The organism is Halomonas organivorans, from assembly GCF_014192055.1.
GTDB classification, from domain to species: Bacteria; Pseudomonadota; Gammaproteobacteria; order Pseudomonadales; family Halomonadaceae; genus Halomonas; species Halomonas organivorans.
In genome coordinates, this window is record NZ_JACHXM010000003.1 from 225,262 (window position 1) to 278,237 (window position 52,976).

Annotated in this window: 43 protein-coding genes (1 of these 43 running past the window's edge); 23 read left to right on the top strand and 20 right to left on the bottom strand. The window is 66.9% G+C overall.

Going from position 1 to position 52,976, the window contains the following annotated elements; all coding sequences use genetic code 11:
• On the bottom strand, positions 1-1,075 hold the beginning of the coding sequence (gene rlmKL, locus FHR96_RS05460; RefSeq protein WP_183386652.1) for a bifunctional 23S rRNA (guanine(2069)-N(7))-methyltransferase RlmK/23S rRNA (guanine(2445)-N(2))-methyltransferase RlmL. 1,121 nt of this gene lie to the left of the window's left edge; only the first 1,075 of its 2,196 coding nucleotides appear in the window; its start codon is at positions 1,073-1,075; the stop codon falls past the left edge of the window.
• A gap of 304 nt (positions 1,076-1,379) precedes the next feature.
• On the opposite strand from rlmKL, the gene rmf reads away from it, so the two are divergent.
• Entirely contained in the window at positions 1,380-1,586 is a 207-nt protein-coding gene (rmf, locus tag FHR96_RS05465; protein WP_183386653.1) for a ribosome modulation factor, read from the top strand.
• Between the two features lie 63 nt (positions 1,587-1,649).
• Here the strand turns inward: rmf and FHR96_RS05470 are convergent, their stop codons facing one another.
• Complete coding sequence (locus FHR96_RS05470) at positions 1,650-2,669, bottom strand: quinone-dependent dihydroorotate dehydrogenase (protein ID WP_183386654.1); 1,020 nt, start codon at positions 2,667-2,669, stop codon at positions 1,650-1,652.
• 180 nt (positions 2,670-2,849) lie between these two features.
• Between FHR96_RS05470 and mgtE the strand changes: the two genes are divergently transcribed.
• Complete coding sequence (mgtE, locus tag FHR96_RS05475; protein WP_183386655.1) at positions 2,850-4,202, top strand: magnesium transporter; 1,353 nt, start codon at positions 2,850-2,852, stop codon at positions 4,200-4,202.
• A gap of 76 nt (positions 4,203-4,278) precedes the next feature.
• On the opposite strand, the gene FHR96_RS05480 is transcribed toward mgtE, so the two are convergent.
• From FHR96_RS05480 to FHR96_RS05495, 4 genes are all read right to left on the bottom strand, one after another.
• A complete protein-coding gene (locus tag FHR96_RS05480; RefSeq protein WP_183386656.1) occupies positions 4,279-9,120 on the bottom strand; it encodes an NAD-glutamate dehydrogenase in 4,842 nt (1,613 codons plus the stop codon).
• A gap of 193 nt (positions 9,121-9,313) precedes the next feature.
• Entirely contained in the window at positions 9,314-10,420 is a 1,107-nt protein-coding gene (trmA, locus tag FHR96_RS05485; protein WP_183386657.1) for a tRNA (uridine(54)-C5)-methyltransferase TrmA, read from the bottom strand.
• A 54-nt stretch (positions 10,421-10,474) separates the two neighbouring features.
• On the bottom strand, positions 10,475-11,251 hold the full coding sequence (murI, locus tag FHR96_RS05490) for a glutamate racemase (protein WP_183386658.1): 777 nt from the start codon (positions 11,249-11,251) through the stop codon (positions 10,475-10,477).
• A gap of 241 nt (positions 11,252-11,492) precedes the next feature.
• Positions 11,493-12,038, bottom strand: a complete 546-nt coding sequence (locus tag FHR96_RS05495; RefSeq protein WP_183386701.1) for a hemerythrin domain-containing protein — start codon at positions 12,036-12,038, stop codon at positions 11,493-11,495.
• A gap of 200 nt (positions 12,039-12,238) precedes the next feature.
• Here FHR96_RS05495 and FHR96_RS05500 point away from each other — a divergent pair, with 200 nt between their 5' ends.
• Complete coding sequence (locus FHR96_RS05500) at positions 12,239-13,579, top strand: replication-associated recombination protein A (protein ID WP_183386659.1); 1,341 nt, start codon at positions 12,239-12,241, stop codon at positions 13,577-13,579.
• Position 13,580: 1 nt separating this feature from the next.
• Here the strand turns inward: FHR96_RS05500 and FHR96_RS05505 are convergent, their stop codons facing one another.
• Positions 13,581-14,963 (bottom strand): aminotransferase-like domain-containing protein, encoded by a 1,383-nt coding sequence (locus FHR96_RS05505; protein ID WP_183386660.1) that lies wholly within the window; start codon positions 14,961-14,963, stop codon positions 13,581-13,583.
• A gap of 111 nt (positions 14,964-15,074) precedes the next feature.
• Here FHR96_RS05505 and FHR96_RS05510 point away from each other — a divergent pair, with 111 nt between their 5' ends.
• Positions 15,075-16,229: an MFS transporter gene (locus tag FHR96_RS05510; protein ID WP_183386661.1), complete on the top strand. Its 1,155-nt coding sequence runs from the start codon at positions 15,075-15,077 to the stop codon at positions 16,227-16,229.
• 87 nt (positions 16,230-16,316) lie between these two features.
• Here the strand turns inward: FHR96_RS05510 and lolA are convergent, their stop codons facing one another.
• Entirely contained in the window at positions 16,317-16,946 is a 630-nt protein-coding gene (lolA, locus tag FHR96_RS05515; protein ID WP_183386662.1) for an outer membrane lipoprotein periplasmic chaperone LolA, read from the bottom strand.
• Positions 16,947-17,054: 108 nt separating this feature from the next.
• Complete coding sequence (locus tag FHR96_RS05520) at positions 17,055-20,423, bottom strand: DNA translocase FtsK (RefSeq protein WP_183386663.1); 3,369 nt, start codon at positions 20,421-20,423, stop codon at positions 17,055-17,057.
• 131 nt (positions 20,424-20,554) lie between these two features.
• Here FHR96_RS05520 and aat point away from each other — a divergent pair, with 131 nt between their 5' ends.
• The 3 genes from aat (at position 20,555) to infA (ending at position 22,400) form a co-directional block, all read left to right on the top strand.
• Positions 20,555-21,331 (top strand): leucyl/phenylalanyl-tRNA--protein transferase, encoded by a 777-nt coding sequence (gene aat / locus FHR96_RS05525; RefSeq protein WP_183386664.1) that lies wholly within the window; start codon positions 20,555-20,557, stop codon positions 21,329-21,331.
• A complete protein-coding gene (locus tag FHR96_RS05530; RefSeq protein ID WP_183386665.1) occupies positions 21,321-22,058 on the top strand; it encodes an arginyltransferase in 738 nt (245 codons plus the stop codon). The genes aat and FHR96_RS05530 overlap by 11 nt, the downstream gene beginning before the upstream one ends.
• 123 nt (positions 22,059-22,181) lie before the next feature.
• A complete protein-coding gene (infA, locus tag FHR96_RS05535; protein ID WP_013332816.1) occupies positions 22,182-22,400 on the top strand; it encodes a translation initiation factor IF-1 in 219 nt (72 codons plus the stop codon).
• 304 nt (positions 22,401-22,704) lie between these two features.
• On the opposite strand, the gene clpA is transcribed toward infA, so the two are convergent.
• The 3 genes from clpA to FHR96_RS05550 form a co-directional block, all read right to left on the bottom strand.
• A complete protein-coding gene (gene clpA, locus FHR96_RS05540) occupies positions 22,705-24,981 on the bottom strand; it encodes an ATP-dependent Clp protease ATP-binding subunit ClpA (RefSeq protein ID WP_183386666.1) in 2,277 nt (758 codons plus the stop codon).
• A 135-nt stretch (positions 24,982-25,116) separates the two neighbouring features.
• Positions 25,117-25,503 carry an ATP-dependent Clp protease adapter ClpS gene (clpS, locus tag FHR96_RS05545; RefSeq protein WP_379685340.1) on the bottom strand — a complete coding sequence of 129 codons (387 nt, stop codon included), beginning with the start codon at positions 25,501-25,503 and terminating at the stop codon, positions 25,117-25,119.
• Positions 25,504-25,695: 192 nt separating this feature from the next.
• Positions 25,696-27,930: an NADP-dependent isocitrate dehydrogenase gene (locus FHR96_RS05550; protein WP_183386667.1), complete on the bottom strand. Its 2,235-nt coding sequence runs from the start codon at positions 27,928-27,930 to the stop codon at positions 25,696-25,698.
• A gap of 276 nt (positions 27,931-28,206) precedes the next feature.
• On the opposite strand from FHR96_RS05550, the gene FHR96_RS05555 reads away from it, so the two are divergent.
• The 10 genes from FHR96_RS05555 to FHR96_RS05600 all read left to right on the top strand — a co-directional run bounded on the left by FHR96_RS05555 (position 28,207) and on the right by FHR96_RS05600 (position 38,441).
• Positions 28,207-28,839, top strand: a complete 633-nt coding sequence (locus FHR96_RS05555; protein WP_183386668.1) for a pseudouridine synthase — start codon at positions 28,207-28,209, stop codon at positions 28,837-28,839.
• A complete protein-coding gene (locus FHR96_RS05560; RefSeq protein ID WP_183386669.1) occupies positions 28,836-29,285 on the top strand; it encodes an NUDIX domain-containing protein in 450 nt (149 codons plus the stop codon). Before FHR96_RS05555 ends, FHR96_RS05560 begins: the two co-directional genes overlap by 4 nt.
• A gap of 242 nt (positions 29,286-29,527) precedes the next feature.
• Positions 29,528-30,640, top strand: a complete 1,113-nt coding sequence (gene mnmA, locus FHR96_RS05565) for a tRNA 2-thiouridine(34) synthase MnmA (protein WP_183386670.1) — start codon at positions 29,528-29,530, stop codon at positions 30,638-30,640.
• Positions 30,637-31,278: a high frequency lysogenization protein HflD gene (hflD, locus tag FHR96_RS05570; RefSeq protein ID WP_183386671.1), complete on the top strand. Its 642-nt coding sequence runs from the start codon at positions 30,637-30,639 to the stop codon at positions 31,276-31,278. Before mnmA ends, hflD begins: the two co-directional genes overlap by 4 nt.
• A gap of 44 nt (positions 31,279-31,322) precedes the next feature.
• Positions 31,323-32,702, top strand: a complete 1,380-nt coding sequence (gene purB, locus FHR96_RS05575; protein WP_183386672.1) for an adenylosuccinate lyase — start codon at positions 31,323-31,325, stop codon at positions 32,700-32,702.
• A gap of 341 nt (positions 32,703-33,043) precedes the next feature.
• The gene (locus FHR96_RS05580) at positions 33,044-34,237 is read left to right on the top strand and encodes a cupin domain-containing protein (protein ID WP_183386673.1); all 1,194 of its coding nucleotides are present in this window, start codon (positions 33,044-33,046) and stop codon (positions 34,235-34,237) included.
• 4 nt (positions 34,238-34,241) lie between these two features.
• Positions 34,242-34,673, top strand: coding sequence for a GNAT family N-acetyltransferase (locus FHR96_RS05585; RefSeq protein ID WP_343066335.1), 432 nt, complete (start codon positions 34,242-34,244; stop codon positions 34,671-34,673).
• 359 nt (positions 34,674-35,032) lie between these two features.
• Positions 35,033-36,631, top strand: coding sequence for an isocitrate lyase (locus tag FHR96_RS05590; protein WP_183386675.1), 1,599 nt, complete (start codon positions 35,033-35,035; stop codon positions 36,629-36,631).
• Positions 36,632-37,494: 863 nt separating this feature from the next.
• Positions 37,495-37,716: a hypothetical protein gene (locus tag FHR96_RS05595; RefSeq protein WP_183386676.1), complete on the top strand. Its 222-nt coding sequence runs from the start codon at positions 37,495-37,497 to the stop codon at positions 37,714-37,716.
• A gap of 257 nt (positions 37,717-37,973) precedes the next feature.
• Positions 37,974-38,441 (top strand): outer membrane lipoprotein, encoded by a 468-nt coding sequence (locus FHR96_RS05600; protein WP_183386677.1) that lies wholly within the window; start codon positions 37,974-37,976, stop codon positions 38,439-38,441.
• A gap of 81 nt (positions 38,442-38,522) precedes the next feature.
• Here the strand turns inward: FHR96_RS05600 and FHR96_RS05605 are convergent, their stop codons facing one another.
• Complete coding sequence (locus FHR96_RS05605) at positions 38,523-38,804, bottom strand: hypothetical protein (protein WP_183386678.1); 282 nt, start codon at positions 38,802-38,804, stop codon at positions 38,523-38,525.
• 210 nt (positions 38,805-39,014) lie between these two features.
• Between FHR96_RS05605 and FHR96_RS05610 the strand changes: the two genes are divergently transcribed.
• Positions 39,015-39,497, top strand: coding sequence for an FKBP-type peptidyl-prolyl cis-trans isomerase (locus FHR96_RS05610; RefSeq protein WP_183386679.1), 483 nt, complete (start codon positions 39,015-39,017; stop codon positions 39,495-39,497).
• Between the two features lie 67 nt (positions 39,498-39,564).
• Here FHR96_RS05610 and FHR96_RS05615 read toward each other — a convergent pair whose 3' ends face one another.
• Positions 39,565-40,194: a CDP-alcohol phosphatidyltransferase family protein gene (locus tag FHR96_RS05615; RefSeq protein ID WP_183386680.1), complete on the bottom strand. Its 630-nt coding sequence runs from the start codon at positions 40,192-40,194 to the stop codon at positions 39,565-39,567.
• Positions 40,187-42,376 carry an FAD-dependent oxidoreductase gene (locus tag FHR96_RS05620; RefSeq protein WP_183386681.1) on the bottom strand — a complete coding sequence of 730 codons (2,190 nt, stop codon included), beginning with the start codon at positions 42,374-42,376 and terminating at the stop codon, positions 40,187-40,189. The genes FHR96_RS05615 and FHR96_RS05620 overlap by 8 nt, the downstream gene beginning before the upstream one ends.
• A gap of 146 nt (positions 42,377-42,522) precedes the next feature.
• Here FHR96_RS05620 and msrA point away from each other — a divergent pair, with 146 nt between their 5' ends.
• Positions 42,523-43,137 (top strand): peptide-methionine (S)-S-oxide reductase MsrA, encoded by a 615-nt coding sequence (gene msrA, locus FHR96_RS05625; RefSeq protein WP_183386682.1) that lies wholly within the window; start codon positions 42,523-42,525, stop codon positions 43,135-43,137.
• Here the strand turns inward: msrA and FHR96_RS05630 are convergent.
• Positions 43,059-44,336 (bottom strand): MFS transporter, encoded by a 1,278-nt coding sequence (locus FHR96_RS05630; protein ID WP_183386683.1) that lies wholly within the window; start codon positions 44,334-44,336, stop codon positions 43,059-43,061. The two genes, msrA and FHR96_RS05630, sit on opposite strands and share 79 nt — an antisense overlap.
• 87 nt (positions 44,337-44,423) lie before the next feature.
• Between FHR96_RS05630 and FHR96_RS05635 the strand changes: the two genes are divergently transcribed.
• Positions 44,424-45,302 carry a LysR family transcriptional regulator gene (locus tag FHR96_RS05635; protein WP_183386684.1) on the top strand — a complete coding sequence of 293 codons (879 nt, stop codon included), beginning with the start codon at positions 44,424-44,426 and terminating at the stop codon, positions 45,300-45,302.
• A 21-nt stretch (positions 45,303-45,323) separates the two neighbouring features.
• On the opposite strand, the gene FHR96_RS05640 is transcribed toward FHR96_RS05635, so the two are convergent.
• Both FHR96_RS05640 and FHR96_RS05645 read right to left on the bottom strand, forming a co-directional pair.
• Positions 45,324-45,944, bottom strand: coding sequence for a C40 family peptidase (locus tag FHR96_RS05640; RefSeq protein WP_183386685.1), 621 nt, complete (start codon positions 45,942-45,944; stop codon positions 45,324-45,326).
• A gap of 75 nt (positions 45,945-46,019) precedes the next feature.
• Positions 46,020-48,482, bottom strand: coding sequence for a DUF1266 domain-containing protein (locus tag FHR96_RS05645; protein ID WP_183386686.1), 2,463 nt, complete (start codon positions 48,480-48,482; stop codon positions 46,020-46,022).
• A gap of 199 nt (positions 48,483-48,681) precedes the next feature.
• Here FHR96_RS05645 and FHR96_RS05650 point away from each other — a divergent pair, with 199 nt between their 5' ends.
• A complete protein-coding gene (locus FHR96_RS05650) occupies positions 48,682-50,127 on the top strand; it encodes an NAD-dependent succinate-semialdehyde dehydrogenase (protein WP_183386687.1) in 1,446 nt (481 codons plus the stop codon).
• A gap of 34 nt (positions 50,128-50,161) precedes the next feature.
• Positions 50,162-51,460, top strand: a complete 1,299-nt coding sequence (gene gabT / locus FHR96_RS05655; RefSeq protein ID WP_183386688.1) for a 4-aminobutyrate--2-oxoglutarate transaminase — start codon at positions 50,162-50,164, stop codon at positions 51,458-51,460.
• Positions 51,461-51,555: 95 nt separating this feature from the next.
• Here the strand turns inward: gabT and FHR96_RS05660 are convergent, their stop codons facing one another.
• Positions 51,556-51,798, bottom strand: coding sequence for a GlsB/YeaQ/YmgE family stress response membrane protein (locus FHR96_RS05660; protein WP_183386689.1), 243 nt, complete (start codon positions 51,796-51,798; stop codon positions 51,556-51,558).
• 69 nt (positions 51,799-51,867) lie between these two features.
• A complete protein-coding gene (locus FHR96_RS05665) occupies positions 51,868-52,416 on the bottom strand; it encodes a DUF924 family protein (RefSeq protein ID WP_183386690.1) in 549 nt (182 codons plus the stop codon).
• 106 nt (positions 52,417-52,522) lie between these two features.
• On the opposite strand from FHR96_RS05665, the gene FHR96_RS05670 reads away from it, so the two are divergent.
• Entirely contained in the window at positions 52,523-52,741 is a 219-nt protein-coding gene (locus tag FHR96_RS05670; RefSeq protein WP_183386691.1) for a hypothetical protein, read from the top strand.
• Positions 52,742-52,976: the final 235 nt, after the last annotated feature.

A 52,976-nucleotide genomic window follows, 5' to 3' on the forward strand; every position in this document is an offset into this window, starting at 1 on the left:
GCGCCAGGCGCCAACCCGGGAAAGCCTGGCGCGCCCGCTCGCCCAGGTCGGCATAGAGACCCACCAGTTCGGGCAGCTCGCCAAGGCGCTCGCCATAGGGCGGATTAGTGACCACCAGGCCCTTCGCCTCGACATCGAGGTCGTCGGGACGCGTGAGCTCGGTGAGGCTCGCGCCCTTCAGGGTGATCAGCGCCGGGATGCCGGCGCGCATGGCGTTGGCCTTGGCCGACGACAGCGCCGGCGGGCTCTGGTCGAAGCCGTAAAGCCGGCAGCGGCAGCGCTTGCGGCCGATGCTGGCGCGCGCCTCCGCCTCACGCTTGAGTTCACGCCAGCGAGTGGCGTCATGACCGGCCCAGCCCTGGAAGCCGAAGCGCTCGCGATGCAGGTTGGGGGCCATGTCGGCGGCCATCATCGCCGCTTCGATCAGCAAGGTGCCTGCGCCACACAGCGGGTCGACCAGCGGCGCCCCCTCGCGGGCAAGCGCCGGCCAGCCGGCGCGCACCAGCAGCGCCGCGGCCAGATTCTCCTTGAGCGGCGCATGCCCCACGTCGCGGCGATAGCCCCGCCGGTGAAGGCTGTCGCCGGCGAAGTCGACGCCGAGCGTCAGCCGGCCGCGATGCAGGTGGGCATAGAGCCGCAGATCCGGCTGTCGCGTATCGACGTTCGGCCGCGGCTGACCCTCGGCCTGCAGACGATCCACCACGCCGTCCTTGACGGTCTGGGCCCCGAAGCGCGTGTGGCGAATCTCGTCGGAACGGCCGTGGAAGTCCACTGCCAGGGTCGCGCCGCGTGGCAGGTGATCGCGCCATGCCACGCCCGCGGCGACCGCACGCAACTGATCGGGGGTCTCGATGCCCTCCTCGCGCACCAGGCACAGCACCACCCGGTTGGCCAGCCGCGACCACAGGCAGGCCCGATAGGCCGTCTCGAGGTCGGCCTGGAAATGCACCCCGGCCAGGGTCGTCTTGCCCGGCTCGGCGCCCAGCGCCGCCAACTCCTCGGCCAGCAGCAGCTCGAGGCCCTTGGGACAGGTGGCCAGGAAGGCCTGGGAATCGGAAGCTCGTCGTTCGATCATGAGAAGTCCATCGGATGACATCGGGTCCGCCACACTGGCGTGACGTCTGAGTGTACGCTTTGTTACAAATCACCTGTCGACGGCATCGGTCAGGTTGCGCTATGAATTAGGTGGTAGCTACCAGACAACGCATGCGTTCCTGTCAAAGGGATGCCGACCTGTAAGACACGCAACATGGATGTGTCAACGGGCATCCCCAATCAAGCACGGGTGCGACGCCTCCTCGAGAGTGACTACTTGTGATGAATCATTGCTCGAGAAGCGGCGTCGTATTCCAACGGTACCTTTAGCAAGAGGTAGTCCAATGAAACGACAGAAACGTGATCGCTTCCAGCGTGCCTATGTCCATGGGTACAAGGCGGGTCTTTCAGGTCGTTCCCGTGATGACTGTCCCAATCAGGATATCAATCTACGCGAGTACTGGATGAGCGGTTGGCGTGAAGGTCGTGGAGATCATTGGTCCGGCATGACGGGCGTCTCCGGTATTCACAAGAACCCCATGGTGGTTTGAGCGAGCCGCCACTCACGATCCCCTGCAGCTCACGCATACAAGCCCACGCATGTCGTGGGCTTTTTACTGCCCATGCGCCGCCTGAAGGGCCCGGGCACACTCCCTCACCAGCGCCGGCCCCCGGTAAATGAACCCGGAATACAGCTGCACCAGGTCCGCACCGGCCTCGACCTTGGCCAACGCCGCCGCACCGCTATCGATGCCCCCCACGCCGATGATCGGCAACGTCGGCAGATGACGACGCAGCTCCCGGATCACGGTGTTGGAGGCTTCGAACACCGGCCGCCCCGATAGGCCGCCCTGCTCTTCACCGTGGGGCAAGCCCTGCACTGCCTCCCGGGACACCGTGGTATTGGTGGCGATCACCCCATCGATGCGATTGGCCGCCAGGCTCCGCGCCACCAGGGCCACTTCCTCGGCATCCATGTCCGGGGCGATTTTCACTGCCAGGGGTACGACCCGGCCGCTATCGCGGTCGAGCCGATCCGCTTCATCGCGCAGCGCGCCCAGCAGCTGGTCCAGGTGCTCGCCGAACTGCAGGTTGCGCAGCCCGGGGGTATTCGGCGAGGAGATGTTGACGGTGATGTAGTGGGCATGGGCATGCACCTTGCCCAGGCAGTGCAGATAGTCGTCCACCGCACGCTCTACCGGCGTCGTGAGGTTCTTGCCGATGTTGATGCCGATCACGCCGTCATAGCGGCTGGCCCGGACCTTGGCGACCAGGTGGTCCACGCCGGCGTTGTTGAAGCCCATGCGGTTGATGATGGCATCGGCCTCGGGCAGACGGAACAGGCGTGGCCGGGGATTGCCGTCCTGGGGCCGCGGCGTCACGGTCCCCACCTCGACGAAGCCGAAACCCAGCGCCCCCAGTGCATCCAGGTGATCGGCGTTCTTGTCGAGCCCGGCGGCCAGGCCCACCCGGTTGGGGAAACGCAGCCCCATCAGGGTGACCGGATCCTCGACCCGACGGCACAGTGCCCGCGTGGCGCCCAGGCGATCCACCAGGTCCAGCCCCGACAACGCCAGACCATGAGCCTTCTCGGCATCGAGACGGAACAGCAGCGAGCGAGCAAGGGCGTACATGGCATCTCCTGGGCGGACATCGGCTGGGAATCGGGGCGCGAGTATAGCGCAGCCGCCGCCCGACGACGAACCTCGCCGCCACCTGCCATGACGGGCATCTTTTATGATCTACTGACAGCACATCAGGAAGTCCGACAGCGGACACACCGCGGGCGCCCGCCGCCTCGCCAGGGAGACGCCATGACCGATACCACCGAGACACTCGAACACCGCCTGTCGCGCATCCACCTGGCACTGGAAAAGGAACATCTGGAATGGGTCGACGACGTGATCGCCGACCTGGAACCCGCCGAGGTCGCCCTGCTGCTGGAGTCGCTGCCTCCCAATGAGCGGATCCGGCTCTGGGAGCGCATTCCCCAGGAAGTCGACGGCGAGGTGCTGCTGCACGTCCATGACGAGGTGCGCAGCACCCTCATCGACGACATGGATGACGCCGAGATCGTGGCCGCCACCGCCGGCCTCGACACCACCGATCTGGCCGAGCTGTTCGAGGATCTCCCCCAGCAGGTCGCTGAGGACATGCTGCGCTCGATGGACGAGCTGCAGCGCATGCGCCTCCAGGAGACGCTGGCCTTCGAGGAGGACTCGGCAGGCCGCCTGATGCGTACCGACACCATTGCCGTCCGCGCCGACGTCAGCCTGGAGACGGTGCAGCGATTCCTGCGCTGGAAACAGGACGTGCCCGATAACACCGACAGCCTGATGGTGGTGGACCGCAACGGCCTGTTCATGGGTGTGCTGCCGATGGCCCGGCTGGTAGCCAGCGACCAGGAGCTGGCGGTCGCCGACCTGATGGACAGCGACGTCGACAGCATCCAGGTGACCATGAAGTCGCGTGACGTGGCGACGCTCTTCCAGACCCACGACCTGGTCTCGGCGCCGGTGGTCGATGCCCGCGGTTTGCTGCTCGGGCGGGTGGTGATCGACGACATCGTCGACGTGATCCGCGAGCATTCCGAACAGGCGCTGATGAACATGGCCGGCCTCGACGAGGAAGAGGACCTGTTCGCCCCGGTGCTGCCCAGCGCCAAGCGACGGGCCGTGTGGCTCGGCATCAACCTGCTGACCGCCTTCCTGGCCGCCTGGGTGATCGGGCGCTTCGAAAATGCCCTGGACCAGGTCGTGGCTCTGGCGGTGCTGATGCCGATCGTGGCCAGCATGGGCGGCATCGCCGGCAGCCAGACACTGACCCTGGCGATTCGCGGTCTGGCCCTTGGTCAGATCAGCCGTACCAACAGCAACTGGCTGCTGCGCAAGGAAGTCGGCATCGCGGTGCTCAACGGGGTGCTGTGGGCGCTGGTAGTGGCAGCGCTGGCGGTAGCCTGGTTCGGCAGCTTCGGCATCGGCGTGATCATCGCCGCAGCGCTGGTGATCAACATGCTCGCCGCCGGCGTCGCCGGCATCGTGGTCCCGCTGCTGCTCAAGCGCCTGGGCATCGACCCGGCCCTGTCCGGCTCGGTGGTACTGACCACGGTGACCGACGTGGTGGGCTTCATGTCTTTCCTCGGTCTCGCCACGATCTTCCTGCTGTAGCGTCTTTACGCGAGATCGAAAAACGAAATCCCGCCTCGAGGGGCGGGATTTCGCGTTTGACGGTGGTGGCGGACCGTCAGGTTTCGCTATTGCTCTCGGCCAGGTCGACCAGTTCGCGAACGGCTACGGCAAACAGCGGGAAACCGCCCTGGCTGCCGCTGCCGACCTCCTCGAGCAGGCGGCACCAGCGCTGGTGCATGCTCTCGTGGAGTGACAGCCAGCGCTCGACCCGCTCGGCGCTGTCGCGTGGCCCGCCTTCCATGCTGAGCACGCTGCCGGTCAACGCCAGCTGTTGACGCTCGATGTCGTCGCGGAAGGTCTCGCGAGCCTTGACCTGCCAGCTGTCGCGGACATCGAGCTGGGTGACCTGCTGCAGGATCCACGGCAGCTCCAGCCGCGCACCGATCTCGTAGAAGATCTCGGCGACTCGCTGCGGCTTGTCGTCGCTCTGACGCGCCGCGTGGATGATGCCCAGGGCCGCATAGAGGCTGTTGGCCGCCGCCACCGTGGAGGCCAGGGCATCGGGCACGCCGGCCTCGATCAGCTCCTGTCGACGGGTTTCCCACTGGGCCTTCTCTTCTCCCCGCAGGCGCTTGCCGATGCCTTCCTGGAGCTGGGCCAGGCGCGGCGCGAAGTAGTCGATGGCATCACGGGTCGTCATGGTGGTGCGATGGCGCAGGAACCAGCGAGTCGCGCGACGCAGCATGCGCATCAGGTCGAGCATCATCGAGTACTGGACGCGGCTCGGCACCTTGTTGTCCAGCGCCTCGACCTGCTCCCAGAGCTTCGGCAGCTGGAAGCTGTCGCGGGCGATCACGTAGGAACGGGCAATATCGGCGCGCCCCGCCCCGGTGGAGTCCATCAGCCGCCGGATGAAGACGATGCCCATGTGATCGATGAGATCGTTGGCCACCTGGGTCGCGACGATCTCGCGCTTGAGACGGTGCTCGTACATCTCGTTGCGATAGCGCTCGGCCAGCACCGAGGGGAACACACGCTCCACGTAGCTGGTGATGGTCGGATCGTCCGGCACGTCCGAGGTAATCAGGTCCCCCTTGAGTGCGCTCTTGGCATAGGAGATCAGCACCGACAGCTCGGGCAACGTCATGCCCAGATCCTGATGGGTACGCTCCTGCAGTTCGTCGTCGCTGGGCAGGAACTCCAGCTCACGATCGATCTGGCCGGCGGCTTCCAGCTCGGTGATGAAGCGGCGGAAGGGTCCGATGCCGTCCCGCGACAGCTGTTCGGCCAGGTCCAGCGCCTGGGTCTGGCGATAGTTGTCACGCAGCACCAGCTCGCTGACCTCGTCGGTCATGTCGGCGAGCAGCTGGTTGCGCTGCTTCTCGGTCATGTCGCCCCGAGACACCACTTCATCGATGAGGATCTTGATGTTGACCTCATGGTCGGAGCAGTTCACGCCGCCGGCGTTGTCGATGAAGTCGGTGTTGACCCGCACGCCCTTGGCCGCGGCTTCCATGCGACCGCGCTGGGTGAGGCCGAGGTTGCCGCCCTCGCCGACCACCCGGCAGTTGAGATCGCGACCGTCGATGCGCAGGGCATCGTTGGCCTTGTCGCCGACCTCGGCGTCGGTTTCCTCACTGCTCTTCACGTAGGTGCCGATGCCGCCATTCCAGATCAAGTCGACCTGGGAGACCAGCATGGCGCGAATCAGCTCGTTGGGCGACAGCTTGTCCTCGCGGATGCCGAAGGCCTTCTTCATCTGTGGCGTGATGGCGATCGACTTGGCGCTACGCTTGAAGATACCGCCACCTTCGGAGATCAGCTCGGCATTGTAGTCTTCCCAGCTCGAGCGCGGCTGTTCGAACAGTCGCTTGCGCTCGTCGAAACTCGCCGCGGCATCGGGTGTGGGATCGACGAAGATGTGCAGGTGGTTGAAGGCGCCCAGCAGTCGAATCTTGTCGGACAGCAGCATGCCGTTGCCGAACACGTCACCGGCCATGTCACCGACGCCGACCACGCTGAACTCGTCCTCCTGGGTATTCACGCCCAGCCCGCGGAAGTGGCGCTTGACCGACTCCCAGGCGCCCTTGGCGGTAATCCCCATCTTCTTGTGGTCATAGCCGTTGGCACCGCCGGAGGCGAAGGCATCGCCCAGCCAGTGACCGTATTCGGCGGAGATCTCGTTGGCGATATCCGAGAAGGTCGCGGTCCCCTTGTCGGCCGCCACCACCAGGTAGATGTCATCGTCGTCGTGGCGCACCACGTCCTTCGGTGGCACCACCTCGCCGCCGGCCAGGTTGTCAGTGACGTCGAGCAGTGCGCGGATGAAGATCTGGTAGCAGGCAATGCCCTCTTTCTGGGTGGTCTCGCGGTCCGCGCCATCGGGCATGCGCTTGCAGACGAAGCCGCCCTTGGCCCCCACCGGCACGATCACCGCATTCTTGACCTGCTGCGCCTTGACCAGGCCCAGTACCTCGGTGCGGAAATCCTCGTGGCGATCCGACCAGCGCAGCCCGCCGCGGGCCACCTTGCCACCACGCAGGTGCACGCCCTCGACGCGCGGCGAACACACGAAGATCTCGTAGACCGGACGCGGCTTGGGCATGCCGGACACCCGGGAGGGCTCGAGCTTGAGGGCAATGTAGTCCTTGACGCCGCCCGTCTCGCTACGCTGGTAGTAGTTGGTACGCAGGGTGGCCTGGATCAGCTCCATGTAGCGGCGCAACAGCTGGTCGTCATTGAGGCTTGGCACCTCGTCGAGCAGTGCCAGGATACGCGCTTCACAGTCGGCGATCTCGCTTTCCTCGGGGCGATCGGCAGGATCGAAGCGCAACTCGAACAGCGTCACCAGCTCGCGGGTGATCTCCGGGTGATTGACCAGGGTCGTGGCAATGTAGTCCTGGGACATGCCGAAGCGAATCTGCTTCAGGTAGCGGGCATAGGCGCGCAGCATCGCCACCTCGCGCCAGTCCAGGTTGGCGGAGATGATCAGCCGGTTGAAGGCATCGTTATCGGCCTCACCGGTCCATATGCGCCGGAAGGCCTCGACGAAGGGCTCGCGCATCTCCTGGAGATTGACCTCCACGCTGGTGTGGTGCTCCAGAGTGAAGTCGTGGACCCAGTAGGAGCGGTCGGTGGCGTGTACGCCATAGGGACGCTCGCCCAGCACTCTCAGGCCGAGGTTCTCCATCATCGGCAGCACGTCGGACAGCGGAATCGGCGCATCGCCGTGGAACAGCTTGAGGTTGACCCCGCTGCCCTCTTCCTCGATCAGCCGATACAGCGACAGCCCCAGCGGAATGCCATCATCGAGTTCGCCGAGATGCTGCAGGTCGTAGACCGCGGTGCGGGCGCTGAAGTCATCGCGATAGCTTGCCGGGAAGGCATCGCGGAAGCGTCCCATCAACAGGTTGGCCTGCTCCTCGCCGAAACCTTCGATGGCGGCATTGAGCAGGTCGTCGCGCCAGTTGCGGGCGAGCTTGACCAGCTTGTCCTCGAGACGCCGGATGTCGTAGTCCACCGGACGATCGCCGTTGAAGCGCAGGATGAACTGGATGCGCGCCAGCACCGACTCGGAGAGATAGGTGTTGAAGTCGCCGAAGGTGGCGTCGAGTTCCTCGCAGAGCAGCTCCTGCAGCCGAACGCGCAACTCGGTGGAGAACACGTCGCGAGGCACGAACACCAGACAGGAATAGAACTTGCCGAAGCGGTCCTCGCGGATGAACAGCCGCACCCGACGTCGCTCGCGGATATCGAGAATGCCCAGCGCCGTCTGCGCCAACTCGTCGACGTCGATCTGGAAGAGGTCATCGCGAGGGTAGACCTCGAGGATCTGCATCAGCTGCTTGCCGTTATGGGCCTTGGGGCTGAAGCCGGAAATGTCCATCACCGCACGCAGCTTGCGCCGCAGGATCGGCACGTGACGCGGCGAGTCGTTGTAGACCGTGGCGGTGAACAGCCCCAGAAAGCGTCGCTCGCCGATGATGTTGCCGTGCTCGTCGTAGCGATCGATGGAGATATAGTCGGGATAGGTCGGCCGATGAATGCGAGCGTGATGAGCGCTCTTGGCGAACGACAGCAGTTGCGGCACCAGCACGTAGCGATCGCCCTCGACGCCGAGGTCGGTGCGGATGCGCTCGCGGTAGCGCGGCTGGTCGAGTCGGAAGACGCCGAGCTCACTGCCTTCGAGCTTGTCCAGGCGCTGCTGGCCGTCTTCCTCGTGAACGACGTACTCGTCGTAACCGAAGAAGGTGAAATTGTCTTCGAGCAGCCAGTCGAGGAAGGCGATGGCCTCACGATGATCCTCGGCATCGACCTGCTCGGGACGGAAGGCCTCGATCTCGGCCTTGGCGGCTCGCACCTGGTCGCGCATGGTGTCGAAGTCTGCCACTGCGGTGCGCACGTCATGCAGCACCTCCTGCAGGCTGACCTCGATCGCTTCCAGCTCGGCCGGGTCGGAATGTCGGTCCACCTCGATGGCGATCAGCGACTCGCGGGAGTCCGGCGCCTTGTCCTCGCCGGGCGCCGTCACCCGGCGCAGGCGATGCTGCTTGTCGCGGTCCACGGCCAACACGGCGTTATGGATGGCATGCACGGTCATGCCGCGGCGATTGAGCTCCACGCGCACCGAGTCAACGAGGAAGGGCATGTCTTCGTGAAGTACGGCGATGAACGTATGGGTCGACTGCCAGCCATGCTCTTCGAAGTCCGGATTGAAGACCCTCACCTTGGGTGACTTGGGGTCGAGCTGCTGGATGAAGTGCCACACCGAGAGCGTCGCCCCGTAAAGATCGTCCAGGCGGCGGTCCGACAGGTCCTCCAGTGGTACGGCAGCATAGAAATGCCGGGCAAACCCCTGCACCGTCTTGGCCTTGTCCTTGTCCAAGCGGCTTTGCAGCCGTTCCTCGAGCTGCTTGAGCAGATCCTGACGGGTCTCCTCGTGTGCGACGTGTAGCATCCATCACCTCGACTGCCAGCGACCGCATCGTGCGGCCGGATCACTTGATCGGATTGTCGGGCCCGGGGCCAGCCCCCGAACCTGCATCAGCGACAGCTTACGCCAATCCCCCAGGCGTCCCCAGAGACATGCCGGTTCCCTCATGGAACATGTCGGTTGCGCATCGCCCTTGACAAGACCGCCGGCGCTTCACCTAGCGGCGGCGCTCCAGCAGCACGCCGCACTCGCAGTGGTGCGTCCAGGGAAACTGATCGAAGAGCGCGAAGCGCACCACCTCATGGGTACGGGTCAGTTCATCCAGATTGTCGGCAAGCGTCTCGGGATTGCATGAAATATAGACGATACGCTCGTAATCGCTGAGCTGGCGACAGCTCTCGTCATCGAGGCCGGCCCGGGGCGGATCCACCAGTACGGTGGAGAAATCGTAGTCCGCAAGGCCCATCTCCGCGACTCGTCGCCCTCCCTTCTCACCTTTCAGGGCCTGGGCGAACTCCTCGGCGGACATGCGCCCCACCGTGGCGTTGGCAACACCGTTGGCGGCCAGGTTTTCGCGGGCACTGGCCACCGAGGTACGTGAGATCTCGGTGGCCAGCACCCGGCGGAAGTTCTCGGCCAGGGCAATCGTGAAGTTGCCGTTGCCGCAGTACAGCTCGACCAGATCGCGATCGCCGCCGTTGGCGGTGACATCACGTGCCCAGGAGAGCATCGAGCGGCAGATCTCGGCGTTGGGCTGGGTAAAGCTGTTCTCTACCTGCTGGTAGACGAATTCACGGCCGTCGACGGTCAGCCGCTCCCAGACATGGTCCCGGGTCAGCACCAGGCGCTGCTTGCGGGCCCGGCCGATGATCATGACGCCCAGCGCCTGCTCGAGCGACCTGGCCTCGGCCTCCCAGGCCTCGTCGAGCTGACGATGGTAGATCAGCGTGATCAGCGCCTCGCCGGACAGGGTGGTGAGAAACTCCACCTGGAACAGCCGATGGCGAAGCGTCGGGCAGTCGAGCAGGCGCTCGCGCAGCTTCGGCATGAGGTCGTTGATGCGTCGACCGGCCACCGGGTAGTCGTCCAGGCGCACGACATTTTTCTGTTTCGGATCCTCGGGATCGACTTCGAACATGGCGTAGTAGAGGTCGTCACCCTCATGCCACAGCCGAAACTCGCAGCGCTGGCGATAATGGCTCGCCGGCGAGGGGAAGACCTCCAGCGGGGGCGGCAAAAAACGGGCGAAGTCTGCGGTCAGGCGGTCGCGCTTGGCCGCAAGCTGCTCGTCATAGCGGTCGGGGTCGACAACGGGAATGGCCACGGCGGCTCCTGAAAGTAGGGTCGATCGATGAGAGAGGGACGGGAAGCGACGGCCTCACGACAGCGTCAGGCAGCGAGTGTCGGCGAAGCCGAAGCCGGCGAGCCCACGAGCCAGCGCCGGATTGGGGCCGGTGACCCAGCCCCGCTCGATGGCCGGGCGACGCAGCGGCTCGACCACCACCTGCCCGGTACGCCGGGCGATGGCATCACCTGAATCGATCCATCGCACCGGATGCGGCACCACCGCCTCGAGCGCCTCGCGCAGCAGCGGAAAATGGGTACAACCCAGCACCAGGGTGTCGAGGTCGGGCCAATCACCCAGCGGCGCCAACGCCCTGCGCAGGACCTCGGGCTCCAGCGTCTCGCCGGCCACCAGGCGCTCGGCCTGGCCCACCAGGGAATCGGCCGCCAGCCGCGTCACTCGGCAATCGCCGGCGAAATCGCGAATCAGCCGGTCGGTATAGGGCCGCGCCACGGTGGCGCTGGTGGCCAGCAGGCCGATATGACGACTCGCGCTGGTACCGGCGGCAGGCTTGATCGCCGGCACGGTGCCGACCACCGGCACCGCAAGCCGGTCACGCAAGGCATCGAGCGCCAGCGTGCTGGCGGTATTGCAGGCCACCACCAGGCCACTGCAGCCGCTGGCCGCCACCGCCGCCTCGCAGACGGCGAGGATGCGCGCCACCAGCCAGTCATCCTCGCGCACGCCATAAGGCAGCATGGCGTTATCGCAGGCATACGCCAGGGCGACCTCGGGAAGTCGGCGGCGTAGCGCCTCGACCACCGAAAGCCCTCCAACGCCGGAATCGAACACCAGCACCGGTCCCGCCATCAGTCGACCACCACACGACCGCCCCCCGGCCGGCAAGGCACGGGGGGTTCAGTGAATGGGGCACTCGCAGTCACCGACATCGCATGCTTCCCGTCGAACGATGCGGCGCATTCTACCTCAGGAGTCCAGCGGACTTAACGACCAATCCGCCACGAGAACCGAGTTCTCTCACCTCGGCCGACCGAATCCGGCAGGCAATGGCAAGAAACCGCCGCTCCCGCAGCCAAAGGAAGTCCGAGGCTCAGGTCACGGGATCCGGAGCATCGCGAAGCTCGGCATAGAGTTCGGGGTACGCTTCCTGGAGACGCTCCAGTTCGGCGGCGGCGTTGTCGGGCAGGGCTTCGGCGAGCCGTTCCAGGTCCCCCTCGTCGAAGTATTCCCGAATCAGCGGAAACAGCAGCTCACGCTCATCGCGCAGATAGGCCCGGTGCGCATCGAGATATGCCCTGAGATCGTCGGCAAAGCGGTCCATGGGCATCACGGCATCCATGAGGATCATGTCGAGATCACCAGACAGCCGCTTGAGCTGGGCTTTCAAGGCACGGTAGTCCTTGGCGAGACGCTCGGTCACCTCTTCGGACTCCGGCGCCAGCTCCCGCAGCCGCTCGGAGCAGACTTTCTCCAACGGCTGGGAAAACCCGTCCTGGTAATCGAGGATGTAATCCACGACTTCCCGCACCAGCTGGAAATTCGGACGTTCTCCGCTCGCCAGGGTCTTCTGCTTTAGCTGCAGAACGTGCAACATGCGCGCCATGTTGGCATGATCCTGGCGCAATTGGTTCAGCATGGGCATTGCGGCAGTCTCCTCAATATCGGTCATGGGCGGAAGGCACCTTGGGTTAGACGCGCCTTCGCCATCCGGGTTCCAGGCCGTCGTCATCGGCCGTCAGGGGTTAGCCCGTCTCTTTCGGGACCTTTGCCCGATGCCGGGGTCGAATGACCGGCATCGAGTATCCAACATAGCAGCCGTCAGCGAAGGAGTCAGAAATGGACCTGTTCCAGCAGGCCGCCAGTGAAGACCACGCCCCCCTGGCCTGGCGCATGCGCCCCCGTCGACTGGCCGACTACGTGGGCCAGCCGGCCCTGGTCGGCCCCGGCAAGCCGCTGCGGCGCATGGCCGAGGGCGGCACGGTGCGTTCGATGATTCTGTGGGGCCCTCCCGGCACCGGCAAGACGACCCTTGCGGAGATCCTGGCCGAGGAATCCGGCGCCCACCTGGAGCGCCTCTCGGCGGTGATGGCGGGGGTCAAGGACATTCGCGAGGCCGTGGACCGCGCCCGCGCCGCCCAGGGGCAAGATCGCAGCACCCTGCTGTTTCTCGACGAGATCCACCGCCTCAACAAGAGCCAGCAGGATGCCCTGCTGCCCCACGTGGAATCCGGGCTGCTGACGCTGATCGGCGCCACCACCGAGAACCCGTCCTTCGAGGTCAACTCGGCGCTGCTGTCCCGGGCGCGGGTGCACGTGCTCAAGTCGCTTTCCGAGGCGGATCTGATCGACGTGCTGCAGCGGGCGCTGGACAATGCCGAGCGCGGCCTCGGCAGCCGTCGTATCGCCGTGGACGATGAGGTCCTGACCCTGCTGGCACGGGCCGCCGCCGGCGACGCCCGCCGGGCCCTGGGCCTGCTGGAGACCGCCTGCGACTTCACCGTCCCGGAGGGCGACGGAGAGCGCCTGCCCCGCGAGGCCCTGGAGGACGTGATCGGCCATCAGGCCAGCGCCTTCGACAAGCAGGGGGATCACTTCTACGATCTGCTCTCGGCGATTCACAAGTCGGTGCGTTCCTCACGCCCTGACGCCGCCCTGCTCTACATCGCCCGCTTTCTCCAGGGCGGCGGCGATCCGCTGGACGTGATCCGCCGGCTGACCGCCATCGCCTCGGAGGATGTCGGCAACGCCGATCCCAAGGCGCTGCCGCTGGCCATGGCGGCCTGGGACGCCTACCTGCGCCTCGGCGACTACGAGGGCCAGCGCGCCATCGCCCACGCCGCCATCCATCTGGCGGTGGCCCCCAAGAGCAACGCCGTCGACCAGGCCTGGAATCGCGCCAAGGCGTTCGCCGCCGCCCAGCCGCGCCTCGAGGTGCCTACCTACCTGCGCAACGCCCCCACCAAGCTGATGGCGTCGCTCGGCCATGGCGAGGGCTATCGCTACGCCCACGGCGAACCCAACGGCTACCCGGCGGGCAGCGCCCACGACTGCTGGCCGGAGGAACTGCCATACGAGCGCTTCTACCAGCCCACGGCGTACGGCCAGGAAAAGCGTTACGCTCAGATCATGGAGTGGCGCGCGGAGCTGGATGCAGCCGCCGACCGGGAATCACGCTGAGTCATCGCGGGTCACCCAGAAACGCCCGCGCCCTGGCGTCGTCGACGTAGGCCACGTTGAGGCGAATCCAGGGCGACTCTTTTGCCTCGGGCAGGAAGACATCCCCAGGAGACAGCCGTATGCCGCGGCGCCCCGCGCTGGCCACCAGCTCCCGGGACGATGCGACGTCAGGATGACGCGCCCACAGGAACATGCCGCCCCGAGGCATCGCGTACGGCTCCCAGCCACCTGTGTGGGCCAGCTCGAGGGCGGTGATCATGCGACGCGACAGCCGCTGGCACAGCCTGTCCGTCAGTCGGCGATAGCTCCCATTGCGCAACAGGGTCGCCACCCACTGCTCGGCGAAAGGCGAGGTGGCGATGTTACTCAGCATCTTCACGTCGACCAGCGGCTTGAGCAGTGCCGGCGGCGCGGCGATGAAGCCGACGCGCAGCGAGCAGGACAGGGTCTTGGAGAAACTGCCCACGTAGAGGACCCGCCGCAGGCCGTCCAGGGCGGCCAGACGCGGCGTCGGCGCCGCCTGGAAGTCGGCATAGATATCGTCTTCGACGATCCATAGATCATGCCGCTCGGCCAGCGCCAGCACCCGTCGGGCAACCTCCGGAGACAGGGTCGTGCCCGTGGGGTTGTGCAGGACGCTATGGCAGAAGAACAGCTTGGGGGAATGGCGCTCGAGCAGTGTCTCGAGATGCTCCGGGTCCGGCCCGTCCTCGGTTCGACGCACGCCAACGACGTTGACCCGGTGGAGGTGCAGCAGCCCGAACAGGTTGTAGTAGCCAGGGGATTCGACCAGCACGGTGTCACCCGGACGCAGCAGCCAGCGCACGATGATATCGAGCGCCTGGCTACCGCCGCCGGTCATCATCAGCTGGTTGGCATCGACCTCGATGGCGAGGCGACGCAGGCGTTTCTGCAACAGGGCACGCAACTCGGGCAATCCCAACGGCGTGCCGTACTCGAACAGTCCCGCCGATGACCGCCTCGTCACCTGGCGCAGGGCATGCCCGAAGGCGTCGTCGTCGCGCCAGGCAGTGGGCAGCCAGCCACAGCCCAGGCGCAGGGAATCGCCTTCTTCCTGGAAGAGGCTCCACATTTCGTCGGAGACGTCGGCCATGCCCGAACGGGCGCCTCGCTCGGCTTCGTCGACCACGCCATCGGCCACATAGAATCCCGAACCGGGACGCGAAACGATCCAGCCCAGCGCCACGAGGCGCTCATAGGCCTCGATCACCATGTTGCGACTGACGCCGTGCGTGGCGGAAAGCCGGCGGATCGACGGCAACCGCTCCCCGGAGGCCCCATGCCGCGACACCCATTCGCGAATGCCGTCGGTCAGTTGCTCGACCCGAGGACGCACCGCGCGCGGATCGATCTTCACCTGCATGGCCCCTCCCTCGCCCGCACCGTTCCCGGAAAATCCGTTGCCAGTGTACCTTATGCCGCCACGAGCGGGATGGGAGCCTGGGCCTCCCCACCCATTCGCTCGAGGACAACCATGCCATCGCTTTCAGGACTTCGCCTGGCCTTGGCCCTGTGCCTGATCACTACCGCCGTCAACCTCCAGGCCCCCTACTACGACGCCCTAGCCGCCCATGACGGTCTCGGCGTCACCGCCACCAGCATCGCCTTCGCCTGCTATGTACTGGGCATTCTGCCCGTGCTCATCCTGGGCAGCGGACTGCCCGACCGATATGGGCGGCGAGCGATGATCGCGACCGCCCTTGGGCTGTGTCTCGTCGCCACCCTGCTGACGTGGCTCGCCCCGGGGGTCGTCACGCTCGGCATTGCCCGCTTCCTGATGGGCATCGCCGCCGCCCTGACGTCGGCCACGGCGCCTGCCTACATGCTCGCGCTGTTCGACGGTCGTGATACCCGAGGCCCCACGGCCTGGGTGACGGCCAGCACCTCGCTCGGTTTCGGCCTGGGCGCCGCCCTGACCAGCCTGTGCCTGGTGCACGAGCCCAGCCTGGCTCCGCCGAGCCTGTGGTGGTATCTGTGCGCGGCCTCGCTGGCGCTGCTCGGACTGTGGCGCCTGGAAGATGCCACCTCCAGCCCGCCGGCGCCCATGCGTCTGCGCATGCCCACCTATCCGGTCGGCGGCGTGGCGTTCGGCGTCGCGATCCTGTTGGCCTGGGCCACGGTCGGTCTGGTCATCGCCATCCTGCCCGGCGTGCTGGCCCGGCACGGCCTCTCGGCCTGGTCCGGGTTCGCCACCCTCGGCATCTGCAGCGGCGGCGTGCTGTTCCAGCCCCTGGCCAGGCGCCTGGACCCGACGATCTCCGTTCGGCTCGGCCTGCTCATCCTGCCGCTGGCCTATGCGCTGATCGCCTGGGGAGCGCTCGATGGCCGGCTATCCGCCGTGCTGCTGGGCGCCGTGGGTGCCAGCAGCGCCTGCTACGGCTTCATCTACCTGGGTGGACTGAGCGGCGTCCTGGAGGAGGCCGGCGACCAGGCCGCCCGCGCCAGTGCGGGCTTCTTCCTGATGGCCTACCTCGGGTTCAGCGTGCCGGTCGTCGTCACCGGCGCGCTGATGGAGCGCATCGGCCAGCACCATGCCCTCATCGCCTTCGGCCTGGCGCTGCTCACCGCCAGCCTGGCGGTCGGGGGCTGGCTATGGCAGCAGGACCGCCGCCCTGAACGCCTGGCATAAGCGCCACCGGCCCGACATCCGGCCATCGAACGACATCGCCCCCGGAGACTCTCCGGGGGCGATGGCAAGCCTCATGGCGATGTGCGCTCAAGGAGATTCGCGAATCACATCGGTTCCATCGGGCAACGCCACGCGGAAGCGCGAATCCTCGACCGGCGCGTTCTGCTCGACCCCATCGAACTCGATGGCGGTGCGCTGGCCGGTGCTGTCGGTCATCTGCAAGAAGCCCAGCCGCTCACTGTAGAAGGTCAGCTTGAGCTCCTCGAACAGGGTGTCGGCACTCTTCGGGTGCAGGGTGAAGGTCTCGGCGGTGCCCTGCTGGCTGCTCGACACTTCGTAGCTGTCGGTCAGCTCAGCGGTGCTGCCGGACAGCAGCAGGGCCGGCGTGTGCGTCACGCGATCGTCCAGGGGCTGGACGGTGGCCTGCTGGAGATCCGGGTCGTAGAGGGTCACCTCGTCGCCGTCGGAGACCACGATCTGTTCATAGGGCGCGTCCACTTCCCAGCGGAAGCGGCCGGGCCGCGACAGCCACATCCGCCCGCTGGCTTCTTGCAAGCGCTGACCCGAGCCATCGAGGATCTGCTGGTCGAAATCGGCGACATAGGTTTTCACCGGCGCCAGCATGCGCGTCAAGCGTTCGGCGCCTTCGTTGGCCAGCGCCGACAGGGGCGTCAGCGCCAGCAGGGCCAGCGCGGCGAGGGATTTCTTCATGATCATCTCCTGTTTCCCTGGGGTCGATGGGCGTCCTGCCACATTAGGACTGTGCTCGCCGCGGCGGGTTGCCGTCCCGCCACGGCTTGCATGGTGGTTGCACGATCGGCGGCATCAATCGCCCGCCGGCGGCGGTGCCAGCACCTCACGGGCGCCGTTGGTGCCCATGGTCGAGACCACACCGGCCATCTCCATCGCCTCGACCAGGCGCGCCGCCCGGTTGTAGCCGATCTTGAAGCGACGCTGGACCGCCGAGATCGAGGCCCGACGACTCTCGGTGACGAAGACCACCGCCTCGTCGTAGAGCGCATCCTGTTCGGCGTCGTCGTCGCCGCCACCGCCGCCCTCGGCCTCGAGCCCCGCCAGGGCATCGGCGGAGACGCCCCCGGAGAGAATCTCGTCGATGTACTCCGGCTCGCCGCGACGCTTCCAGTCCTCGACCACCCGATGCACCTCGTCATCGTCGACGAAAGCGCCGTGCACGCGGGTCGGCATGCCGGAGCCCGCCGGCAGGTAGAGCATGTCGCCGTGGCCCAGCAGGTTCTCGGCGCCGCCCTGGTCGAGGATGGTGCGCGAATCGACCCGCGACGATACCTGGAAGGCCATGCGAGTGGGAATGTTGGCCTTGATCAAGCCCGTCACCACGTCCACCGAGGGGCGCTGGGTCGCCAGTATCAGGTGGATGCCGGCGGCCCTCGCCTTCTGGGCCAGCCGTGCGATCAGTTCCTCGACCTTCTTGCCGACGATCATGAACATGTCGGCGAACTCGTCGATCACCACCACGATGTAGGGCAGCTTCTCGAGCACCGGCGGCGCCTCGTGCATCTCCCAGGGCTGCGGCTCCCAAAGCGGATCGGCGACCTGGGCACCGGCGCGCTCGGCCTCGTCGAGCTTGGCATTGAAACCGGCGATGTTGCGCACGCCCATGGCCGCCATCAGCTTGTAGCGACGCTCCATCTCGGCCACGCACCAGCGCAGCGCGTTGGCGGCTTCCTTCATGTCGGTGACCACCGGCGCCAGCAGATGCGGAATACCGTCGTAGACCGACAGCTCCAGCATCTTGGGGTCCACCATGATCATGCGGACCTCGTCGGGCTTGGCCTTGAGCAGCATGGAGATCAGCATGGCGTTGACCCCCACCGACTTGCCCGAGCCGGTAGTACCGGCCACCAGCAGGTGAGGCATCTTGCCGAGGTTGGCGACCACCGCACCGCCGCCGATGTCCTGGCCCAGTGCCAGGGTCAGCGCCGAGGCCTCGTGCTGGTAGCGGTCGGAGTCGATCACCTCGCGCAGCCGGATCATTTCGCGATTGGGGTTGGGAATCTCGATGCCCACCGTGGGTCGGCCCGGGATCACCTCCACCACCCGCACGCTCTTGACCATCAGCGAGCGCGCCAGGTCCTTGGCCAGGTTGCTGATCTTGGACACCTTCACGCCGGCCGCCGGCTTGATCTCGAAGCGCGTGATCACCGGCCCCGGCCAGGTGTCGACCACCTCGGCCTTGACGCCATATTCGCGCAACCGGACCTCCAGCAGCTCGGCCATTTCGGCGAGCTGCTCGTCGGTGTAGTTGGGCTGATGCGCCTGGGGCGGCGTCAGCAGGCGCAAGCTGGGCAGCTCGCCCTCGGGCTCGGCAAAGGCCTCCATTTCCGGACGCTGATTCTGCAGGTGCTCCACCGTCCACAGGGTCGGACCATCGGCCTCATCGGCCGCGCGGCGAGCCTGATCGACGGTGGCCAGGCGCCCCGGGATCTCGGCCGCGGTACGCGACTGGTCGTCGGTCGCGGAGCTCTCCGCAGAGGCGCTCTCGCCGGCCTCGCGCCGAGGCGGCATGGCGGCAGGCACGTCCTCGTCGTCGTCCGGCAGCACGGGGTCGGGGATGACTTCGGGGACTCGGCGCGCCACCGGCGCCTCTTCCGACGGCCTTTCTTCCCGCTCGGTCACGCGGCCGGACGAGGCGTCGTCGGATCGTGCGTCGTCATCCATCTCCACCGACGGCGCCATGTGCCTCGATGCTGGCACCTCGGAGGCATCGGATGCCGACAACCCACGCGGCTCGTCTTGGGCCGCTCGTTCCGTCGACTCGGGCGAGACCGGGGCCGATTCGCGGCGCGCGTCATCGGCCGCTCGCTCCGTCGGCTCGGGCGAGACCGGGGCCGACACGCGGCGCGGCTCGTCATGGGCCGCTCGCTCCGTCGGCTCGGGCGAGACCGGGGCCGACACGCGGCGCGGCTCGTCATCGGCCGCTCGCTCCGTCGGCTCTGGCGAGACCGGGGCCGACACGCGGCGCGGCTCGTCATCGGCCGCTCGCTCCGTCGGCTCGGGCGAGATCGGGGCCGATACGCGGCGCGGCTCGTCATGGGCCGCCCATGCCCTCGGCTCGGACGAGACCGTGGCAGGCGAAGCGGACCCGGCCGTGGACGGCACCGGCTCGGCGGGCTCGGTAGCACGCAGAGGCATGGCCGGCGCGTGAGACTCGGGGCCTGACGCCATCTCGGGCGTCAGCGACACCCGCGGCTCCCGGGCGGTATAGGCGGCCTCCGGTCGCTTCGCCGAGGGCGTGCGCTCGGGCACCTCCCAGGGGATCTCGGTGTCGCCGTCGTTGCCGAAGCCGGGTTCGCGCCGTGCTTCTCCACCGGCCAGCTGCGGCGCGGGCTCACGACGCGCCGGCAGCCAGCGACGCCACCATGGCACTTGCGAGGTCACCGTTTCGGGTTCGGGTTCGGGCTCAGGCTCGGGTTCACGAACGGAAGCGGGGCTCTTGTCCTCCGCGGTCTCCTCCGGCGAGGAGGCGCGCGCCAGGGCGAATCGCTCACCGATCCAGCGCCCCACCCCCGTGGCCCGGTGGCCCAACTCGTCGGTGATGGTCAGCCACGACCATCCGGTGAACAGCGGTACGCCGCAGAGCATGGCGGCCAACGCCAGCAGCGACGTGCCGCCGGCGCCGACCAGGGGCAGCAAGGCCCCGACCAGCCCCTCGCCGAGGATGCCACCCGCCGCATAAGGCAGCACGCTCTCGGGGTCGTAGAAATGCAGGGCCCCAAGGGTCGTGGTGCCGAGCAGCAACAGCATCAGGCCGCCGCAGCGCACCGCGAGCGCGGTGGCATCCCACTCCAGGTGCACCTGTCGAGCACGGATCAAGCACCAGGCGGCGAAGCCCAGCATACCCGGCCACCAGAGCGCACTGACGCCGAACAGCGAATACAGCACGTCGGCCAGCCAAGCCCCGATGCGCCCCATCCAGTTGGCCACCTCGGTCTCGGGGCCGCTGCGCGACCAGCCCGGATCGGCGGGACGAAAGCTGTACAGGGCCAACAGCAGGAACACGCAGGCCGCCAGCAGCAGGATTACTGCACCCTCGCGCACCGATCCCTGCAGGCGCAGGCCGAAACGCCTGGCCGTCTCCTTGGCAGTCGCCGCGCGCCCGCGCGTCGACGTGGTCGTCTTCTTGGCACTCAAGCGGCCAACCCCCTTGCGCCACATGGCGTCTTCCAGAATCCACGGCCGTCAATCATACCGAGCCAGGCCCGCCCGTCACAGGGGCAAACGCTGACTTGAGCCCCACCAGCGGGGCCGTCAAACTGGAACCTTCCCGTCGCGAGGACATCCGCCCCATGCTGCCCTGGCTCCCCGAGCACCCCGTTCACTTCCCCCCGGTCGGCACCGCCCTCGATGACCCAGGGGGCCTGCTCGCCGCCGGCGGCAACCTCAGCCCAGCCTGGCTGCTCACCGCCTATCGCCACGGCATCTTCCCCTGGTACAGCGAAGGCCAGCCCATCCTGTGGTGGAGCCCCGATCCGCGCATGGTCCTGTTTCCCGACGAAATCCGGGTACGGCGAAGCCTGGCCAAGCGACTGCGCAACGGCGGGTTCGCGGTCACCGGCGACCGCGCCTTCGACGCCGTCGTCGATGCCTGCGCCGCACCGCGTCACGACCAGCCGGGCACCTGGATCACCGACGAGATGGCGACTGCATACGGCCGGCTACACGAACTGGGAGCGGCTCACTCGGTGGAAGTCTGGCAGGCAGGCGAGCTGGTCGGCGGTCTCTATGGCATCGCCCTCGGGCCGGTGTTCTTCGGCGAATCGATGTTCTCGCGGGTCCCCGATGCCTCCAAGGTAGCGCTGGTAGCGCTCGCTCGCACCATGGCCGCCGAGGGCGGAAGGCTGATCGACTGCCAGATGCATACCGCCCACCTGTCGAGCCTCGGCGCTCGCGACATCGCCCGGGTCGAATTCATCGGCTATCTTGAACAGTGGCTGGACGAAATGCCGGACGCTCAGGGTGATGTGCCCGGCGCCATTCTGCCGCCGGCATGGTCGTTCGCACGCCTCGACACCGCGAGACAGATGCCCCCCGGAGCCAGAGGAGGCGGTCGCCTTGAGCAGTAACACCCCCCGCCAGCCGATTCGCGATCTGCGGTTCTTCCTGACCGTGCCACATGCCTGCAGCTATCTCGAGGGACGCGAGGCCACCACCCTGTTTCTGGATCCCCAGGAATCGCCCGGCGTCGGCGTCTACGACGCCTTGGCGCTGCTCGGCTTCCGCCGGAGCGGACGCCATCTCTATCGTCCCCACTGCGAGGGCTGCAGTGCCTGCATCTCGGTGCGCATCCCGGTCGACGCCTTTACCCCCAATCGCACCCAGCGCAAGCTCTACCGCCGCAACGCCGACCTCGAGATGCAGGTGCGCCCGGCGCTGTTCGACCCCGAACACTACGCGCTCTATGCCCACTACATCCGTACCCGGCATGCCGACGGCGACATGTACCCGCCTAGCCACGAACAGTACCGCACCTTCCTGACCCTGGACCAGAACTACGCTCGGCTGCTGGAGCTGCGCCTCGACGGGCGACTGCTGGCCGTCTCGGCCTTCGATCAGCTCGAGCATGGCCTGTCGGCCATCTATACCTTCTTCGATCCGGACGATACGTTCACCCGACGCTCACTCGGCACCTACGCGGTACTGGCGCTGGTGGAGCGCGCCCGCTCTCTCGGGTTACCGCATGTCTATCTCGGCTACTGGATCCGAGAATGCCGCAAGATGGCCTACAAGCAGGCGTTCGAGCCCCTCGAACTGCTCGAGGGAAGGCACTGGCGACGCCTGATCCCCTGCTGAAAGGGCACCGCTTTTTGCCTTGACGCCCGGCATGCGGCACAATATCGCGCTATCCTGATCGGCACGAGCGGCCTGGCCGCATCTCGTGCCGCTGTTTGTTATCACCAGCGAGGAACCGCCTATATGGCACGCGAAGACCATATCGAAATGGAAGGCGTCGTCGTCGACACGCTGCCCAACACCATGTTCCGTGTCGAACTCGAGAACGGCCATGTGGTGACTGCCCATATCTCGGGCAAGATGCGCAAGAACTACATCCGCATCCTGACCGGCGACAAGGTCAAGGTCGAGCTGACGCCCTACGACCTGTCCAAGGGCCGCATCGTCTACCGTTCCCGCTGAGGGAACGCTGCTTTACTGCTGCGCTCGATACCTTGACCGCCGGCGGTGCTCGCCACAGGCACTGAGCATCACCTCGGCTCAGGCCACTGCGCCCCGGCGGCGCCCCACCCTGCTTAGTGCTTCGCTCGCGACATGCGTCCGTCGTTCTCACGCGGAGGCGTCGGGCCAGGCCCAATGCCCCCGCGCATGCCGCTGGACAACCCCGCCATCCTGTTTCCACGATCCCGGCTCGACGACCACGAACGAACAACGCCCCGTCCGAAGACAGGGCGCTGTGGGGTGACGAGGCTGACGACGCGCCGCCTCAGGGCGCGTCGGCCAGTTCCGACTCCGAGGCCAGGTGCAGCTCGTCCCCTTCGACGCTGACATGCACGATCCCGCCGTGCTCGGCGAGCTCGCCGAACAGGATCAGCTCGGCCAGCGGCTTCTTGAGCTTCTCCTGGATCAGCCTGGCCATGGGCCTTGCCCCCATGTCGGGGTCGTAGCCCTTCTCGGCCAGCCAGTCCCGGGCCGCCTCGTCGACATCGAGCTGGACGCGCTTCTCGTCGAGCTGCGCCTGGAGTTCGACCAGGAACTTGTCGACCACGCTGCGCACCACCTCGGTGGGCAGCGAGTGGAACTGGATGATGCCGTCGAGCCGGTTGCGGAACTCCGGCGTGAAGGTCTTGCGAATGGCCTCCATGGCATCGGTGGAGTGGTCCTGGGTCTGGAAGCCGATGGAACGCCGCGTGGCCAGCTCGACCCCGGCATTGGAGGTCATGATCAGGATCACGTGACGGAAGTCCGCCTCCCGGCCGTTGTTGTCGGTCAGCCGGCCGTGGTCCATCACCTGCAGCAGCAGGTTGAAGACCTCGGGGTGGGCCTTCTCGATCTCGTCGAGCAGCAGCACGCAGTGCGGCTGCTTGGTGATCGCCTCGGTCAGCAGGCCGCCCTGGTCGTAGCCGACATAGCCCGGAGGTGCACCGATCAGCCGTGACACGGTGTGTCGCTCCATGTACTCGGACATGTCGAAACGCACCAGGTCTATGCCCATGATGTGGGCCAGCTGGCGGGCCACCTCGGTCTTGCCGACCCCGGTGGGGCCAGCGAACAGGAAGCTGCCCACCGGCTTGTCCGGCGATTTGAGCCCGGCCCGTGACAGCTTGATGGCCGCCGCCAGGCTGTCGATCGCCTCGTCCTGGCCGAACACCAGCATCTTGAGGTCGCGATCGATGTTGGCCAGCAGCTTGCGATCGGAACTCGACACGCTCTTCGGCGGGATCCGTGCGATGGACGCCACCACCGCCTCGACCTGATCGACATCGATGGTGTCGACGCGCACCTCGGGCGGCAGCAGCCGCTGGTGGGCGCCGGCCTCGTCGATCACGTCGATGGCCTTGTCCGGCAGGTGGCGGTCATTGATGTAGCGATCCGCCAGCCGCGAGGCGCTCTCCAGCGCCGCATCGGTGTACTTCAGGTGGTGATGCTCCTCGAAGCGCGAGCGCAGCCCCTTGAGGATACGGATGGTGTCCTCCACCGAGGGCGCCATGACGTCGACTTTCTGGAAACGGCGGGCCAGCGCACGATCCTTCTCGAAGATGCCGCGGAACTCCTGGAAGGTCGTGGAGCCAATGCAGCGCAGCTCACCGGAGGACAGCAGCGGCTTGAGCAGGTTGGAGGCGTCCATCACGCCACCGGACGCCGCTCCGGCACCGATCACGGTGTGGATCTCGTCGATGAACAGGATGGAATTGGGCTGCTTGCGCAGCTCGGCCAGCAGGCTCTTGAGGCGCTTCTCGAAGTCGCCGCGGTACTTGGTGCCGGCCAGCAACGCGCCCATGTCGAGGGAATAGACCACGGCGTCGCCGATCACCTCGGGGACGTCCTCCTCGACGATGCGCTTGGCCAACCCTTCTGCGATAGCGGTCTTGCCGACCCCGGCTTCGCCGACCAGCAGCGGGTTGTTCTTGCGCCGCCGGGCCAGGATCTGCACCACCCGCTCGAGCTCGTGATCGCGCCCGATCAACGGGTCGATCTTGCCCATCCGCGCCTGTTCGTTGAGGTTGGTGGCGTAGCCGGTCAAGGGGTTGCCGCTCGGCTCGCCTCCCGCCTCTTCGGCTTCCTCGGCGTCGGGCGACGGCGAACTCTGGCTCTGGCCGTGGCCGGACACCTTGGAGATGCCATGGGCGATGTAGTTGACGGCATCCACCCGCGCCACGTTCTGCTGCTTGAGGAAGTATACGGCCTGGCTCTCCTGCTCGGAGAAAATGGCCACCAGCACGTTGGCACCGGTCACCTCACTCTTGCCGGAGGACTGCACGTGGAACACGGCCCGCTGCAGGACACGCTGGAAGCCCAGCGTCGGCTGGGTCTCGCGGTCGGCCTGATCCTCGGGAATCAGCGGCGTGGTGGAATTGATGAAATCCTGCAGGTCGGACCGCAACTTGTCGAGGTTGGCCCCGCAGGCACGCAGCACGTCCGCTGCCGAGGCATTGTCGAGCAGCGCCAGCAGCAGGTGCTCCACGGTCATGAACTCGTGGCGCTTCGAGCGCGCCACGGTAAATGCCGTGTTCAGGGTCAGTTCAAGTTCTTTGCTCAGCATGGCAGTCCCCTTCTCGCCGCTTAGGGCTTGCGTCGGATCTTTCCGGGTCCGGCATCATCAACATCGGGTACAAACATCGGCGTTGCAAGTCGGCACACCAACGATGATGGTTCCTCCCTTCGACCATCACGAGAGTCAATCCGTTGCCTCGATGTCGCACAGCAATGGATGCTGGCATTCCCGGGCGTACTCGTTGACCTGGTGGCTCTTGGTTTCCGCGATATCGCGGGTGAACACACCACAGGTTGCCTTGCCCTGGGTGTGCACGGCCAGCATGACCTGCACCGCGGTTTCATTGTCCATGTTGAAGTACGTCTGCAGAACCTCCACGACAAACTCCATGGGGGTGAAGTCATCGTTATGCAATACCACCTTGTACATGGGCGGCTGCGCCAGCTCCGGTTCCGACGACTGCACCGCCAGATCACCGTCATCACCTTCCTCGTGCTCCGGAGGGCGCGTCATCCCCGCTTGAGGCAGGGCGAAATGAACCGCCATGCCCTCTTCCTCTGTCTTGAACATAAGCTTCACTATCGCTATCGACAAGCCGAGCGCGCGGGGCGTCTCAACCGTATTTGGACGCCCCGCGCGCTCGCGGGTTCATCGTAGGCTTCCACCCTGCTATAGCCCGACGCGTCCTTCAATGCAACGGCCCCCGCCCTTGAGCAGGCGGGGGCCGGGACACCGCGGTGCCAGTGACGCAGGATGCGCTGATCAGCGCTTGGCCACCAGCTCCAGGGCAGCGTTGAGGGTCTGGCTGGGCCGCATGACCGCATCGGCCAGCTCACCGTTGGCATGGTAGTAGCCGCCGATGTCCACCGACTGCCCCTGCACGCCGTTGAGCTCTTCGACGATCGCCGCTTCCTTGGCGTTCAGCTCCTCGGCGAGCTTGCCGAACAGCGCCTTGAGCTCGGCATCCTCGTCCTGGGCGGCCAGCGCCTCGGCCCAGTACATGGCCAGGTAGAAGTGGCTGCCACGGTTGTCCAGCTCGCCCACCTTGCGCGACGGCGACTTGTTGCTGTCGAGGAACTTGCCGTTGGCCTCGTCCAGCGCCTTGGCCAGCACGCGGGCGCGGGCGTTGTCGAAGGTCTTGCCCAGGTGCTCGAGAGACGCGGCCAGCGCCAGGAACTCGCCCAGGGAGTCCCAGCGCAGATGGTTCTCCTCGAGCAGCTGCTGGACGTGCTTGGGCGCGCTGCCGCCGGCGCCGGTCTCGAACAGGCCACCGCCGTTCATCAGCGGCACGATGGACAGCATCTTGGCGCTGGTGCCCAGTTCCATGATCGGGAACAGGTCGGTCAGGTAGTCGCGCAGCACGTTGCCGGTCACCGAGATGGTGTCCTCGCCCTGACGGATGCGCGCCAGCGAGAACTCCATCGCCTCGACCGGTGCCATGATGCGGATGTCCAGGCCGTCGGTGTCGTGATCCTTCAGGTAGGCCTCGACCTTGTTGATCAACTGGGCGTCATGGGCACGCTCGGCGTCGAGCCAGAACACCGCCGGGGCGCCGCTCTCGCGGGCGCGGGACACGGCCAGCTTGACCCAGTCGCGGATCGGCGCGTCCTTGGTCTGGCACATGCGCCAGATGTCGCCCTCTTCCACCGCATGCTCGAACAGCACCTCGCCGGCCTCGTCGGTCACGCGCACGGTGCCGTCGGCGGGGATCTGGAAGGTCTTGTCGTGGGAGCCGTACTCCTCGGCCTTCTGGGCCATCAGGCCGACGTTGGGCACGCTGCCCATGGTGGTCGGATCGAAGGCGCCGTGCTTCTTGCAGTCCTCGATGGTGGCCTGATAGATGCCGGCGTAGCAGCGATCCGGGATCACCGCCTTGGTGTCGTGCAGGGCATCATCGGCGCCCCACATCTTGCCGGAGTCGCGGATCATCGCCGGCATGGAGGCGTCGATGATCACGTCGCTCGGCACGTGCAGGTTGGTGATGCCCTTGTAGGAATCGACCATGGCCAGGCTCGGCCGCTCGGCGTACAGCGCCTCGATGTCGGCCTCGATCTCGGCCTGCTTGTCGGCCGGCAGCTTGGCGATGGTGGCGTACAGGTCACCGATGCCGTTGGTGGCGTCGAAACCGACTCCTTCCAGCGCCTCGGCGTGCTTCTCGAGCACGTCGCGGTAGAACTCGTCGACCACCATGCCGAACATGATCGGGTCGGAGACCTTCATCATGGTCGCCTTGAGGTGCAGGGAGAACAGCACGCCCCGGGCCTTGGCGTCGGCGATCTGCTCGGCGACGAAAGCGGACAGCGCCTTGCGGCTCATCATGGAACCGTCGATCACCTCACCGGCCAGCACCGGGGTGCGCTCCTTGAGCACGCTGACGCTGCCGTCCCGGCCGACCAGCTCGATCTTGACCGCACCGTCGGCGTCGATCACGGCGGACTTCTCGCTGCCGTAGAAGTCACCCTCGCTCATGTGGGCGACGTGGGAGCGAGAGTCGGCCTGCCACTCCCCCATGCGGTGCGGATACTTGCGGGCGTAGTTCTTGACCGAGCGCGGCGCGCGGCGGTCGCTGTTGCCCTCTCGCAGTACCGGGTTCACGGCGCTGCCCTTGACGCGGTCGTAGCGCGCCTTGATGTCGCGCTCGGCGTCGTTGCTCGGCTCGTCCGGGTAGTCGGGCAGCGCATAGCCCTGACCCTTCAGCTCCTTGATGGCAGCCTTCAACTGCGGCACGGAGGCGCTGATGTTGGGCAGCTTGATGATGTTGGCTTCCGGGGTCTTGGCCAGCTCGCCCAGCTCGGCCAGGTGATCGCCAAGCTGCTGTGACTCGGAAAGGACATCGGGAAATTGCGAGATGATACGCCCGGCCAGGGAGATATCACGGGTCTCGACGGTGATGCCGGCAGAATCGGTGTAGGCGTCGATGATCGGCAGCAGGGAATGGGTCGCCAGGGCCGGCGCTTCGTCGGTCAGCGTATAGATAATCTTCGGCGTTTTTGACATGTTGGCGTAGATCTCTCTGGTCACTGCGGTGCATGAAACAGGATCGGTAGCGCTCGCTCACGATGTCTGGAAGACAGGGACCATGGTGAGAACAGCCCAGCACAGCAGTCGCAACGAGGCATCGGCCATCCCTCGGGGCTGGTCACGCCAGATCCAGAAATGACGAGGGCGCTCCGGCGAGCGAGGCGCATTATACCAGCCCGCCGCCGTCAACGCATGAACCCGGATCCGGGACGAACCCTGCCATCCCGCCGCGCCTGACGGTAAGATGCCCCCATGAGCCGCCTATACCTCTTCCACAAGCCCTACCGCGTCCTCTCGCAGTTCACCGACAAGGGCGACGCCGAGGGTACGCCCCGCGCTACCCTGGCCGACTATCTCGACGTGCCCGGTATCTACCCGGCGGGCCGACTCGATCATGACTCCGAGGGCCTGCTGCTGCTTTCCGACGACGGCGAGCTGATCCATCGCATCAGCCACCCGCGTCACAAGCAGCCCAAGACCTATCGCGTGCAGGTAGAAGGCGAGCCCGACGATGCCGATCTCAGGGCCCTGCGCGAGGGCATCACGCTCAAGGATGGCCCGACCCGGCCGGCCAAGGTGCGCCGCCTCGAGGCGAGCGGCCTGCCCGAGCGCGACCCGCCGCTGGACCCGAAGCGCCACCCGGTCACCGCCTGGCTGGAGCTGACCATCTCCGAGGGCCGCAACCGCCAGGTGCGTCGCATGACCGCCCATGTCGGCCACCCCACCCTGCGCCTGGTGCGGGTCGCCATCGGCCCCTGGACGCTCGACGGCCTGGCGCCCGGTGAATGGCGCCACGAGACCCTGCACGCGCCCACACCGTCCACTGATCGCCGGGACGCCGACCGCAGGAACACCAGAAGCCGCAGCGGGAGAACGCGCCGATGAGCCGCTGGCAACCCTTCGTCACCGTGGCCACGGTGGTCGAACGCGCTGGCCGCTTCCTGATGGTCGAGGAAGACCGCGGCGGGCCACACAGCGTATTCAACCAGCCGGCCGGCCACCTGGAGCCCGGCGAACGGATTCGCGACGCGGCCCTGCGCGAGCTCCGCGAGGAAACCGCCTGGCAGGTCGGCATCAGCGACTACCTGGGGCTATACGTTTTCGAGGCGCCGGACGGCAAGACCTTCCACAGCCACGGTTTCTACGGCATGGCGCTGGCTCATCTGGGCCACGACCTGGACCCGGCGATACTGGCCACCCACTGGCTGACCCTGGAAGAACTGGAGGCACTGGAGCACGAGGGCCGACTGCACAGTCCGCTGGTGATGCGACGCGTGCGGGACGCCCTGGCCGGGCGCTTCTACCCGATGGACGCGATTCACGAGCGATAGCCGCGCTTCGCGCGAAGCTGGAAGCTGGAAGCTGGAAGCTGGAAGCTGGAAGCTGGAAGCTGGAAGCTGGAAGACAGCATGCACCCTGCCATCATGGGGACAGGAGGTTTTCTTCCAGCTTCCAGTTTAAGCCCGCGAAGCGGGCGTTCTTCCAGCTCCCGGCGAAGCCGGAGACTTCGAGCTTCCCGCTCGAGTGATGTATAATCCCGCCCCATTTGCGACCCACCCAATCCGAGAGCGTCATGACAGCCACCCAAGGCAAGGTGATCGTCGGCATGTCCGGCGGCGTCGACTCCTCCGTCTCCGCCCTGCTCCTGCTCGAGCAGGGCTATGAGGTCGAGGGCCTGTTCATGAAGAACTGGGACGAGGACGACGGCACCGAGTACTGCACCGCCAAGGAGGACCTGGCGGATGCCGAGGCCGTGTGCGCCAAGCTTGGCATCAAGCTGCACACCGCCAACTTTGCCGCCGAGTACTGGGACAACGTCTTCGAGCACTTCCTGGCCGAATACCAGGCCGGCCGCACGCCGAACCCGGACATCCTCTGCAACCGCGAAATCAAGTTCAAGGTGTTCCTCGAGTACGCCGAGATGCTCGGCGCCGAGAAGATCGCCACCGGCCACTACGTTCGAGAAGGATTCCGCGACGGACGCCCGCGACTGCTCAAGGGGCTCGACGCCAACAAGGACCAGAGCTACTTCCTGCACGCCGTGCCCGAGGCCGCCATTGCCCGCACCCTGTTCCCGGTCGGCGAGCTGGAGAAGCCCGAGGTCCGTGCCCTGGCCGAGCGCCACGACCTGGTGACCGCGCGCAAGAAGGACTCCACCGGCATCTGCTTCATCGGCGAGCGCCGCTTCCGCGACTTCCTGCAGCAATATCTGCCCGCCCAGCCCGGCACCATCGAGACGCCCGACGGCGACGTGATCGGCGAGCACATGGGCCTGATGTACCACACCCTCGGCCAGCGCCAGGGGCTCGGCATCGGCGGGCTCGCCGACTATCCCGACGCGCCCTGGTTCGTGGCCGCCAAGGATCTCGAGCGCAACGTGCTGGTGGCCGTGCAGGGCAAGCATCATCCGCTGCTCTACACCGACAGCCTGGCCACCGAACCGATGGACTGGGTCGCCGGCGAACCGCCGGCCGCCGAGGGTCGCCTCACCGCCAAGACCCGCTATCGCCAGACCGACGTGCCCTGCCGCTTCGAGGCAGCCGAGGACGGCGGCGTGAGGGTACGCTTCGACGACCCGCAACGCGCCGTGACGCCGGGCCAGTCGCTGGTGCTCTACGACGGCGAGATCTGTCTGGGCGGTGGCGTCATCAAGGCTACCTGGAGTGCCGAGGAGAGCGCGCGATGAACGACACCACGCCCATTCACCGCGCGCCGGAGTCGCCCATCGCCCGCCAGGCCCTGGCGCTGGCCGGCGTCTTCCAGGCCGCCAGCCTGGTCGACGACCTGGCCAAGACCGGCCATGTCGACCAGCGCGCCTGGGACACCCTGATCCACGCCACCCTGGACACCGACCCGGCCAGCTTCGAGGCGATCTACGGCGGCCACCCCAACAACCTGCGCCGCGGCCTCGAAACCCTCGAGGGCATGCTGGGGCGCCGCCAGGCCAACCCGGTGGTGATGCGCTACGGCTTCTCGATGCTGATGCTGATGAGCAAGCTGAGAAACGACAACGACATGATGGACACCCTGGGCGCCCGCCTGACCCGCATCCAGGGTCAGGCCGAGCACTTCGGCGAAACCCATGAGAACGTCATCGCCAGCCTCGGCGAGGCCTATCAGGACACCATCTCCACCTTCAAGAGCCGCATCGTCGTCCAGGGCGATCCCTCGCTGCTGCAGAGCCGCATGATGCCCGAGCGCGTGCGCGCCTGCCTGCTGGCCGGCATTCGCTTCGCGCTGCTGTGGCACCAGCAGGGGGGCCGGCGCTGGAAGCTGATGTTCCAGCGCGGTGCCCTCAAGAAGGCCCTGGACGAGCTGAACTGATTTTCCCCACTGATTTCTCCACCACGCCTACCCGGAACGCGACCATGCAGCCCAAGTCACTCCCCCTGACCGCCCTCACCGCTCTCTCTCCCGTCGACGGCCGCTACGGCAGCAAGGCCGAGGCCCTGCGCGAGCACTTCAGCGAGTTCGGCCTGATCCGCGCCCGGGTCGTCGTCGAGGCCCGTTGGCTGCAGCGCCTGGCCGAGCAGCCGCAGATCACCGAGGTACCGCCGCTCTCCGCCGAGGCCACCGCGGCGCTGGACGCCCTGGTCCGCGACTTCTCCGTCGAAGACGCCGAGCGCATCAAGGAGATCGAGCGCACCACCAACCACGACGTCAAGGCGGTCGAGTACTTCATCAAGGAGCGCATCGCCGAAACGCCTGAGCTGCATGCCATCACCGAGTTCGTGCACTTCGCCTGCACCAGCGAGGACATCAACAACCTGTCCCACGCGCTGATGCTGCGCGGCGGCCTGGATGCGCTGCTGCCGGTGATGCATCAGGTGGCCGACGAGGTGGCCCGCCTGGCCGAGGAGCACGCCGCCCAGCCGATGCTGTCGCGTACCCACGGCCAGACCGCCAGCCCCACTACCCTGGGCAAGGAGATGGCCAACGTCGCCTACCGGCTGCGTCGCCAGCTCAAGCAGATCGAGGGCATGGAGCTGCTCGGCAAGATCAACGGCGCCGTGGGCAACTACAACGCCCACCTGGCGACCTACCCGGAGGTCGACTGGGAAGCCAACGCCCGCACTTTCGTCGAGGGCCTGGGCCTGACCTTCAACCCGTACACCACCCAGATCGAGCCGCACGACTACATCGCCGAGCTGTTCGACGCGATCTGCCGTTTCAACACCGTGCTGATCGACTTCGATCGCGACGTCTGGGGCTACATCTCGCTGGGCTACTTCAAGCAGAAGACCGTGGCCGGCGAGATCGGCTCCTCGACCATGCCGCACAAGGTCAACCCGATCGACTTCGAGAACTCCGAGGGCAACCTGGGCCTCGCCAACGCCGTGCTGGGCCACCTGGCCGAGAAGCTGCCGATCTCCCGCTGGCAGCGCGACCTGACCGACTCCACCGTGCTCCGCAACCTGGGCGTCGGCATGGCCTACGCGCTGGTGGCCTACCAGGCCTCGCTGAAGGGCATCGGCAAGCTCGAGGCCAACCCCGGCCGCCTGGCCGAGGACCTGGACAACAGCTGGGAAGTGCTGGCCGAGCCGATCCAGACCGTGATGCGCCGCTACGGCATCGAGAAGCCCTACGAGAAACTCAAGGAGCTGACCCGCGGCAAGCGCATCGATCAGGCCGGCTTCGCCGCCTTCATCGACACGCTGGAATTGCCCGAGACCGTCAAGGCCGAACTCAAGCAGCTGACCCCGGCCAACTACATCGGCAACGCCGAGGCCCAGGCCCGCAAGCTGTAAGCCGGAAGCCGGAAGCCGGAAGCCGGAAGCCGGAAGCCGGAAGCCGGAAGCCAGCATGAGCGGCGCCGGGGATAGGTCCGAAGAGGGTCCTTTGCCATGGGCGAGGCGGATTCCGCCGAACGGGTTGGCCATGGATGGCCAACACCGGCCCTGCAAGCGGAGCAGGATGCGAGAGCGCCGCAGGGCAAAGGTAGCGCCCAGGGAAGGGTCTACAGCGCCCTCGCACGGACCTGTCGCCGGAACAGCCGCGCTCCCGCCACTCCGGCAACCCCATGCTAGTATCCCGACAGGCGCCACTCGGCGCCTGTCGCCGTTTCATCCCTTCAGCGAGCGCGAGCCCCATGCCCCGAGAGCCACGACAGTTCCGAGACGCCCCCCTCCCCCTGCTCGGCGGCCTCACCGCCGCCGACTTCCTGCGCGACCACTGGCAGCGCCGCCCGTTGCTGATCCGCGGCGCCATCCCCGGCTTCGAGAGCCCGCTCGAGCCCGACGAGCTCGCCGGCCTGGCCTGCGAGGACAACATAGAGGCGCGCCTGGTCGAGGAGCACGGCCCCGACGGCCCCTGGCAGGTCAGCCACGGCCCCTTCGACGAGACCACCTTCGCCCGCCTGCCGGAACGCGACTGGACCCTGCTGGTCCAGGCCGTGGACCACTACGTGCCCGAGGTCGCCGAGCTGCTCGAGACCTTCGACTTCCTGCCCAGCTGGCGCCTCGATGACATCATGGTCAGCTACGCCCCGCCCGGTGGCAGCGTCGGCCCCCACGTCGACCAGTACGACGTCTTCCTGCTCCAGGCCAGCGGCCAACGCCGCTGGCAGCTCGGCGGCAAGGTCGCCGACGACGCCCCGATCCTCCAGGGCATTGACCTGCGCATCCTCGAGACCTTCGAGGTCGAGACCGACGCCGACTGGGTGCTTGAACCGGGCGACATGCTCTACCTGCCGCCGGGCTGGGCCCACCACGGCGTCAGCCAGTCCAGCGACTGCATGACCTTCTCGGTGGGCTTTCGTGCCCCCTCCGCCGACGAGGCCGTGACCTCGTACGCCGACTACATCGGCGAGCAGCTGCCGCCCTCGCTGCGCTACGCAGACGCCGGCATGGCGCCGCCCGCCGATCCGGCCGAGCTCGACGACACAGCCCTTGAGCGAATGCGGGCACTGATCCTCGAGACCCTCGACGATCCGGACCAGCTGGCCCAGTGGTTCGGCCGCGTGATGACCCAGCCCAAGTACGTCGACCAGCTGGTGGCCAGCGAGACGCCTACCGCCCCCGACGAGCTTGTCGCCGCACTACAGGACGGCGAGACGCTGGAGCGCAGCCCCGGCTCGCGCTTCGCCTGGCGGGCGCTGGACGACGAGCACGCCACGCTGTTCGTCGACGGCGATGGCCTGGTCTGCTCCACCGCCCTGGCCCGCGCCCTGACGGGCGGCGAGCCGGTCGACGCCGAGCTGCTGACCTTCGACGACGCCCCGCGCGTGCTGACCCACCTGCTCGATGCCGGCAGCCTTTGCTGGTGGCACGATGAACAGGAGTGACCCCGTGAGCCACGACATCGAGATTCGCGAAGGCGACTGGGCCACCCTTGGCGAGGCGGCCGGCGAGATCCGCCGCGTGGTCTTCATCGAGGAGCAGGCCGTGCCCCGGGAGGAAGAATGGGACGGCCGCGACCCGCAGTGCGTGCACTTCCTCGCCCTCGCCGACGGCCGAACCGTGGGCACCGCCCGGCTGCTGCCCGACGGCCATATCGGTCGCGTCGCCGTGCTGGCGGAAGCCCGCGGCCTGGGTATCGGGCTGGCGCTGATGAAGGCCGCGATCATTGCCGCCCGTCGCCGCGGCTTTTCGACCGTGGAACTCGCCGCCCAGACTCACGCCCTGGCCTTCTACGAACGCCTGGGCTTCCAGGCCCATGGCGAGACCTTCCTGGACGCCGGAATTCCGCACCGCAACATGGCCCTTGACCTCGACGCCTGACACTCCTTCTGCACGCCTGACAGGAAATCCGACTACAGGAAACCCACTTCCAAGCCCCCTCCTGTAGTCGGGCTACAACCCTCTCTGCCCCCAAGGATCAATTGTTGAGCCGCGCCATGACGGCCCATAGTGAATGCCAAGGCGAACGAGGAAGGCCTGGAAACGAACGCTTGTTCATGTAGTCAGCCCAGGCTTCCCGACCCGCTGAGGTTCGACCAAGGCCCTAGAGACAGGCTCGGGGAAGCGGACGAACCTGAACGAGACTTCGCAGTTGCAGCATCACGCTTCGTCGAGGAGCTCAGTGGCAACGACGCCACACCGGCCCGCGACGCGACTCCCCCGCAGAAGAGGACGGCTTCATGGCAGCATTCAACGACCAACTCAAGACCCTGGCCCAGCTCCGCGAGGCCCAGCGCGGCAAGTGGGACAACATCGATCCGGCACACGCCGCCCGGATGCGTCTCCAGAACCGCTTCCAGACCGGCCTGGACATCGCCCGCTACACCGCCAGGATCATGCGCGAGGACATGTCGGCCTATGACGCCGACACCTCGCAGTACACCCAGTCGTTGGGCTGCTGGCACGGCTTCATCGGCCAGCAGAAGATGATCTCCATCAAGAAGCACTTCGGCCACACCAAGGGGCGCTACCTCTACCTCTCCGGCTGGATGGTCGCCGCGCTGCGCTCCGAGTTCGGCCCGCTGCCCGACCAGTCGATGCACGAGAAGACCAGCGTGCCGGCGCTGATCGAGGAGCTCTACACCTTCCTGCGCCAGGCCGACAGCTGGGAGCTCAACCACCAGTTCCGCGACCTCGAGGCGGCCAGGCAGGCCGGTGACCAGGCCCGGGCCGACGAGCTGATCGCCAGGATCGACGCCCACGAGACCCACGTGGTGCCGATCATCGCCGATATCGACGCTGGCTTCGGCAACGCCGAGGCCACCTACCTGCTGGCCAGGAAGATGATCGAAGCCGGCGCCTGCTGCATCCAGCTCGAGAACCAGGTCTCCGACGAGAAGCAGTGCGGGCACCAGGATGGTAAGGTCACCGTGCCCCACGAGGACTTCATCGCCAAGATCAACGCCGTGCGCTATGCCTTCCTGGAGCTCGGCGTGGAAGATGGCGTCATCGTCGCCCGCACCGACTCCCTGGGAGCCGGGCTGACCCAGAAGATTGCCGTGACCAAGGAGCCTGGCGACCTGGGCGACCAGTACAACAGCTACCTGGACGGCGACGAGATCGCCTCGGCGGACGATATCGCCAACGGCGACGTGGTGATCAAGCAGAACGGCAAGCTGGTCAAGGTCAAGCGCCTGGCCTCCGGCCTCTACCAGTTCAAGCCGGGCACCGGCGAGGACCGGGTGGTGCTGGACTGCATCACCAGCCTGCAGAACGGTGCCGACCTGCTGTGGATCGAGACCGAGAAGCCCCACGTCGGCCAGATCAAGGGCATGGTGGATCGCATCCGCGAGGTCTGCCCGGACGCCAAGCTGGTCTACAACAACTCGCCGTCCTTCAACTGGACCCTGAACTTCCGCCAGCAGGTATTCGACGCCTGGGAGGCCGAGGGCCGTGATGTCTCCGCCTATGATCGCGCCCGGCTGATGAGCGCCGAGTACGACGACACCGAGCTGGGTCGACTGGCCGACGAATGGACCCAGAACTTCCAGCGCGACGGGGCGCGCGAGGCAGGCATCTTCCATCACCTGATCACCCTGCCCACCTACCACACCGCGGCCCTGTCCACCGACAGCCTGGCCAAGGGTTACTTCGGCGACGAGGGCATGCTGGCCTACGTGGCGGGCGTCCAGCGCCGCGAGATCCGCGAGGGCATCGCCACCGTCAAGCACCAGGACATGGCCGGCTCCAATATCGGCGACGACCACAAGGAGTTCTTCCACGGAGAGGCGGCCCTCAAGGCCGGTGGCAAGGACAACACCATGAACCAGTTCGGCTGAGCGATACTGTCGAGATCCCTGGGGAGGCCTTGCCTCCCCTTTTTTGTGATTCCCTGCACCTTGGCATGAATACCGTTTGCGGCCCTCGGTCCGGCGCTTTGGCTCCCCTCAAGGCCCGACGGGCAACATCGCACCTCCTTTGAGGAGCTCCCTCAGCGGATCAGCGCCACTGCGCAGGTCTTCGTGGGAGCCCAATGATTGGGCGATAGGCGCCCGGGGGAAGATCCTGAAGCGATGCCGCTATCGCCGATGCGTCGGACCGAATCTGGAGATCGCTCCCTCGAAGAGCACGCTCAGCATGCCGAACCGGGCTCGGCAGTGGCTTCACGCTGATCTGCGATGAACCGTTTTGTGCCGTTTTCGAGCCCCTGCCATCCCCCCATGCCGGCGTACTGTCGACGCCGGGGCCATTCGCCGAACACTGGCGATGCTTCAGCGAATGCAACGCACATCCGAGCGACGTCCCGACCCCGACGTCGGCCGTTTCACACCGCCCGCGTGAAATCCCATGACAGCGATCCACGTCTTTCGGGCGCGATGTAGTCGGGCTACAACCCGTCGTGCGCCCAATGAGGCATGGTGATGCTTGCTGTCCTGCACCATAGTCAACTTACAGAGCAGGCAAGAGTGTCGTTACCCCGATTCGCGATCCTGCACTGGGCTACACACCAAGGCGCTTTTATAGAGGATCCTGGCGCCAGAGGCGATGGTCTGACCAAGCTTGTGACCACTTCGCAATTGCAGCAACGGGCACTTACCCGGCCCGGCATGAGTAGCAAGCACACAACAATGCCATCGCGGATGGCGGGCTCTGGCGAGCCGTTATCCAACGCTGCGAATGGCCTGATCAAGAGGTGTTACACATGAACTGCATCGAACTGAGCCAACAAGCCGACCTCATTGCCAGCACGTTCAGCAAGCAGGATCTGGCCAAACTCGTGCTGGCCCTGAAGGGAAATCGGGAGTCTCTGCAGCACGCCGTCGAGGTGATCGACACCATCGACAACCGTGTGGGCTACTCGCTCGATGACGCCTGGGACGAAGTGCTGGCCGGTGAGGCCCAGACACTGGACGAGGAAGAATAAACGCCCGTTCGCTCATCACCGATTACATCTTCTGCCCACCCCGCCGCCAGGCGCGGGTGGGCTTTTTGATGGGAATATCGAGACGCCGAGTATGGCATCTCGGCACCGCAGAGTGAGTGCACCACTTCGCCGGTCGCTGGTCAAACTCATACCCTCGGGATAGACTCGGAGGCGAATCCTTCCACCGTTTACCTTTTCCGACAGCACGTTATCGACCAACGTCGCCGTCACCAACATCCTTGGCAAGGAGGTCACACATGAAGCGTCTTCTACCCGTACTGGTGCTGGGCACCCTGACCCTGGCCGGCTGCGCCAATACCTCGCCCTACTCGGGCAACGTCTATTCCGGCAATCAGGCCAAGGCCGCCCAGAACGTCACCGTCGGCACCATCACTGCCATGCGCCGCGTGCAGATCCAGGCCGACAGCCGTGCTGGCGGCCTGCTGGGTAGCGGCGGCGGTGCTGTCATCGGCGGCCTGCTCGGCAACCAGGTCGGCGGCGGTTCGGGCCGCCAGCTGGCCACCGTGGCTGGCGCCATCGGCGGTGCCGTAGCCGGGAGCAAGATCGAAGAGTCCACCAACCGCGTCGATGCCTGGGAACTCGAGATCCGCAAGGACACCGGCCAGACCGTGGTGGTAGTGCAGAAGGCCGACCAGGCTTTCCAGGTCGGTCAGCGGGTCCGCATGATCGGCAGCGGCAGCAGCGTCAGCGTTGCCCCCTACTGAGCCGTGACGTGAAGCGGCGCTGGACGCAAGAGGCCCGCGGCAATCGCCGCGGGCCTCTTGCATGAAGGGAGAAAACCGCTGTCAGTGGAAGCGGGCCTTGTTCATCGCCCAGCACACCAGCTTGCCGCCGACCAGCGCGATCAGGGCCACCAGGATCAGCGTCAGCAGCAGATCCACGGGGCGCACGATGGCAGTGGCAATCAGTACCGCGATGGCCGGGCTCCACACCCAACGGTCATCTTCGCTGCGCAGGGCCGCCGGCAGCAGCTTGTCGAGCGCCCCGCTGACGGAGGCCTCCCAGCGATTGAGGCACAGATAGAGGATCACGGCGAAGGCGATCAGCCAGATGACGGTCACTGTCATGGTGGTCTCCAGCAGGGGACGGATGATGGAAGAGGAGAAAGTGTCGCAGCAAGGGTATCCCTGCCTTCGGGGGCACGCAACCGTCATCGAGGGCGTGAATCGCACTCAGGATTGCCCTGGACAAGCTGAAAAATCTCTTCACGCCACTGACAGCTCCCGGGATGCCACGTTACCATGCGCTTTTACATGCACTCACCTATAGGTTCATCAATGCAGATCGCGCAGAATTCCGTTGTCGCCTTCCACTACACCCTGACCAACGATGCAGGTGAAGTGCTGGACAGCTCGGAAGGCCGTGAGCCGCTGACGTATCTCCACGGCGCCGGCAACATCATCCCGGGCCTCGAGAAGGAAATGGAAGGTCGTACGGCAGGCGACAAGCTCCAGGCCAAGGTCGCTCCGGAAGAGGGCTACGGCGAGGTGCAGCCGCAGCTGGTGCAGGAAGTCCCGCGCGATGCCTTCCAGGGCGTCGAGAACGTGGAAGCCGGCATGCAGTTCCAGGCCCAGACCCAGGGCGGCCCGCTGATGGTCACCGTGACCAAGGTCGAAGGCGACACCGTGACCGTCGACGGCAACCATCCGCTGGCCGGCCAGACCCTGAATTTCGACGTCGAGATCGCCGAGGTTCGCGAGGCCAGCGAAGAGGAGGTCGAGCACGGCCACGTCCACGGTGAAGGCGGCCACGAGCACTGAGACTCGCACCACCTCCCGTGACACCAAGGGCAGCCAAGGGCTGCCCTTTTTCATGTCCGGAGGCCGCTCAGTGCGACACCGACGGCAGTGACTTGAGGGTCAGGTAGCCGCCCGCCAGCCGGGTCGCGGTGGTGATCAGGCAGGCCGCCGCAAACACTGTTGCCAGCAGCGGAAAATACCCCGGCCACAGGCAGAAGGCCACTAGCGCCACGACGGTCTCGGTGCCCTCGGTCAGGCCGTTCAGGTAGTAGAAGGCCTTGCGCGGGAAACGCGGCCGGTCGAGGGCGTGCCGGGCGGCCATGATCGCAAAGGCCAGAAACGAGGTCCCGGTACCGATGAAGGCGAACAGCAGCAGGCTCGCCGCCAGGGCGTTGGCGGCCGGATTCGCCAGGGCGAAGCCCAGCACCACGGCAGCATAGAAGACGAAGTCCAGGCCAATGTCGAGGAAGCCGCCGGCATCGCTGGCTCGACCGGTCAATCGCGCCAGGGCACCGTCCAGGCCGTCGCCCAGACGATTGAGCAGGATCGCCACCAGCGCCGCGCCATAAGCCTCCATGGCCAGCAGCGGCAGCGCCAGCAGTCCGATCACGAAGGCCGTGATCGTCACCTGATCGGGTGACACGCCGACCTTTGCCAGCCCCCGAGCCATGACCCTCAGCGGCCGCTGGGTCAGCGGCATGGTCCAGCGATCAAGCATCCGGTTTCCCCTTCCCCCTTCGCGTCGTGTCCTCGCCGCGGCGCCAGGCGAAGTAGCGGGCCAGCCAGCCCAGCACTCGCGCCGGCTTGTGAGCGTTTTTCCACACCCCGGCGGTGGCCTTCACCGCCTCGCTGCGGGTCGGATAGGGATGCACGGTGCCAAGCAGCTTGTTCAGGCCGATGCCGTGGGTCATGGCCAGGGTGAACTCGGCAAGCATCTCGCCCGCCCCCGCTCCAACCAGCGTCGCGCCCAGCAGGCGGTCCTTGCCGGGCACGGTGAGCACCTTGACGAAACCGTCCCGCTGGCCGTCGGCGATGGCCCGGTCCAGCTCGGAGAGCGCATAGCGGGTGACCTCGAAGGCGACACCCTGCGCCCGTGCCTCTTGCTCGTTGAGGCCGACCCGTGCCACTTCCGGGTCGGTGAAGGTCACCGCGGGCAGGGCACGATAGCCGACCCGGAAGCGCCTGACCTCGCCGAACAGGGCGTTGACCGTGGCGTGCCAGGCCTGATGGGCGCCGGCGTGGGTCAGTTGGAATGGCCCCGCCACGTCGCCGCAGGCCCAGACGTTGGGCAAGACGGAGCGCAGCGTCTCGTCGACCGCCAGGGTCCCGTCAGGGCGGGTCTCGACGCCCAGCGCCTCAAGCCCCATGCCTTCGACGTTGGCGCGCCGGCCAACCGCCACCAGCAGCCGATCGAAGGGCAGGACCTCGGTGCCCTCCCCTGTCTCGATCTCCAAGCCGTGTCCGCCCTCCTCCCGCGCCACTGCTCGCAGCGCCTTCGCATTCAGGCGCACCGCGATGCCCTCCTCCGACAGTCGCGCCTCGACCTCGGCGGCCGCGTCGTCGTCCTCGCGGGGCAGCAGCTGGGCGCCCATCTCCACCAGGGTCACGCGGCTGCCCAGCCGCGCGAAGCTCTGCCCCAGCTCACAGCCGATGGGGCCGCCGCCCAGCACCAGCAGCCGGTCGGGCAGTGTCTCGAGCTGCCACAGCGTGTCGGAAGTCAGCACCTCGACCGATTCAAGCCCCGGCAGTGGCGGCACCCAGGGCGAGGCGCCGCTGGCGATGATCACGTGCCGGGTCGTCAGTACCCGCTCGCCGTTCTCCTCGCGTACACGCACGTGCCAAGGGTCCGCCAACCACGCCTCGCCTCCGACGACCTCGACGCCGAGGCCCTCGTAGCGCTCGCGGCTGTCGTGGGGCTCGATCTCTTGGATCGCCCGATGCACATGCGCCATGACGGCGGAGAAATCGACCCGCGGCGCGCCGACCTCGACGCCGTAACGCGGCGCACGGCGTATCTCGGCGACGCTGCGCGCCGCACGGATCAGTGCCTTGGAGGGCACGCAGCCGGTATTCAGGCAGTCACCGCCCAGCCGGTCGCGCTCCACCAACGCCACCCGGGCATTGACCGCGGCAGCGATATAGCTGGCCACCAGCCCCGCCGAACCGCCGCCGATCACCACGACATCGTGATCGAAGCGGGCCGGCCGCGCGAAGCGCCGGGCCAGCCGGCGTCGCTTGGCCACGCTCACCAGCGCCCGAGCCAGCCAGGGAAAGAGCCCGACCAGCACGAAGGAGCCGATCAGCCCCGGCGACAGGATGCCGGCCAGCGAATCGAGATCGCCCAGTTCGCGTCCGGCGTTCACGTACACCGCCGTGCCGGGCAGCATCCCCAGCTGGCTGACCCAGTAGAAGGTGCGCAGCGGCATGCGGGTCAGGCCCATCACCAGATTGATCACGAAGAAGGGGAACAGCGGGATCAGCCGCAGGGTAAAGAGATAGAAGGTTCCCTCGCGCCGAATCCCGGCGTTGATGCGCTCGAGCGGGCCGGCAAAGCGCCGCTCCAGGGGCCCTTGCAGCAGGGTACGGGCGATCAGCGCGGCCAGGGTCGCGCCAAGGCTGCTGGCAAACGAGATCAGCAGCAATCCCCAGCCGAAGCCGAACAGGGCCCCGCCGAGCAGCGTCAGCAGGGCGGCCCCCGGCAGCGACAACGCCGCCATGGCCACGTAGAGCGCGAAGAAGCCACCGGCCACCGTCAGCGGTTCCTCGGCCAGCCAGGCCTGGAAGCGGGCCTGTTCACCCTTGAGGTTGTCTAGGGTCAGCGCCTGGTCGGCGCCGGAGAGAAAGAAGGCGGCGAAAACGAAGGCGATGAGGCACAGCAGCAGCAAGCGTCGCTTGGTCAACTCGATCCCTCCTGTGGCTTGGCGGACGCCCCTTCGGACGGGGACGCGGCGGTGTCCTGACAAACAGAATTTGCACAAGGCTTGTACGGAACCGCTATGCTGTTGAGGTAATCGAATCTAGCATCTCCCTTGCTCAGGAGCGACCCATGTTCGACACCGTTACCCGCCCATGCCTCTGGCCCCTGCTCGTCGCCGGCCTCGCCGCGCCCGTCGCGGCTGCGACGACCGAGAGCGCCGTCTTCGGCGGCGGCTGCTTCTGGTGCATGGAGCAGGCCTACGATCGAGTCGAGGGCGTCGTGGACACGACCTCGGGGTTCTCCGGCGGCCAAGTGAAGAACCCCAGCTACGATCAGGTCTCGTCCGGCGGCACGGGCCACATCGAGGTGGTGAAGGTGGACTACGATCCGGCCGTGGTCGACTATCGCACGCTACTCTACGTCTACTGGCGCAATATCGACCCCTTCGCCGTGGATCGCCAGTTCTGCGATCGCGGTGCCACCTACCAGAGCGTCATCTTCGCCATGAACAGCGAACAGCGCGCCATGGCCGAAGCCAGCCGCGACGCCGTGGCAGAGCGTTTTGGCCGCGAGATCGGCACCGAGATCCGTGACTTCGAGGCCTTTTATCCCGCCGAGGACTACCACCAGGACTTCTACGAGAAGAATCCCGTGCGCTACCATTTCTACAAGTCGGCCTGCGGGCGCTCCGACCGCTTGAAGGAGGTCTGGGGCGACGAGGCCGAGGCACACGGCATGCCCTGAACCTCGGCATCGACGCCGGCCTGGCGGCGCTCGCCAAGGCGCAGTCGCCAGGCCAGCGTCAGGGTGACGACCAGCACCAGGCCACCGCCCGACAGGGCACCCGACCATCCCGCCGCACGCCAGAATGGCTCGAGCCAAAGCCCGCCGAGGCTCGCACCGAGATAGTAGAACACCAGGTACAGCGCCGAAGCGCTGCCCCGCGCCTGGCGGGCCTGGCGCCCCACCCAGCCCGAGGCCATGGAGTGGGCCAGGAAGAATCCGAAGGCCGCCAGGGTGAGGCCAACCAGAATGATCGGCAGCGTGGCCGCGAGCGTCAGGGACATGCCGGCCGCCAGCAGCAGCGTCCCCAGCGCCATGCAGGTCGGCGGCGAGACGCGCCGTGCCAGCCGGCCGGACAGCGAGGAACCCAGCGTGCCGCCCAGGTAGGTCAAGAACAGCAGCCCCAGCCAGCGCGCATCCAGCGAGAAGGGCTCCGCCGCCAGTCGAAAGGTCAAATAGCTGTACAGGTTGATGAACACCAGGAAATTGAGCCCGCCCAGCAGGTAAGCGCTACGCAGCGCAGGCTGGCGCAGGTGACCGAGGAGATCCGAAAACGCCTCGCCGAGGCGGAAGCGGCGCGGCGTGAAGCCCCTTGCCGACGGCAGCAGCCACCAGAACAGCCCCACCCCCGCCAGCGTCAGGCCCCCGACCGACAGGAAACTCGCCGAGATCCCGCCTGCCTCGGCGGCCCAGCCGCCGATCACTCGCCCGGCAATACCGCCCAGCGTGTTGGCGGCGATGTAGACCCCGACGGCCGGCAGCATCGCCGAGCGCTCGAACTCATCGCCCATCCAGGCGATGGCCACCGCCGGCAGGCCCCCCAGCACGAAGCCCTGCAGCACACGCACCGCCAGCAACACCTCGAAATTGGGCGCCCAGGCCAGGACCAACGACAGGACGCCGGCCGCCAGCAGGGTCACACGCATGATCCCGCCACGGCCGATGGCATCCGACAGCGGCCCGAAGACCAGCAGCGCCGCCGCCAGCGACAATGTGGCAAGCGACATGGCCAGGTTCGCCGCCAGCGTCGAAACACCATGGGCCTGGTGCAACTCAGGCAGTAGCGGCTGCACCACGTACAGATTGAGGAACACGAGGAAGGACCCCAGGCACAAGGCCAGGGTGGCGCGCCACCAGGCGCGACTGTGGGCATCAATCATGGGCACCTCCGATTTGGTGGTCCATGATCAGGGGTTCATAATGATAAGCCAAACAGAAGATCATGATGGCAACCATCGGATAATCTTATGGCTCTACCTTTCGATCTGCGTAGCCTCAGCGTCTTCCTGGCCGTGGTGGATCACGGCGGCTTCAGCGCCGCCGCTCGCTCACTGCATCTGGCCCAATCGGCGGTCAGCCAGACCATCGCCAACCTGGAGCATCGCCTGGATCTCGCGCTTTTCCACCGCCACGAGCGACGCATTGCCCTGACCGCCGAGGGCGAGGCGCTGGTCGGCCACGCGCGCGACCTGCTGGCCCGCGCCGACGCCGCCCACCTGGCAATGCGTGAACTCAACGAGCTGGTCAAGGGCGAGCTGCGCATCGGCATTCCCTCGATGCTCGGTTCCTACTATTTCCCGCCGCTGCTGATGGGCTTCAAGGCGCGCCATCCGGGGATCCGCCTGACCGTGGTGGAAGCCGGCGCCCGGCGTCTGCAGGGCCTGATCGCCGACGGCGAGCTCGATCTGGGGGTCGTGATCGACGACGGCGCCAGCCGCCACCTGACGCGCCAACCGCTGGCCCGCGAGGAAATGGTGGTTTGCGTGCCCCGCGACCACCCCCTCGCCGGCCGTTCGGGCATCACGCCCGAAGCCTTCTTCGCCGAACCCCTGGTGGTCTTCCAGGACGGTTACTTCCATCGCGAGTTCATCGACGCCCTGGCTCGCGAGACCGGCGCCGATGCCCAGGTGGCCTTCGAGTCGAACCTGATTCCCCTGACCAAGGCCATCGTCCGCCAGGGCTTCGGCATCACCACCTTCCTGCGCCGGGTCGTCGAGGAACCCGAGCTCGCGGCAGTATCCTTCGACCCGCCAGCCTGGCTGTCACTGTCGCTGGCCTGGAAGGAAAGCGCCTACCTGTCACGGGCCGAACGCGCCTTCGTCGACTTCGCCCTGGCCCACCGCTGACACGCGGCGGGCCGGGACACCTCAGCCTTCGCCGCGGACGAACGGACGATCCTCGATGCGCTGCACCATGTGCACGACATCCAGAGGACGGCGGGCCTGCCAGTAGTGGCGGCGCCAATAGCGGTTGTCCAGGGAAGAGAGCTTGACGCCGCGCGACGTCGAGGCATGCAGGAAGCGCCCCTGCCCCACATAGATGCCCACGTGGCGGTAATAGCCCGGCGGCCGGAAGAACACCAGGTCGCCGGGACGCAGGGCATCGCGGCTCACCGCCTCGCCTTCGCGGACCTGCTGGGAGGTCGTGCGCGGCAGGGAAAGCCCGAAGGCCTCGGAGAACACCCGCTGGACCAGGGCCGAGCAGTCGATGCCGCGGCGCGTGGTACCACCCAGCCGGTAAGGGGTGCCAAGCCAGCGCTGATGCTCGGAGAGCAAGGCCTGCCTCACCTGGGCCGGTGGCGGTTGACGCAGGCCGCGCAGCGCCAGGACGGGATTGTCGACGGGTGACATCCGCGGCCCGCCGGGCAGCCCCGGCAGGTCACGGGCGAAGTAATCGTCCACCGGGGCCTGGTGCCCACCCGAGGCGGCGCAGCCGCTCAACAGCAGCAGCGCCAGCCCACCGAGCGCAAGACGACTCCACTTCGACATCCCTGTCTCCTCATCTATCTCTTTCTCGTAGCGATGACCCGCGCCGCCCCGAGCCATCATAACCAGCGACGCGGCTCAATGCAGCTGTCGGCCGTCTCCGGGCAGGGTATCGACGTGCATCGGCGCCCAGTGCCGAGGCCGCGCCCCGGGGAAATCCAGGCTCGCCCAGGGACCGGCCAGGGGCGGCGCCGCGGACAGCCAGCTCACCAGCGCCTGGCGGAAACCGCTCAGGAAAGCCTCGCGCTCCGGCGTCTCCCCCATGAAGAAGGAGAAGCCGGCGTAGAGCCCACGAGCGTACTCTTCCCAGCCGCCATAGTGGCGAGCGGCCAGGGCATGCGCACGCTCGAGGCACTTGAGGAAGGCTCCCTCGTCGAACCACCCCAGCTGGCGTCCGGCGATCGCCAGGTCCACCGCCTGGGCCAGGTCCCAGGCCGTCAGGTCGAGGTCGTTGCAGTCATCCTCGTCGTCGCGCACGCGCTGCAGGCGCAGCAGGTGGTTGCGCTCTTCCTCGCCGCAGTCGTCGGATTCCAGGGTGGCGATCTCCGAGGTCAAGCGCGCAGGATTGAGGGTATAGGGCGCGTAGTTGATCTGGTATTCCTGACGATCCCCGGCCTCCAGCAGGTAGTCCACGAAATCGGCAAGCTCACCGGCACCGTGCAGGCCATAGTGGCCATCGACCCACTCGCGGATCGAGCCGCACTCCCGCTCGCTCTCGGGCTGGGGCAAGCTCCAGGCCGCGCTGTTGAGCGGCCCCACCAGCGCCATGGCGGTGAAGTGGGACAGGCTCGGCCGCGGCCCGGGTTCCTGCCACTCGCCGCCCCGCCAGTCCAGCCAGTGAAAGAGGCTTCCCGGATCGTCAAGGTGCCAGCGGATCTCGGCAACCAGCGACGGCTGGTCGGGCTCGGGCAGCAGCGTCTCCCACTGAGCCCAGGCCGACAGCAGCCGGCGCGGACTGGCGTAGAAACGGCACAGCGAGTCGTGCAGGGCCGTCGCCAGCTCGGCCAGTCGCTGCGCATCGAAGAGCTCGCTGTCCATGGCCATCTGCAGGTGGAAGGCGTACTTCTCGGCCATGTGGATGGTCGCAGCATGGCGGCTGGCCTGGCCCAGGGCATCGCGGCCGGCCACATCGGCGCGGGCTGGGTGACCGAACGGTGTCTGGGCCGGCGGCAGGGCCCCGTGGGCGGCATCCGCCGCCAGCTGATTGAGGTGATGGGCCTGCGCCGGCAGCCAGTAGCGGGCCAGGGCTTCGGCCCCTTCGTCGGCGTGCAGGTCGAGGGTCTCGGCCAGGTAGGTTCGGGCGTCCTGGCGACGCGCCTCCGGCAGCGCCGGCGCCAGGCCCTGGCGCAGCGCCAGCTCGGGCTCGCGCACCGCGGCCAGGGCCAGCACCCAGTGGCGGGGATCACGCCGCCAGTCACGCATGGCCTGGCGCGAAGCCTCCAGCAGCTCGTCGTCGAGCAGCCCCTGGAGCGGCGTGCGCCAGGGGCTGACCGGCGACAACAGCAGCAACGACCAGTCGACATCGAAGGCCGGGCGCAGGTCGCGGGCCTCGAACAGACTGCGACCGCGCTGATAGGCGCGGGCCAGCGCCACCCAGTCGCTGTAGCGATGCAGGACCAGATCGGCGCCGTGGAGCGCAAAGTGCTGCGCCTCCGTCTCGCTCAACCAGCCCATGCAGGCGCCTGCCCAGGCCAGGTCGATCAGCCGCAGCCAGTCCCAGGCGGCCCACTCCAGGGGTTCGCCGCCTTCCACGAAGTCGCACAGCACCCGGCCGCCGGGCTGATCGCGGGGCGGCAGCGCCTCCCACCAGGCACGGCGTTCCTCGGGCGCTGCCGCCAGCAGCCGGCTGGCATCCAGGTCCCAGGCCTGTCGATCTCCCTGGGCGCCCAGCCACAGCAATACCCGGATCAGTTCATCCCGCCCCTGAACCTGCCAGGCCTCGGCCAGCCATTCCTCCAGCCCCTGCCAGTCGAGCGGCGCGGGAGCGACTTCAAGAATCGGACTGAACGCCGCGCGCAGCCGCCAGACCCGCTCGATGGCGCCCTCCGGCCACAGCGCGGTCTGCCTGCGGTGCCCGGCCAGCCACTCACGCAGCATATCCCAGGTGACGCCCTCGCCCTGATGCTCGAGAGCGGCCAGGGCCTCGCAGGCCTCGCTGAAGCCATCGTCGCCCCGCACCCAGCCATCGGCGCTGCGTGCCCGGCACAGCGCGCTCAACCAACGATCCAGGGTGTCGTGATGCGCCCCGATCTCCTCGGCGATCCGCTGGGCCCATCCCCTGGCGCGGGCCGTATCGAGCCAGCCGGCGGCCCCGCCCAGGGCGGCGAGCTCCAGGGCCGCCAGCAGCCGCGCCGGATCGGTCCCGCCGCCGGCCCCAAGGGCTTCCAGCAGGCGCCAGCCCAGCTCACCGCGGTCGACGACCCCCAGACTCTCCAGGCGAGCGGTCGCCACCTCGGCCTCCAGCGTCAAGGGATCGGGAGCGAAGGCCCAGTCACACAGCACCAACTGCTGGGCCCACCAGGCATTAAGGGGATCGACCAAGGCTCACCTCGCCATGCATGCAACGGTTCGTCGCGACGTCGAGCGTCGCAGGGAATTTCGGCGACATAGTGTAACGGAAAGCACCGTCCACGCCGATGCTCCGAATCAACCCGATACGAAAGTCTTCACCGGGGCTTGGCGGAGTGTTTTAAATAATGCACACTCGTCAATCATGATGATCACTTGAGCGAGAGACCCCATGACCGCCGAGACCGACCTGCTGATCGACAAGGCCTACGTGGCCGGCCAGTGGCGCGACGCCGAGCGCCGCTTCCCCGTGACCGACCCAGCCACCGGCGAGACCCTCGCCGAGGTCCCCGACCTGGGCGCCGACGATGCCCGCGAGGCCGTGGCCGCCGCCGAGGCGGCCTGGCCGGCATGGCGCCGCCAGACCGCCAAGCAGCGCGCCGCCCTGCTGCGCGGCTGGTACGAGCGCATCATGAGCCATCAGGAGGCCCTGGCCCGGCTGATGACCCGCGAGCAGGGAAAGCCGCTGGCCGAGTCCCGCGGTGAAGTGGGCTACGGCGCCAGCTTCGTCGAGTACTACGCCGAGGAAGCCAAGCGCGTGGCCGGCGAGACCCTGCCCAGCCACGGCGCCGACAAGCGCATCCTGGTCTTTCGCGAACCGATCGGCGTGGTCGCCGCCATCACGCCCTGGAACTTCCCGCTGGCCATGATCACCCGCAAGTGCGCCCCGGCGCTGGCCGCCGGCTGCCCGGTGGTGATCAAGCCGGCCGAGGCCACGCCGTTGACCGCCCTGGCCCTGGCCAAGCTGGCCGAAGACGCCGGCTTCCCGGCAGGCGTGATCAACGTGGTGACCGCGGCCCGCCCGGCCGAGATCGGCGAGGTGCTGACCACCGACCCGCGCGTGCGCAAGGTATCCTTCACCGGCTCCACGCCGGTGGGCAAGCGGCTGCTGGCCCAGTGCGCCGGCACCGTCAAGAAAGCCTCCATGGAGCTCGGCGGCAACGCGCCCTTCATCGTCTTCGATGATGCCGACCTGGACGCGGCCGTGGAAGGGGCGATTGCCTCGAAATTCCGCAACTCCGGCCAGACCTGCGTGTGCACCAACCGCCTGCTGGTCCAGGACGGCGTCTATGAAGTCTTCCTCGACAAGCTCGCCGCTCGGGTGGCCGAGCTCAAGGTCGGCAACGGCCTCGAGGATGGCGTGGTCCAGGGTCCGCTGATCAATCCGGCCGCGGTGGACAAGGTCAGCGCCCATATCGGCGACGCCCTCGAGCGCGGCGGCCGACTGGTGTGCGGCGGCGAACCCCACGCCCTGGGCGGCACCTTCTTCCAGCCGACGGTGATCGCCGACGTCACCGACGAGATGCGCGTCGCCACCGAGGAGACCTTCGGCCCGCTGGCGCCGGTGTTCCGCTTCACCGACGACGAGCAGGCGATCGCCATGGCCAATGCTACCGAGTTCGGCCTGGCCGCCTACTTCTACGCCCGCGACTACCAGCGCATCTGGCGCGTCATGGAAGGCCTCGAATACGGCATGGTGGCCGTCAACGAGGGGCTGCTCTCCACCGAGCTGGCGCCGTTCGGCGGCGTCAAGGAATCCGGCCTGGGACGCGAGGGCTCGCGCCACGGTCTGGACGAATACACTGAACTAAAATACGTCTGTGTCGGCGGGCTCTGAGCCCCGCAACGCTTTCCCACCAGGAGAGGACCCCATGAACAACGCGCAACTCAACGAACTCAAGCAGCGCTACGTCGCCAACGGCGCCGCGAGCCCGGCCACCCAGTTTGCCGACCGCGCCGAGAATGCCCTGATCTGGGACGCCGACGGCAACCGCATCATCGACTTCGCCGGCGGTATCGGCGTGCTCAACATCGGCCACCGCCACCCCAAGGTGGTGCAGGCGGTGAAGGACCAGTTGGACAAGGTGATGCACACCTGCCAGACCGTGATGCCCTATGAAGGCTACGTGAAGGTCGCCGAGAAGCTCAGCCAGGTCACGCCGGTACGCGGCCACGGCAAGGTGATGCTGGCCAACTCCGGCGCCGAGGCGTTGGAGAACGCCGTCAAGGTGGCCCGCGCCGCCACCGGCCGCGACAACGTGATCTGCTTCACCGGCGGCTACCACGGCCGCACCTTCATGACCATGGCCATGAACGGCAAGGTCGCCCCCTACGCCACCGACTTCGGCAGCATGCCGGGCAACGTCTTCCGCGCCCCCTACCCGGTGCCCTACCACGGGGTCAGCGAGGAAGAAGCGCTGCGTGGCCTGAAGCTGACGCTGAAGACCGACGCCAACCCGAAGAACACCGCGGCCATCGTGCTCGAGCCGGTACTCGGCGAAGGCGGGTTCTATGCCGCCTCGCCCAGCTTCCTCAAGGCGGTCCGCGAGCTGTGCGACGAGCACGGCATGCTGATGATCGTCGATGAGGTGCAGTCGGGCTTCGGGCGCACCGGCAAGCTGTTCGCCATCGAGCACAGCGGCGTGGAGCCGGACATCATCACCATGGCCAAGAGCATGGCCGACGGCATGCCGATCTCCGCCGTGGTCGGCACCGACAAGGTGATGGACGCCTCCGGCGGCAACTCGCTGGGCGGCACCTACACCGGCAGCCCGGTCTCCTGTGCGGCCGTACTGGCGGTACTGGAGGTGTTCGAGGAGGAGAAGATCCTCGACAAGAGCCAGGCCCTCGGCGACAAGCTGGGCAAGCGCTTCGACCAGTGGGAGCAGGCCTTCGACTGCGTGGCGAATGGCCGTCACCTGGGCGCCATGGCCGCCTTCGACGTGGTCGCCGACAAGGCCAACCACACCCCGGACGCCGACCTGGCCGGCGCGCTGTGCAAGAAGGCCCGCGAGAAGGGGCTGATCCTGCTGTCCTGCGGCCTGTGGGGCAACACCATTCGCTTCCTGATGCCGGTCACCATCGAGGACGAGGTGCTCGAGGAAGGCCTGGGCATCATCGAGGAGTGCCTGAAGGAGCTGGTCGGTAGCCAGGCCGCCGCCACCGCCTGATTCCACTCTCTCCGGCGCCCCGAACGCACGCCGCCCGGCCAATGGCCGGGCGGCGTGTTTTTTGGGATCGTGTCGGCCCCGGCGAGCGCCGAGGGTCAGGCTTTCTTCACTTTCGCGATCACCCACAGCAATACCACGGCGCCCACCACCGCCGTGACCAGCGAGCCGATGAAGCCGCCGGCCTTGAGGCCCAGCAGGCTGAACAGGAAACCGCCGACCACCGCGCCGACGACGCCTACCCCGATATTGCCCAGCACGCCGAAGCCGCCGCCGCGCATGATGTTGCCGGCGATCCAGCCCGCCAGCCCGCCGATGATCAACCAGGCAATGATACCCATGACGCTCTCCTTTTCCGTTTACGGTCGATGGTGAGAACTGCGAGTGCCCGATGCCGCCCGGGCACGATGTCAGAAGGATGACCCGGGGCCTTCCAGGAAGGCCAGCTCCTCCTCGCTCGAAGCCCGGCCAAGCAGGGCGTTACGATGGGGATAGCGCCCGAAACGCATCAGGATATCGCGATGCCGGTGCTCGAAGCGCAGGTTTTCCCCGAGGCCGGGCCGCGAGAACAGCCGCAGCGCCTCATCGTGAACGACCAGCGATTCGCTGTGCATGTACGGCATATAGAGGAAGGCTCGCTCGGCGTCGTCGAGCGCATCGTCCAGCCCAGCCAGCACCGCTTCCTGGGCGAGCACCAGCGCCAGGGAGTCGGCGGCGAAGGCCTCGGCGCTGTTGCGGTGGATGTTGCGCGAGAACTGGTCCAGCACGATTACCTCGGCGAGCCGTCCCTTCGCCGAACGCCGCCAGGTCCATAGTTCGCCTCGCCGCGCGGCCTCGAGCGTCGCCCCGAAACGGCGGCGGATCTCGTCATCGAGCCCGGCATCCTTGCGAAACCACTGCGCCGGGGTCAATTCCCCGAACCAGAAGTCGAGCACCCGCTGGGCATCCTGGCCAACCATGGCGTCACTGCCTCCCTGTGGTAATGGAGCCAAACGCCGGCCCCGGCTGATAGTCTCCCAGCATAGCAGCCTCACCCCGCTTCCTTAACACCGACCGGAGCCGTTCATGACCGCCTACCACCTCCTCCAGATGCTCGGCTACGTCTTCAATATCGCCGGCCTGCTGGTCTGCATCGCCGGGCTTAGCCTGGCACGCAAGCCCCGCCACCGCTGGACGGGGCGACTGCTCGCTATCCTGGGCTTCGTGATTGCCGCCGCCCCGCTGCTGGCACAGCTGTTCGGCTGGGTGACACCGGTGCCGGCAGGCGCCATACCGCCCGCCTGATGTTAGACGAAAGGCGTATGGCATGGGCACAGCAGTCCCCTAGACTCCCCGCACGCTCGTAAAGTTAGCAAAAAAATCGTCATCAAACGCGACGATATCGCCAAGAAGCGCCAGTCATTAAGGATTTTTCCGATATGCATGCCCTCACGCTCGCCTCCTTCCTGTTCTTCACGGGACTGGTGGCCTTCCTTACCTGGCGGATTACCCGCCGCGACGACCACTCGAGCACCAGCGG

Excerpts from the sequence above, each read along its gene's own strand:
- FHR96_RS05520 (WP_183386663.1), bottom strand. The coding sequence starts at position 20,423 with ATGTGGCGCAAGGGGGTTGGCCGCTTGAGTGCCAAGAAGACGACCACG.
- FHR96_RS05505 (WP_183386660.1), bottom strand. The coding sequence starts at position 14,963 with ATGCAGGTGAAGATCGATCCGCGCGCGGTGCGTCCTCGGGTCGAGCAA.
- FHR96_RS05500 (WP_183386659.1), top strand. The coding sequence starts at position 12,239 with ATGGACCTGTTCCAGCAGGCCGCCAGTGAAGACCACGCCCCCCTGGCC.
- FHR96_RS05605 (WP_183386678.1), bottom strand. The coding sequence starts at position 38,804 with ATGACAGTGACCGTCATCTGGCTGATCGCCTTCGCCGTGATCCTCTAT.
- FHR96_RS05580 (WP_183386673.1), top strand. The coding sequence starts at position 33,044 with ATGCCCCGAGAGCCACGACAGTTCCGAGACGCCCCCCTCCCCCTGCTC.
- FHR96_RS05670 (WP_183386691.1), top strand. The coding sequence starts at position 52,523 with ATGACCGCCTACCACCTCCTCCAGATGCTCGGCTACGTCTTCAATATC.
- FHR96_RS05640 (WP_183386685.1), bottom strand. The coding sequence starts at position 45,944 with ATGTCGAAGTGGAGTCGTCTTGCGCTCGGTGGGCTGGCGCTGCTGCTG.
- FHR96_RS05650 (WP_183386687.1), top strand. The coding sequence starts at position 48,682 with ATGACCGCCGAGACCGACCTGCTGATCGACAAGGCCTACGTGGCCGGC.
- FHR96_RS05510 (WP_183386661.1), top strand. The coding sequence starts at position 15,075 with ATGCCATCGCTTTCAGGACTTCGCCTGGCCTTGGCCCTGTGCCTGATC.
- mnmA (WP_183386670.1), top strand. The coding sequence starts at position 29,528 with ATGACAGCCACCCAAGGCAAGGTGATCGTCGGCATGTCCGGCGGCGTC.
- gabT (WP_183386688.1), top strand. The coding sequence starts at position 50,162 with ATGAACAACGCGCAACTCAACGAACTCAAGCAGCGCTACGTCGCCAAC.
- mgtE (WP_183386655.1), top strand. The coding sequence starts at position 2,850 with ATGACCGATACCACCGAGACACTCGAACACCGCCTGTCGCGCATCCAC.
- FHR96_RS05610 (WP_183386679.1), top strand. The coding sequence starts at position 39,015 with ATGCAGATCGCGCAGAATTCCGTTGTCGCCTTCCACTACACCCTGACC.
- FHR96_RS05635 (WP_183386684.1), top strand. The coding sequence starts at position 44,424 with ATGGCTCTACCTTTCGATCTGCGTAGCCTCAGCGTCTTCCTGGCCGTG.
- hflD (WP_183386671.1), top strand. The coding sequence starts at position 30,637 with ATGAACGACACCACGCCCATTCACCGCGCGCCGGAGTCGCCCATCGCC.
- clpA (WP_183386666.1), bottom strand. The coding sequence starts at position 24,981 with ATGCTGAGCAAAGAACTTGAACTGACCCTGAACACGGCATTTACCGTG.
- msrA (WP_183386682.1), top strand. The coding sequence starts at position 42,523 with ATGTTCGACACCGTTACCCGCCCATGCCTCTGGCCCCTGCTCGTCGCC.
- FHR96_RS05495 (WP_183386701.1), bottom strand. The coding sequence starts at position 12,038 with ATGCTGAACCAATTGCGCCAGGATCATGCCAACATGGCGCGCATGTTG.
- infA (WP_013332816.1), top strand. The coding sequence starts at position 22,182 with ATGGCACGCGAAGACCATATCGAAATGGAAGGCGTCGTCGTCGACACG.
- FHR96_RS05590 (WP_183386675.1), top strand. The coding sequence starts at position 35,033 with ATGGCAGCATTCAACGACCAACTCAAGACCCTGGCCCAGCTCCGCGAG.
- FHR96_RS05660 (WP_183386689.1), bottom strand. The coding sequence starts at position 51,798 with ATGGGTATCATTGCCTGGTTGATCATCGGCGGGCTGGCGGGCTGGATC.
- lolA (WP_183386662.1), bottom strand. The coding sequence starts at position 16,946 with ATGATCATGAAGAAATCCCTCGCCGCGCTGGCCCTGCTGGCGCTGACG.
- FHR96_RS05470 (WP_183386654.1), bottom strand. The coding sequence starts at position 2,669 with ATGTACGCCCTTGCTCGCTCGCTGCTGTTCCGTCTCGATGCCGAGAAG.
- rmf (WP_183386653.1), top strand. The coding sequence starts at position 1,380 with ATGAAACGACAGAAACGTGATCGCTTCCAGCGTGCCTATGTCCATGGG.
- FHR96_RS05600 (WP_183386677.1), top strand. The coding sequence starts at position 37,974 with ATGAAGCGTCTTCTACCCGTACTGGTGCTGGGCACCCTGACCCTGGCC.
- FHR96_RS05595 (WP_183386676.1), top strand. The coding sequence starts at position 37,495 with ATGAACTGCATCGAACTGAGCCAACAAGCCGACCTCATTGCCAGCACG.
- murI (WP_183386658.1), bottom strand. The coding sequence starts at position 11,251 with ATGGCGGGACCGGTGCTGGTGTTCGATTCCGGCGTTGGAGGGCTTTCG.
- FHR96_RS05615 (WP_183386680.1), bottom strand. The coding sequence starts at position 40,194 with ATGCTTGATCGCTGGACCATGCCGCTGACCCAGCGGCCGCTGAGGGTC.
- FHR96_RS05550 (WP_183386667.1), bottom strand. The coding sequence starts at position 27,930 with ATGTCAAAAACGCCGAAGATTATCTATACGCTGACCGACGAAGCGCCG.
- FHR96_RS05555 (WP_183386668.1), top strand. The coding sequence starts at position 28,207 with ATGAGCCGCCTATACCTCTTCCACAAGCCCTACCGCGTCCTCTCGCAG.
- purB (WP_183386672.1), top strand. The coding sequence starts at position 31,323 with ATGCAGCCCAAGTCACTCCCCCTGACCGCCCTCACCGCTCTCTCTCCC.
- FHR96_RS05630 (WP_183386683.1), bottom strand. The coding sequence starts at position 44,336 with ATGATTGATGCCCACAGTCGCGCCTGGTGGCGCGCCACCCTGGCCTTG.
- FHR96_RS05665 (WP_183386690.1), bottom strand. The coding sequence starts at position 52,416 with ATGGTTGGCCAGGATGCCCAGCGGGTGCTCGACTTCTGGTTCGGGGAA.
- clpS (WP_379685340.1), bottom strand. The coding sequence starts at position 25,503 with ATGTTCAAGACAGAGGAAGAGGGCATGGCGGTTCATTTCGCCCTGCCT.
- aat (WP_183386664.1), top strand. The coding sequence starts at position 20,555 with ATGCTGCCCTGGCTCCCCGAGCACCCCGTTCACTTCCCCCCGGTCGGC.
- FHR96_RS05560 (WP_183386669.1), top strand. The coding sequence starts at position 28,836 with ATGAGCCGCTGGCAACCCTTCGTCACCGTGGCCACGGTGGTCGAACGC.
- FHR96_RS05480 (WP_183386656.1), bottom strand. The coding sequence starts at position 9,120 with ATGCTACACGTCGCACACGAGGAGACCCGTCAGGATCTGCTCAAGCAG.